The following is a 57,671-nucleotide window of genomic DNA, read 5'->3' as shown; positions in this document are numbered from 1 at the left end:
AATTTAAAAACGGAGACAAGATTTTCTATCTTACTCACCGATGAATTCCCTTTTGCAAAAAGCTGTCGATGGTATTCGGCTTACACCGGCCGAGGCTCTCACCATTTTGAAGAACGCCCCGTGGACCGAGGTGGTACAGGCTGGTGATTTAATCCGCAAGCGCATGCACCCCGAAGGCAAAGTGGGCTATACGGCCTTTCGCATTGTGAATTACACGAATGTTTGCGAAATCACTTGCAGTTTTTGCAGCTTTTGCCGCCCGGCGCATAGTCCAGAAGCCTACGTGCTTAGTTTGGACGAAATCCGCCAGAAAACCCTTGAAGCAAAAGCCAAGGGCGCCGACCAGATTTTTCTGCAGGGCGGCGTGAACAAAGACATTCCGCTCAGCTATTACACCGACGTCCTGAAAATGCTCACGCAAGAACTCGGCGTAAAAGTCCGCGGATTTTCGCCGGTGGAACTCGTGCGCATCGCCGAATTCAACAACATGAATCTCGACGAGCTCATTGACGTTTTCAAGGACGCCGGACTTAGCTCCGTTCCCGGTGCCGGCGCCGAAATCTTGAGCGACCGCATGCGCCAAATCTTGAGCCCCAAGAAGCTCCCGGCGCAAAAATGGTGCGACACGCTCGCTGCCTGCCACAAGAAGGGCCTGCCCGGTAGCGCAAACATCGTCTTCGGCAGCGTCGAAACACCCGAAGAAATCATCGAGCATCTGGATTATGTGCGCAAGACCCAGGATATCGCCCAAGGGTTCAAGAGCTTTGTGGTGTGGACATTCCAGCCCCAAACCGACAAGTTCCCCATCCGCCACGTGCGCGGCGACGAATACCTGAAACTTTTGGCCTTAAGCCGAATTTTCCTCGATAACATCCCCCACATCGAGGTTTCGCTGCTTGGCATGGGACTTTCTTTAGGCGAACTTGGGCTGCACAGCGGCGCCGACGACATCAACAGTATTGTCATTGAAGAAAACGTACTGAAGAATCACGGCCTCACTACCATCGAAGCTGCCGAAAATTTCATCAAAAACGCCGGTTTTACCCCCTACCGCCGCTCCCTAAACTTTGATTAAGGCGAGTGCCGCAAGAAAATGCTTGCATTTTCTTATGGCCGAGCCGCTCAAAGCGCGAGCCCTTTTTCTCAAAAAAAATACCGGCCAGCTTATTCAGCATAACCGGAATCATCAGAGAGAGAATTAAAAAGCGAGGGGGCGGCGATTAAGCGCGCTTGCCATACTTCTTGAAGCTCTTGATCAGCAGGGCAGCGAGAATGCAGTACATATAGTCCTTTTTATCCTTGGTTTTTGACGTTTTATCGCCATTTTTTAACAGCGCGCCAAATTTAACAAAAATTTACTAACGCGTCAAGGGGAAATAATATATATTCTGCGACTTTTTTTCGTCACAGACCGTTCGGCCCTATTTCTCGCTAATAACTGCAACTTCTCCTCACTCTTGCCAACACGACTCGTCAATACGAGTCGCTTATGGCTCTCAAAAACAAGCTCTCTCCTGTCCGAACAGCCCACAACCAACGCCTATTATTTGGTTTTATGGCGAAAATTTGGTATTTTTGGGGCATGAAACGAATTATTCTATTCTGCCTAGCCGCTGCCCTGTGCGCATCTGCACGGCCGTCCCTGCAAGTGGACCGGGAACGCATCGAATCGGGCAAGACTTTTGGACTTCAACTCGTATTCCCCCTAAACGAACTCCCCGAAAACCGCAGCGACCTGCTTATCGAAACGGCAAACGGATTTTCTCTTGTAAAGCTCGACAGTTCCGATCAGGTCATTCGCCCCGATATCGAGGACATGTTCAATACCTTCTTTAGTGGTAGCCGCAACCGTGGCGGTTATAAGGCCCGTATCTACACATTCAACCTGAAGGCCCCCAAGAAGACAGGTCGTTTCAGCGTCGGCCAAATTTACATGACCATCGATGACCAAAAACGCAACCTCACGGGCGACATTCCCCTTACCATTCAGCGAGCCTATACCGATGACGCTTTAGGCGTAAGCCTTACCCCCAGCAAGAAATCCGTCTACGAAGGCGAACAGTTCAGCGTCACCCTGGGCTTCCACACCTATGAGCACTTTGAAGGCGGCCTGCAGGCCACTGACATGAACACCGGCGACGACTTTATTGTACACCGCAGCGATCTTGCCAACATGAAGTTTGAGCCCGTCGAGGGTACCCGTCGCGAAATGCAGGCCAGCGCCAAGTTCGCCTGGCTCAGCGCCACCAAGAGCGGCAACCTGCAAATTCCGCCCTTCAAGTTCAAGTATACCAAGCGTGGCGAACCCAAAGTGGTCGAAGAAAACAAGCAGATGGGCGGCATGACCTTCTCCAGCAGGAGTGTCAAGCAGGAATCTGTTGAAACCGAGACCCAGACCCCCATTATTAATATTACTGTAAAGCCCCTGCCTACCGAAGGCAAGCCCGCAAACTTCAGCGGCATGGTGGGTAGTTACTCCTTCAGTGCCGACTTTGATCGCACCGAGCTCAAGGTGGGTGAAGCCATGACCCTTACCATCAACATCAAGGGTGACGGCCTGCCGGGCTCCATTACCGACCCCAAACTCCCCGACTTCGGCGAATTCCGCTCGGTGCCCCCCGAAAACGAAATCAACAAGAAGATCGTGGGCAACAAGGTGATTACCACCAAGAACATCCGCGTGTTCCTGTACCCCAAAAAGAAGGGCGAATTCACCATTCCTGAAATCACCTATTCCTGGTTCAACCCCAGCAAAAAGGCTTACGAAACCGCCAAGGCCGGCCCTTGGAACGTAACCGTAGAAAAGGGTGAAGCTTCCGCCGAAGCCATCTTCCAGGCACCGGTTGCCCAAGGCCCCGCCGCCGTACAGAAACAAGAAATTGAATCTCTCGGCAGCGACATCCGTTTCATCCACAAGGTCAACGACAAGGCAAACAATACCGCCCCCTACAAGAGCATTCTTTACTGGGCCGTTTTTGCCGCCGCCATTCCCTTCTACCTGATTGTCACTTTTGCCGTGCGCAGCCGCCGCAAGCACAACAGCGACGCAGCCCTGGTGCGTAAGGGCAAGGCCAACAAGATGCTGAAGGCCCGCTTTGCAAATGCTCGCGAAGCCCTGAAGAAGGGCGACGCCAAGGCACTCTATGCCGCCCTAGAAAACGGCCTTATCGATTACCTGAGCGACAAGACCAACCTGGAATTCAAGGGCATGACCCGCCCGCAAATGAAGGAAGAACTTGCAAAACTCGGCATCAAGGACGAAACCATTACGGCTATCGACAACTGGCTCGAAAAATGCGCCTTCGCCCGGTTCGCCCCAGTGAACCCCTCCCAGGACGAGCAGCAGAAAATGCTTAACGACGTGGAAAAACTTTGCGAGGAGCTGAGATAAATATGAAAAAGCTTTTGTTTATTCTATTTGCTATCGCAGCGTCGTTCGTATCGGTGAACGCAGCTGAACATTGTACAGGAATCGAGAACGGCGTCAAGGCCTACAACGAAGGCGACTTCGAGCGGGCCATTGACGAATGGCGCACCTGTGTCGACAACGGCACCGAAAACGCAGACCTTTACTACAACCTGGCCAACGCCTACTTCAGAAATGGGAAACTGGGCTTTGCCATTTATTATTATAAGTCCGCTCTCCGTCTGGATCCCAGCAACGACGACATCTTGCACAACCTCAAGTACGCCCAGGCCATGACCCGCGACAAGGTGGAAGAAGATGGCGAAGAAAACCCGCTGCTGGCAGGCCTTTTCAAGGCCCACCACGCCCTCTCCCTGAAGGCCCAGATGTTTACACTGCTAGGACTGTTCTGGCTCATGGCATTTATCGCCATCGCAAGGCGCATCAGCCGTAACAGCAAAGCAAAGAATGTATTGATTGGAACACTGTTTGTACTTTCGGGCGTATTCTGCATTATCGCCATGAGTGCCGGCTACAAGATTTTCGTGGCCGAGACCGAAATCGTGGGCGTCGTCACCGCCAAGGATGCCGACGTGACCAGCGCTCCCAGCGAAAAGGCCCAAACCCTCAATACCCTTTCTGAAGGCACCACCTTCGAGGTTCTTTCGGAGCAGGGCAGCTTTGCTGAAATCCGTTTGGGCGAAAAAGTCCGCGGTTTTGTAAAGCTCACCGACGTAGGCATTGTCAAGTAAACTATCTTTTGAAATATGGAACGCGAAACCTTTAAATCTAGACTCGGATTTATCCTCATCGCCGCCGGTTGCGCCATTGGTCTTGGCAACGTGTGGCGATTCCCTTACATTGCAGGCCAGTACGGCGGAGCAGCATTCGTCCTCCCCTACCTGGGATTCCTGCTATTCCTCGGCCTGCCCATTTTGATGGCAGAACTTGCCCTGGGTCGTGGCGGCAAGAGCGGTATCGCTCGCGCCTTCGACAACCTGGAACAGCCGGGTACCAAGTGGCATTGGGCCAAGTTCCCGCTGATTTCGGCCAACTACATTTTGATGGCCTTCTACTCGGTGGTTACCGGCTGGATGTTCTATTACTTCTATAAGATGGTTACCGACCCCAAGTTCCTCTTGGGAACTCCGGACGAGATTGCAGCCGGCTTCGGCGAAATGCTTGGAAACCCGGGCCTCATGATTTTCTGGATGACGGTCGCCATTGTCATAGGACTCTTTATCGTGTCGCTCGGACTCCAGAAGGGTGTGGAACGCATCACTAAGACAATGATGATTTGCCTGCTTTTTATCATGGTGCTTCTCGCAGTTCGCGCCATAACGCTTCCCGGTTCTACGGCAGGTCTCGAATTCTACCTGTTGCCGTCTCTGGAACGCCTTACGCAATCGGGCAAGGGCCTGGGCGAAGCCATCTTTGCCGCCTTTGCGCACGCCTTCTTTACCTTGAGCCTCGGTATCGGTAGCATGGCCATTTTCGGTAGCTACATCGGAAAGAACCATTCCTTGGCTAAAGAAGCAACGAGCGTCTGCGCGCTTGACACAATCGTCGCCCTGGTCGCAGGCATTATCGTTATTCCGAGCTGCTTTGCCTTCAACCAGTCCCCCGGACAGGGCCCCGGCCTTATCTTCGTGACACTCTCCAACGTATTCGCCATGATGCCTGCAGGCAGGTTCTTCGGCGCCGCCTTCTTCCTGTTCATGTCATTCGCGGCCATGTCCACCTTGATTGCCGTTTTCGAAAACCTGGTCTCTTTCTGGATGGACCTCAAGGGTTTCAAGCGCCGCAAGGTTGCCTATTGGAACATCCTGATCGTATTCCTGCTTTCGCTCCCCTGCGCCCTCGGTTTCAACTTGCTTTCTGGCTTTGAACCGTTCGGCCCTGGCAGCTGCGTCCTGGACCTCGAAGACTTTATTGTAAGCAATACGATGCTCCCGGCAGGCGGCATGTTCATCGCCATCTTCTGCTCTAGCCGCTATGGTTGGGGCCAGGAAAAGTTCTTCAAGGAAATGAACGCCGGTAAGGGTTACAAGATCCCGTACAACACCGCATTCAGAATCTACTTCAAGTGGATCTTGCCGTTGCTTGTCTCGATTCTCCTGATCCAGGGCTATCTGTCCAAGTTCGCTCCGGAACTCTGCGCCAAGATTTTCGGATAAATCATTCCCCTAGCAAATGCATAATTACGGGGCGGTTCTTACCCGCCTCGGTTTTATGTATAGTGAGCTTGCCGGTGGTATCGTAGCTGAACTGCTCGCCCACCCGTTCGCCGTTCACGTAGGTAAGGCTATCGCGGAGTACGCCGCTTGCGTACCAGTTGCGCATGATCCCGTTACGCTTGCCGTCTTTCCAGAAAGTTTCACTAGCCAGCTTGCCGCCCATGGTATCAGGGAAAAAGCTCCTGCTTTCGGCAATCTTTCCATCTTTCCAGTATTCTTCGTACAAAAGGGAACGACCGGGCTTAAAGTAACGAATGGTTGCCGGATACCGGCCAATACTATGTTCAAAGTTCACGCTCTGTGCCAAATTTGAGCTATCCAGCACGCCACCTATGGTTCCCACATACGAAGTCTCTGCACAGAACTTGGACATGTTCCCTTCGCAAGCGCCATAGACCACGCCAGATACCTTCAAGTCACATTCGCGGACCACAATGCCATTTTCGTCGAACCACCGCCATACGGAGTCACGCCTGCCGTCGCGATCCCAATGTTCCTGTTTCATGGGCGTTCCGTCAGCCCTGTAATAAGTCACCGTCCCGATAAGGGCGCTGTCCTTGCCGTTTGACCCCTTGCCGAGTACACCCTGTACCCGCAGGCGCCCGGTTCCGCAGTTTGCAGAATCCACCTTTTCGCCATAACTTTCGTAATACAGCGAGAACTTGCCATCCAGTTCACCGTTCCTGCAAGTAAATTCTTCCAGTAGGTGGCAATCCTTCGAAAAACGCTTCAGGTACATCACCGAATCGGTCTTGGCCGAAACAATATCCCGCTTGGAATCCCATTTGGCGTGACAATTGCCCTCTTGTTCCAGGGCACCGTTATCGAACCACTTTTTCCAGATGCCGATGGCCAGGCCCTTGTCATCGTAGTGTTCCTCGAAAGCCTTTTCTCGATTATAATGCCAGCCTTCCCAATCGCCTACGGGGTGGTCATCTTCATAATAGCGGTAGGCCTCCACCTTCTTGTCGCTAAAGAGCGAGGTCCACTTGCCATCTTTAAGGCCTTTCTTGTAATGTCCCAATAGCGCCACGTCGCCAAATCCCGTCCATCGCTTGAAGTCCCCATGGGGGACCCCATCCTTGTAGGGGATTTCCAGTTCCTTGATTCCATCGGTATACCATTCGTTTCTCTTCAAGATTTCGCCATCGGGATAAACCCAAATGGAGGTCTTTTTGGCCCCGTTTGCATGTTCGGCAAGAACCTGTTCTTGGGCACGTTCCACCGTACAGCCCGAAAAGAGCATCAAAAATGGCGTAACTAAGCCCAAAATGGGTGAAAAACGAATCATCGGCATACCAGGTAAAGTAGAAAAAAGGTAATTTCTAGTTGTGCTCGAGTTAAAGAACAAATCGATTGCCGATACCTTTAACGCAAGAATCCGCTCCCCCTGGGCGTGGGTGGTACTTGCCGTTGCCATCGGCCTTACTATTCTATTCTACTTCTCGCAGAAACCGCAGATCATCATGTACTCCCGCTACATCAAGACTCTGTCGGACTACCAGCTACAGGAATCCTACGCCCTGCGCGGAATGGAGCGGGTCCGAATCGGTTTCGGCATAGACACGGTCTTTGTACAGGCCCAGACCATGACCCTTAGGGAAATCGCTGTATCCTTCGCCCGCGAAATGGACGACATCCAGCGAATCGGCATCAAGGCGCCCTCCCGTTCAACCGTCGAACGCTTCGAACGCGAAGTCCTGGCCAAGGTTTCAAGCATGCGCCGCTACGCGGCAAGCCGCCACCAGTGGCTTGAAAAGCTGCAAGCAGTAAAGATACAAGCGGCCACCCTCCCCGCCAACATTCAAATTCCCCTGCAAGGGGTCCTGGATTCAGCCCGAGCCGGCTACATGATCGGCTTAGCAGGCCTCGGCGACAGCCTCGTCAACGCCATTCCCGATTCCACCAAAGAAGCCCTTTTTAGCCTCCTGCAAGAAAACGAGGAACAGACCCTCGCCTGGAACCGGTTCAACAACGAACTGGCAGTCATGTACAGTGAAGACTTGATCCAATTTTTCCAGAGTCAGAACATCGAAGAAATGTCTCTCAAGTCTAAAATTCCCATGGCGTTCTACTTCTTGACCCTGGTGTTAATGCTTTCGACCTTCTTCTTTATTTTCAGATCCAAGCTATAAGGAACTCATGCGATTTTATACTTCTAGAAAACCGGCCCTTCTGAATTTTTCCTTGCTGCTGATGTTTTTGGCTGGGTGGCTCATGTCGTACCTGATGCCCGCCCTCAAGGGCCTGATGCAAGAAGAACACCTGTTCTACGGAACGGTTTCGCATGCAGCCATTCCTAGCATCTTTGGCGGAAGCAACATTCCTTTTTTCGACAAGACCATTTTCCAGATTAACGGCGACGACCAGGCAAACTTTATCCTGTACGCCTCGGCAGATATTTTGGACAACATGGCGGAATGGTACAGTTTTGCAAGCCGCAATGCAGGCGACATTCCTCTTGAAATTTCGGCAAGCCGCATCGACGACAAGACCTTCATTGTTCACAGCCTGGCCTCCACCGACGGCGAGATGGACTTCGACACCCTGGTGATAGACTACCAAGTCTACAACGCCTTCATCGGCTGCACCATCGTTCTCGCCTTGGCCCTCGCATCGATCACACTATTTATCCTGTGGGTCGTAAAAAAGAGACGGAACTAGAATAACGTCATTGCGAGGAACGAACGTGACAAAGCAATCCATCCTCATTTTATTGTTGGTTGCGTTTTGTTTGGCCAATCCGCCTTCCGACACCCTTACCATACACCGTAAGATATCTCCAATCAAAGGTTCTATCATGCTCCCGGCAACTAGCCTTTCGAGCGACATGCCCGTAGGAGTCTGGAAAGGTCTCAACAAAAAGCCTTCGGTCGGAATTATAGTCTGGTTTCACGGCGGCATGACCAGTAACAACTGCCAGAAGGGACTTGTCGCCGGCGGGGCACTTTCTAAAATATTGCCGGACTATACCATTGTTAGCGCCTCGGCCTGCAAGCAAAACCACTGGGTCGAGCCCACCACCATTGAAGCGTTAGACAACGCCCTCGACAGTCTCGCCAGGCGTCAAAAGAAAGAAGTTACCGAAATTTCGCTCGTGGGCATTTCAGACGGAGCCCTAGGAGTAATCGCCTATTCCCTCTGGGGCAAGCGAAAAATCAGGAACCGCATTCTCATTAGCTCTTATGGAGAATCCCTCGGACCGGCAGCACAGGTCGCAGGACAAACTGTTCTAAAAAAAGGCCGCTGGAGATTTATCCAGGGCGGAGCCGACCGGCTCTACCCCGCCGAAAAGAGCGTTCCATGGATTCAGGAATTCTGTAAAAACGTTAGCACGGAGTGCGACCTCAAGTTCGACCCCCAGGGCGAGCACGATTGGAGCTATTGGCAAAACAACCGCAAAGACTGGATTTTAGAGATTTTTTCTAAATAACCCTTGACAAATAGGGCAAAAATTTCAAAATTTGGCTTACCCACGCGGATGTGGTGGAACTGGTAGACACGCTAGATTCAGGTTCTAGTGCCTGCAAGGGCATGAAGGTTCAAGTCCTTTCATCCGCACTGAAAAACCGTCGAAGTCATTCGACGGTTTTTTCTATCCTAACCTTTTACTATTTTACCCAACCATGGATAATTTTGAAGATTTTTTCACCGAGGCGTTCGAGACCGCAACCCTCAAGGGAAACCTGGTCACGCTGAAGGGCATTCGTGAAAATGCTCCGGGGGCGGCTTCGGCAGAGAACATCTTCGCAACCATCGAGAACTCCCGTGACTTCTTGGCCGAACACCTCCCATGGATTCCCGAAACGGACATTTTCGACCTAAAGAAAAGAATCCGTTCGTGGGTGTTGAACGAACGATTCGGGCAAGGCGGTTGCTGGCTCATTTTCAGGAACTCGCCCACCGATCCCGAGGGAGATTTCGCCGGTTCCATCATGATGGACGTGAACCTGCGAAACCGTTCCGCCACATTAAGCTATTGGCTCGCCAAACAGTTCACCGGCCAAGGACTGATGACCGAATCGGTAAAGCTCATCACCAAGTTCGCCTTTGAACGCCTCAAGCTAAACCGCCTGGAACTTTTGGTTTCTGTACACAATGGCAAAAGTGCCGCCGTCGCCACCCGCTGCGGCTTCATGGAAGAGGGCATAAACCGCGATTATGAGCTAATAAACGGCAAATTTGTGGATCATAGGCGTTTTTCGCTACTTGCCCGCGATGTTTACTAATGGTTACTAGGGTAAACGAGAAACTTAAAATATATTTGTTTTTCAGGGGTGAATTCTTCTATTTTTTTGAATATGGAAAATGGAGAAAAGCAGAAACTCGTAGAACCGGATATCCTGCAGTACACGAACTACAGGGTATTCCTGCGTGATTATTACGAGTATAAAAAGAAAACCTCGACCGCTTTCAGTTTGCGGTTCTTTGCCGAGAAGGCAGGGCTTTCTAGCCACGCCCACTTAAAACTTGCAATTGACGGCAAACGCAACATTACCAAAAACACGGTCACCAAGCTTATTCATGGTCTGGGTCTCGAAAACCAACGTGCCGCCTATTTCGAAAGCCTCGTGTTCTTCAACCAGGCCCAAACCGACGCCGACAAGCAAATCTACTACGCCCAGCTCATCAAAGCCAGCCCCCGTTCCAAGCTGCACAAGATGGACAAGGCTCAATTCCGAATTTTCCAGGAATGGCATCACTCCGTAATTCTCGAGATGGTAGGACTCAAGGATTTCAGGCCCATTCCCGACGTGATTTCCAAAAAACTCCGCGGGCTCGTCACTCCCGCCCAGGTCACCGAATCGTTCCAGCTGCTCCTGGAACTTGGACTCCTGGTCAAGACCGCTAACGGATACCGTCAGCGCGACCCCCTGATTACGACCGACGACGAAGTACAGGACATGATGGTCAAGATGTACCATTTCCAGATGCTCAAGCTGTCGGCCACCATGCTCGCGGACCTTCCGGGGGCAGAAAGGGACATTTCGGCGCTCACTTTCGGAATTAGGCGCTCAGATTTCCCTAATTTGAAAAAACATTTACAACTAATGCGAAAAGAACTACTAGATTTCTCTGCTAAAGCCGGAGAAGCAGAAGATGTTGTGCAAATCAACATCCAGCTCTTCCCCTTGACCCGAGGAGTGTGATGAAATTCTTTTTGTCCATAGCATCGATTGCCGCTTACGCCGCCGTGTTTTTGTCTTTGGTAGCTTGTTCCAACGACAAGTCCATGGCTGGTATCGAAATTGGCAACCCGTCGCTTGCCGACATTGACACAGTCGGAAAAGACACAACGGCCAAGGATACCTCAGTGAGGGACACCTCGACTAAGGATACCACCATTAAGGACACGACTGTCAAGGACACTTCGAACAAGGATACCTCCTTCAAGAAGCAACCCGCACTTCCGCTAGTCGCAGAATTCTCTGTCGACTATTCCGAAACTACGCGCAAGGCCCTCGCCAAGGAAACCGAAAAGGACGAAGCCGTCCTGCTGGATTCCTTCTCGCTGGTCCTGACTCAATTGCGTTCGTTCTCCAGTTACTATTATACCACCGTGTTTGTCGACCCCGTTGTCGGACTGCAGCTCTGGCCTTATGAAGACAAACCCGACGAGACTCTGGAAATCTCGTTCACCCAAGGATCTTCTGTCAAGGATCATTTCAAGGATATCGACCTGCAGGAAGAAGGCTACCTCAAAGAAATGGGAGTCTCCTTCAGCCCCGATGATTCCGCCGCCATTTACGGACGAGCCAAGGTAGGCGACAAGTATGTTCCGTTCGTGTACAGTCTCTCGAACTTCCAGTCATTCATGCTCCGCTATCATTACTCGCAGATTGATACTGCGGGTGGCAAGGCTAATTTGTCTGTAATATTCCGCGTCAAGACGTTCATCAAGGACATCGACTTCTCTACTGCAGAAATCGGCAAGGACAAGACAATTCGAATTGACTCCAAGAACAACGCCGAACTGTGGAAAAAGCTGAACGAGCAGTTTGTGCCGAGTTTCCAGTCGCTCCGCTATGACTACACGTCTGCAGAAGGGGATTCCATTTCTGACTATGTCATGGACATCTGGGAAGGAATCGCCGCAAAGCCCAAAGAAAATACAATCATCAACGGGAATTTCCAGTCTCCGTTTACTACCGATTGGATTTTGATGAACCAGTTCAGCGGCAAGGCCGACACGACAGTCATCATCGAAAAGGGCTCTAAGGAACGGATCATGCAAGTGGACGTTACGGAAGGCGGTAGCCACTCCTACAGCGTCCAGCTGATTCAGGAAAACGTGGCCTTGATTGCCGGTGTAAGATACCAGTGCGTGTTCACGATTTGGTCCAGCGAAGAAGGCCAGATCACCGCCCGAATCGGTTCCTACAACACCTATGAAACCATCGGTTTCCAGGAACACGTGCAAGTCATGACCACGGGCCACTCCGTAGCAATTACCTTTATTCCCGAAGTGAGCGATCCCTTCGCCAGGTTCGAACTGAACCTGGGCGGTTCCGAACGGACCTTCTGGATTAAGGAAGTTCAAGTCCTGAGGATTGAGTAAAAAACAAATCGCATTTAAGGCTCGCCACGGCGGGCCTTTTTTGCTAAATTTTCGTTACTATGGCAACTATTCCTACCCGCAAAGACAATCTCGTTATCGAGAACATTCGCCCAAGCATTGAGGGCGGCCGTTTTATGCTCAAGCGCGAACCGGGCGACACCGTCACGCTTACCGCAGACATTTTCCGCCACAGCCACGAAAAGTATGACGCGGCGATTTTCTACCGCCACGATTCCAAGAAAAAATGGGAAAAGGCTCCCATGCATTTTGTCGATAACGACCAGTGGGAAGGTTCCTTCACGGTCAACAATATCGGCTACTACGAATACAAGATTTGCGCCTGGACCATCGAGCCCAAGGACGAGCCCACGGAAAGCCCCGTGATGAAACTTCGCGTGGATCCTTCTTACGCACGCATCGGTACTTGGTACGAGATGTGGCCCAAGAGCCAGGGTACCGACCCCACCAAGAGCGCCACCTGGAAGGACTGCGAAAAGCAACTGGACTATATCGCAAACCTCGGCTTCGACACCGTTTACCTGGTGCCTATCCACCCCATTGGAGTTACCAACCGTAAGGGCGCCAACAACGCCTTGCACGCCAAGGTGGACAAGAAGGGCAAGCCCCTGGAACCGGGATGTCCCTATGCCGTGGGAAACAAGAACGGTGGCCACTACGACGTGGACCCCGAACTGGGAAGCATGAAGGACTTCGAGCACTTTGCCAAGGCCGCCCGCAAGAAGGGCCTGCGCCTCGCACTCGACATCGCCCTGAACTGCAGCCCCGACCATCCGTACGTAAAGAGCCACCCGGAATGGTTCTACCACGAACCGGATGGCAGCATCAAGTTTGCCGAAAACCCGCCCAAGAAGTACGAAGACATCTACCCCTTCGACTACTACAACAAGAACTATAAGGCCCTGTGGCAGGAAATCGAAAACATCATCCTGTTCTGGGCAGACAAGGGCGTCGAAATCTTCCGTATCGATAACCCGCACACCAAGCCCTTCCCGTTCTGGGAATGGCTCATTGCCGACGTCAAGGAAAAGCGCCCGGAACTGGTGTTCCTCGCTGAAGCATTCACCCGCCCGAAGATGATGCATCGCTTGGCCAAGTCCGGCTTCGACATGAGCTACACGTATTTTGCCTGGCGCTCTGCCAAGTGGGAATTCGAACAGTACCTCAAGGAACTGACCCAGAGTGATGCCAAGGAATACATGCGCGGCATCTTCTTCCCCACCACTCCGGATATCTTCCCGAAGTACCTGGCCTACAAGGGCCCGAACGCCTTCAAGCAGCGCTACTTCTTGGCCGGTACGCTTTCTAGCCTCACCGGCATGTACAACGGCTACGAGCTCTGCGAAAACATTCCGAGTCCCATCAAGGAAGAATTGCAGGACAGCGAAAAGTACCAGTACAAGGTCCACAACTGGGCTGGCCCTGGCATTCAGGACTTCGTGCGTCGCGTGAACACCGCCCGCCAAGAACACATTGCCTTGCAGGAATACGACAACCTTGACTTCCACTACTGCGCCAACGACCAGTTGATGGTGTATTCCAAGAAGTCCGGCGAAGACGTAATCCTCTGCGTATGCAACATGGACATGGACAACGCCCAGGAAGGCATGGTAGAACTGGACATGAGGAAGCTCGGCCTGAACGACGATTCCTTCTTCTTCTTGCGTGACCTGATTACCGACGAAAGCTTTGTCTGGCGCGGCAACAAGAACTTTGTGCGCCTCGACCCGAACAAGGCTCCCGGCCACCTGTTGGTGCTCAAGAAGATCTAGTCTTCAACAAATTATTCTCAGGACGGTTTCGCAACCGTCCTTTTTTATATATATTAAAAGCATGATTGACATTTATTCGCTTGCTAAAAATCCGCTGGTTTTCCAAAAGCAAAGAACCATCACCTCGGCATATATTGATGTTTCGGGCAAGATGGGCATTGCTCAGACCGTGCTCATGGTGCAGGACAACTTCACCGAAAATTTCGGTGCCCTCAAGATGGACAACTTCTGCGTCAACGAAAAGGGCGGTTACTGGGCCATTTATAAAGCCAAGTTCAAATTTTTCCAGCGTCCCTACTGGCGCGATAAAGTTGTCACCACTTCGTTCCCCGCCGACAACGCCCCCATTCGCACTTACGAAAACACCGCCGTTACGACGGTCGATGGCGAACCGATCATTCTCGCCGTCCAGGAAGCCTGTTGCCTCAACCTGGAAACACACCGTCCAATGAAACTTTCTGCGGTGGACTTTCCTGCAGAAGGCGCCCCCGAGCCCTTCATGGATAACAAGTTTACCAAGTTTGCCGTGGAGCCCGAAGAATACCAGGAAGTGTACCGCCAGAAGGTGCTTCCCCAGCACATCGACATGTCCCACCACATGAACAACATCGAATACGTGAAGCTTTCACTGAACGTGTTCAGTGCCGCCGACATCGAGCTCTGCATTCCCTCTATGCTGGAAGTTCATTTCTTGGGCGAAACCCGCGAAGGCCAGGAAGTTACCGTTTACCGAGCCGACAAGCGTGGCGCCACCTACATGAAGATTGAAGACGAATCAGGTCGTCTCGTTTTCGAAATGAAGTTAAAAATGAAATAACTAAAATTCGCGGAAAAATTCCGGACGATGGAAATCCGGTTTTTCAGTTTCAATATCAAAGGCGCTCAGGTAATGGGGCGCCTTCGCCTTATCGGCGCACTTGTAAAGATTGCCTTTTAGCGTAACACCTTCAAAGTTTTTAAGCCCGAAAATAGATGCCGGAATCTGGACTGTCATGCCCCAGCAAACCAGATTCCCGGCAACACTGGCAAGTTCCTTGGCACGAACCACCGAATTGATTTCCGCCGGAGAAAGCTTGGTGCGGGAATGGCGATCGGGTCCCTTTGCCGCAAGCAGGTAGCCGCGGCATGTGGTTTCAAAGTTGAAGTATTCCGCAGGGTTTGCCGGATTCTCTAAAAAAATCTCGACGCAGGAATCTTCCCAGCTGGAGCCGTTGTCTTCCATGACTTCGGCACGAAAACAGTCCGAAGGTTCTTCCACAGAAAAGCGGACAGTAAAGTAATCCGAAGAAAGATCCCATTCGGCAAAAACCGTCGGAAGGGATTTTCCTTGGTTTGCCACCCAATTCATATTCGGTTTCAAGAGCATGTTTAAAAGGTAGTAAAGTGATTAAAACAGTGTTTTAATCAGTGATTTAATCACTCCCCAGATTTTCGCCTTTAGCAAATTCATTGTTTTTCGGCAATATTTGGCAGTTGCAGAAATGGCACACTTTTTGCAAAACGGAATTGCTTCAAAAAAGCATAAACCAAACAAACTAGGAGGCCACAATGGCTGTAAAAGAAAAAACAATCGAAAAAGAAAAGAAAGAATGGAACGCTTCTGGTGCATTTGACTGTCTCGCCGTCACAAGTGTCCAGGTGTATCCTTTTCAGGAAGGCCCCTCTATGGGACATATCAAGGGCATTGCATCTGTCGTGCTGAACGATCAGTTCATGATCCGCGGGCTCCGCGTCATGGATGGCGAAAACGGCCTGTTCGTGGGCTACCCGGTGGATCCCTTTTTCAAGGGAGAAACATTCCGTTCCATTTGCAATCCGGTAACCCGCCAGCTTCGTGAACACATCGAAAACTGCGTCCTTGAAAAATACCAGGCTTCTATCGCATAGCAGGTCATTATGTTCCATCGAATCCGCTCTTATTGTCTGTTCGGTATCAAGGCGGTCCCGGTAAGCGTCGAGGTAGACGCTTCCCAGGGACTGCCGGGTTTCACCTTGGTTGGTTTGCCCGACAATGCAGTAAGAGAGTCTAGAGAGCGCGTCATTTCAGCCATTCGCTCCGTAGACAAAGTGGTGACGGGTTTCCGTACCACGGTAAACCTGTCACCCGCGGATTTGCGGAAAGAAGGGAGCGCCTTGGACTTGCCCTTGGCAATGGGGTTACTGACTGCAACCGGAGAGATTGAGGTTCCCGATTTGGAACACCTCGTTTTTGTAGGAGAACTTTCACTTGACGGTCAGCTGAAACCTATCCGAGGCGTTCTTTCCTTCGCCATGAGTTTGTCCGAAAAATCGAGAGATATTCTCGTGATTCCGAGAGCGAACGAACAGGAGGCATCCCTGGTCGAAGGCATTCGCTACGTATGCGCCGATACGCTCAAGGAATGCGTCGAAAAGATGGAAGGCGGGGCCGCCAACTCCGCCCTCTTGGCTAAAGGATTCAAAGATAAAAAGCAATACCTGAAAGCTCCCCATGACATACCGGACTTTAAAAACGTAGTGGGCATGGAAGGAGTGAAGCGGGCTCTCGAAATTGCCGCCGCCGGGGCCCACAACTTTTTGCTGGTGGGCTCGCCAGGAGCGGGCAAGACCCTGTGCGCCAAGTGCCTGCCGGGCATTCTGCCCGAAATGACAGAGCTTGAAATCCTGGAAACCTCCCGAATCCATTCTTGTGCTCGCTCCGCGGGAGATGCAGAAGATTTCAAGCCTGTCATGGTCCGCCCGTTCCGCACCCCTCACCACAGCGCTTCCATGGTGTCGCTGGTGGGAGGTGGCACCCGGCTAAAGCCGGGTGAGGCGAGCCTCGCCCACAACGGAGTCCTGTTTCTAGATGAACTGCCGGAATTCAACCGCAGCGTTCTGGAAGCTTTACGCGAGCCTATGGAAGAGGGCCAGATTTCTATCAGCCGCGCAAGCGGTACGGTCACTTGGCCCGCAAGGTTCATGATGGGGGCCGCCATGAATCCCTGCCCCTGCGGCTACGCCATGGACCCGAAACGAGCCTGCACCTGCCTGCCCGAGGCACGTAAACGCTACCAAGAAAAAATCTCGGGCCCGCTCCTGGACCGCATCGACATCCAAGTGAGCGTACCGCCCGTCGAAGCCTCGCAATTCGGCAGAAAGGCCCTCGCCGAGTCTTCGGCGGAAATACGCAAGCGTGTTTGCAGCGCTCGCGAAATTCAGCGCAGGCGCTTCGCCAGCACCCCGTTCAAGACAAATGCAGAAATGTCTTCGGACTTTGCCAAAAGTAGCTGTAGGCTTTCTGCAGAAACCGAAAAGTTCGCCATCAACGCCGCCGACCGAATGGGCCTCAGCGCCCGCGGCTATTACCGACTATTAAAGGTCGGCAGAACCATTGCCGACCTTCGAAATTCAGATTCAGTTGAAATTTTAGACCTTTCAGAAGCTTTGCGCTACCGTGCATTTAGAAGCTGAAGCAATAAACGCATTACTAGCACTTCTTGAAATGTATGGATTCTCGCCCTCGGCGAAAATGACTAGCGGATAATCTTGATGCTGGACTCAGCACCCGCACTTTGCGGAATCGCCAAGGGCTTGCGGACAGAAACCTCAGCCGCAACAGTCTTGGGGTAGTGGTTCAAGATATACTTGGCCGTTTCGACGACCAGGGTTTCTTCTAACTGGAAAGACGACCTGCAGACAAAATCCTGCACGTCGTCAGCAAGTTGCACATAATCAATAGAATGGGCAAGATCTTCATTTCGGGCGGCCAGGGAAAAATCCAGCCACACCGAAACATTCATTATAACCGGCTGCACATTTTCGCGCTCGTACGGAAGCGTACCAATAATGCAGTTGAATTCCAAATCACGTATTGTGATTTTTCCGGTTTCGACTACCATACGAAGAGTACGACAGCACCTGCGATGGATGCGGCGGAAATGCCGAACCAGATGTTACGGGCAGTGGTGTAAGAATCCTGAGTCTTCTTGTTCTCATCGATACGATTCTGCAGGCCACGCAAATCCTGTGATTGCACGTAGGACAGCATGATATCTTCGCACCTGGAATCGCCTTCGCACTTTCTCTTCATTAACTTGCTCAAGTCGTTCAGTTCATCGTAAGCGTCCTTGGCTTCGTTAGCCTTGGTATGCTGCATGACACCGACCACGGCGGCAGTCACAGCCAAAGCGGAAAGACCGACTGCCGTCCAGAAACGGACTTCGTCTGCAATACCGAAACGATCGCCCACGTCCTTGGCGGCATCACTAGCGGCATAATCACGATTGTCAGCAGTATTGTCAACCGGAGCAGAAGTCTTGTAAGAAGAGTAGTCGTCATCGTCATCTTCTTCTTCGCAGTCCGGATCGTATTCGTCACATTCCTGAGCCTTGCTGCTAGGAACAGCAGGAGCGGCAGCAACAGTTTCTTCTTCGTCTTCGCTGGCAGCAGCGGCAGATTCGTCACCCTTGAGGGTTACCGGAGAGCCATCGATATACACAACTGCGGTGGAAAGACCGGGAGCGTAAACAGCCTTACCGTCGAAATAAACCTTTTCGACATCCTTGTCGGCAGCGGCACCGCGACGAGTATAGAGCTTAGCGTTAACGAGCTTGGAGTAGTCAACGCCTTCGGCGGTCATCGGAGTCATGGACGAAAGGTCACCCTTGCCACCCTGGTAAAGCTGGTAAGAGGTTTCGGATTCGCCAAACGGATCTTCAAACTTTTGACGAACAACCAAACGGCCAGACTGCAGAGTTGCAACTTCATCTGCCGGAGCGACCTTCAGTTCGCCACCAAATTCAGCAACAATGTAATCATCGGGAGTGCCCGCATCTTTAGCGGAAAATTCTTCGATATCGTATATACCGGCAAAAGCGGATACGACGGACAGGCAAAGGACCATCAAAAGTGAACGTTTCATTTATTACTCCAAAAGGTCTAATTTTTGTTGGAAATATATAAAAAAATGTGAACAAGTGCACTAAAATAATGCTTTAATAATATACAATCGTACACATAACGTTCTCCCCGAGTTCAATGTTTATCAATGTTTACACTCAAAGCGCAGATTGTCAAAAAAGTGTGATTTAGCCACGCTCTCGCCGCAATACAGATAGAGACCAATCGCCCACTAAAATTGCTATATTTTCCCGCGTAAAATTTTAACCCTAAAAAGAGGATTGCTACAATGGCAAAGCTTTCTATCGAAGATCTCGAACTCGCCGGCAAGCGCGTGTTCATCCGTGTCGACTTCAACGTTCCGCAGGACAAGGTGACTGGCGAAATCACCAACACCAAGCGTATCGAAGCCGCTCTCCCGACCATCCAGTATGCTCTCGACAAGGGTGCAGCCGTCGTGCTCGCTTCCCACCTGGGACGCCCGAATGGCGAAAAGAACATGAAGTACACGCTCGCTCCGGTTGCCAAGAAGCTCGAAGAACTCATCAAGAAGCCGGTGAAGTTCCTTGCTGACTGCGTTGGTCCGGAAGTCGAAGCCGCCTGCGCCGCTATCAAGCCGGGTGAAATCATCCTCCTCGAAAACCTCCGCTTCCACATCGAAGAAGAAGGCAAGCGCAAGATCAAGAACGCCGATGGCACCGAAACTAAGGAAAAGGCCGACAAGGAAGCCGTGAAGGCCTTCCGCGCAAGCCTCACCAAGCTCGCTGACGTCTATGTGAACGACGCTTTCGGTACCGCTCACCGCGATCACTCTTCTATGACTGGTGTTGAACTGCCGCAGCGCGCTGCCGGTTTCCTCATGAACAAGGAACTCAAGGCATTCGACCAGGTTCTCAACAATCCTCCGCGTCCGTTCCTCGCCATCCTCGGCGGTGCCAAGGTCGCTGACAAGATCCAGCTCATCAACAACCTCCTCGACAAGGCCGACAAGATCATCATCGGCGGTGGCATGGCATTCACCTTCAAGAAGGTTCTGAACAACATCGAAATCGGTTCTTCTCTGTTTGACGAAGAAGGTGCCAAGCTCGTTCCGGAACTCATGGCCAAGGCCAAGGCTGCTGGCAAGGAAATCATCCTCCCAGTTGACTACATCGCTGCCGACAAGTTCGCTGCCGACGCTGCTACCAAGGCTGTCTCTGACGCCGAAGGCATTCCGGCTGGCTGGATGGGCCTCGATGTGGGCGCTGAATCCACCAAGCTCTTCGTGAACGCTATCAAGTCTGCAAAGACCATCGTTTGGAACGGTCCTGCTGGCGTGTTCGAATTCGAAGCCTTCGAAAAGGCTACCAAGGCTATGGCTGACGCTATCGTCGAAGCTACCGCTGCTGGCGCAATCACCGTGATCGGTGGTGGCGATACCGCTACGGCTGCCAAGAAGTACGGCGCTGACAAGAAGGTGACCCACACCTCTACGGGTGGTGGCGCTTCGCTCGAACTCCTGGAAGGAAAGGTGCTTCCGGGCGTCGCAGTTTTGACTGATAAGTAATTTGTTTATTTGCGTCGCGATACGGCGTCACGAATCCGCTCGCCGTACGATTTGTACGGCTTCGGGCTTCGTTCCTTGTCTCGCTCGCAACTAACCAAATTCCTGCTTTTTAACCCTGCAAGTTTCTTGCAGGGTCTTTTTTTTCTAGACGAATAGTTTATTAGTTAAAGACTAATTTTGTGCTTGCGCAAATTCCTGACTATTATAAAGGCTCTGTTTTTTGCGGAGTTTTTTTATTTGAATAAACATTTTATATTATAGGCATGGCGAAGTTTTTGAGCAAGCATCTTGGTAAATTGGCTTTAATGACCGCAGCGGCGCTGTGGGCCAGTTGCAGCGACGCGAAAGAAGAAAAGGTCGACGAACACGCAACACCCAAAACTCAGGCTTCGCAATCGAAAGATATCCAAAACGCCATAAAAAACATCAACAAAAATGCAAACTCGAAATACCTACCGTCCCGCGAAATGGACACAAGTGGTGTTACAGCTCTTTATGGATGTATAAACTGCGAAAAAGCGCCCATTCAAGAGGATTCGGCAAAACTAGACTCCATTGTAGAACTTGTAGGATGCCTGTATGGTACTTGTGGCGGCGATGGCATTGCAACTAAAGCCAAGGGCAATGTGACAACACCCACTGAAAACGACATTTCTGTTGACGTAGATTCGTCCAATACTAAGTCTTTAATTTTGAAAGTTGTTCGGCAAAGAACTCCTGGTCTCCGCCATATTTACAACAAATATCTAAAGATTCGAGAGAACGATAAAAAGCCGAGTTTCAAAGGAACGATTGTCTTAAAACTTGAAATCGGTGATCTGGGCGCCGTAAGTAATGTTCTAGTCAAATCTACAACTACGAACTATCCAGAATTCGACGAACAAATCGCAAAAGCGGTGAGCCGGTGGAAATTTCCGCAAGCCAAACATGTCGGATCAATCACGATTCCTTTGACATTCCAGGAAAGCAAATAGTTTTCTGATTTTGCAATCACGTGTTTGCACTCTTTAATTTTTAGTTTTGTATATTGCATTTTAGAAATCTTTAACAAGGAACATCTTATGTCTATTGCAGAAATTTCAAAGCAGTTTCATGCGGACAAGCGCGGCAATTGCGCCATGTCTGTAGCGTATGGTTATGCTCGTGCAACGGGCAAGTCCGAGGCAGAGGCAATGGATGTTGCCGAGACGTTCCGCAATTTTGGTGGTGGCAAGGCCCCGAACGGTTCCTGCGGCGCGCTCTATGCGGCAAAGATGATGCAGCCGGACCATGCCGACGCTATTGAAGACTTTTTCAAGCGTGGCGCCCAGAACTTTACCAAGTGCAGTGAAATTCGCCCGAACAAGATTATCCCCTGCAACCGCTGTGTGGAACTTGCAGGCGAAGCGCTTGACTTTTTAGAGAAATAGCAACTACTTCGCTTTTTTCTTTGCTGTCGAGAGCCGTTTGAATTCGGCTCTCGCTTTTTTCATGTCGGCGAGGAAGGTTTCGTCGGCGTGCAGACGGGCAAAGCAGCCTGCAATAATCGCCTTGGAGGCTTCGATATCGCTTTGCCAGTGGTAGCCCGCAATCACACGGCTTTGGCCCCATTCGTAGCCGTATTTCAAAATGGCATCTTGTGCGGCGGGGTTGATTTCAGCAAGCAATAAAGCCATCGCCCATCCGCGAACCGTATGGCCCGAGGGGTAAGAACCGTTTGTTCTATGTTCTTCTTCGAACTGCGGTAAAAGCGTTGGTTCGTTAAAATACATGAAGGGGCGCGGTCTCATATAATGTTTTTTCGGGGCACGCCCCGCAAGGCGCATCGTCAACACGCCGCGCTTGACCACATAAAAGATTGCCGGAGTTTTCTTTTCCGAGATTTCCATACCAAAGGCTTCGCTGAACATGGCCATCATCTCGGCCACATCCACGGTCGCCTGGGCAATTGCTAGGGCGGCACGGGCAGAATCGACCCGCATGGCCTTGCCCCACTTATACTGCGCCACATCGTAGGCAAAGGCGGCAGAACCCGTATCAGGCGGAGCAGGGTAAAATTCCAGTGCATTCGGAAGATCTTCGGCTCCCATGTACAGTTTGACATCGTCGGCAGCAATGCAAAACACCGCGCTGCATACTACAAGCGCAAATAAAATTTTCTTCATAATCATTATCGGACTTCTAATTGAGTGAACGATTTGTAATGATCAGAGGTATAGTAGATAACGCAATCGCTTTCGTAGACCAAGCGCTTGTTACCACGGTTATCACTAAAGTAATCTACATCAGCCTCATAATAAGAACCCTTTGGTAAAAGGCCTTCCTTATTGCCAAAAGAATCTCCGCCTATCATCACGCCGAGTGTTGTCCACGGGTTAAAATTCCATTTCTCAAATGTTTTACCCGTTTCAGATTCGTAAAGAGCGATTCCCTCTTTTTGCGTGATATAATTGTCCGGCAACTTATCAAACTTGCACAAGTAAGCGGCCACGGAATCCTTGGTCGTATATAGGCCAGACTCCTCCACCGCCTCGTAGATGCTCTTTGCGGAGCTACTTGAAGACTTCTTTTCCTTGCTAGAAGATGACGTTTCCGTTTTGCTACTAGAAGAAACAGATCTTCTTCCATAAGATTCTTCATCGTCGTCACTGGAAATAGTCGGCGTGGAGCAGGCCGCAAAGAATGCAGTCAATGCACCGGCAAGAAAAATTTTAAGCGAAACAGCCTTCATCATGCCTTAAATATATGAAAATATAATGTCGCCGAGTTGAGACAACAAGCATAAGCTTGTTGCCGAAACGAAGGGCGACCAAAGACTGACTAATCCTTTTGGAGTTCTCTAATATCTTTGGTCGCTATGATTAAGCACAAGCTTGTGGTTCACATGAGCTTCTACAACGTTCACCACGTAGTCGCCCATCTTTTCGAAGTCGTTAATCAAGTCCATGTAATGCACGCCCATCTGGTAGCTGTAACGTTGGGCATTGATATCATCGACATTCAATTCCTTGAGCATTTTGCGGTAATCGTTGACTTCGAATTCCAAAGTCATGATCGACTTCGGATTCACATTCGGCTGTCCCTCAACCACGGCCTTCATTTGTTCAAGCATCTGATCACAGAGTTTCACCATGCCATCAATTCGGCTGTACTGTTCTTCGGTGAAGTCTTCTTCGCTCTTGAATTTGCGATTGATGACTCGAGCCATATTGAAGCAGGCATCGCCAATACTTTCAATTTCAGAAATTTCGCGAAGCATGCACTGGAGAGCCGTTTTACTTTCAGGGCTCAAGCGGCCTTCGCTCACCTTATTCAGGTAGTTTCCGATTTCAATTTCAAAACTATCGCTAATGCCTTCGTACTTTTCGATGCGTGCAAAGAGCTTTGAGAATTCGTCTTCATTCGTCATTCTGAGAAGTTCCGGAATCATGTGGAACATCTTCTGGGTCTTTTCAACAAACAAGTTGATTTCTTTGCGAGCTTCAAAAAGCGAAAGTTCTGCGGTGCTCATAAGGCCACCACTGATAAACTTGATCCTGAAATCTTCGCCATCTTCTTTTTCGCGGATAATCTTGCAGATAAGCTTTTCCATGGGCTTGATGAACCAAATCAAGAGCAGCACGTTGCACAGGTTGAATGCGGTATGGAATCCGGAAAGGGCATAAGTCACGCGGACACCGGCCTGGGCGATTTCTTCTTGGCTTTGCGGCACAAAAGTCGGATCGAAGCCCACCACATTGCAAACCATATTCACGAAGGGATTGAAAATGATAAGTACCCAAATTACGCCGAATACGTTGAAGAGCATGTGAGCGAGAGCGGCGCGCCTTGCCTGCGTACTCGCCGAAAGGGCGGCCAAATTCGAAGTCACCGTGGTACCGATGTTTTCACCCATCACAAGGGCAATACCCTGGTAAATCGGGAGCACACCGCTGCTGCAAAGGATAAGCGTAATGGCCATGATGGCTGCAGAAGACTGCACGCACATGGTAAGAATGCCGCCCAACAACAAGAACAGAAGCGTACTGAAAATGCCCCAGCCACCGGTCGTTGCAAAGAAGTTGATAATCGTTTCGTTATGGGCCAAATCCATAGCCACCGCATTTTCGCGGAGGGTAGTAAGACCAAGGAACATGAAGGCAAAGCCGAAAATGAATTCACCAAAGCTACGCACGCCATTCTTACGCACATACGAAAGCGCAATGCCCAAGCCGAAAATGGGCCACACGAAGCTGCTCATGTTGAACTGGAAACCGAATATGGACATAATCCACGCCGTAGCCGTGGTACCGATGTTTGCGCCCATAATCACAGGAATTGCCTGTTTGAGCGTCAACAAGCCTGCGTTCACGAAGCTCACCGTCATCACGGTCGTCGCAGTCGAAGACTGCACCGCAGCGGTAACGAAGGTACCTGTCAAAAGTCCGCCCACGCGATGCTTGGTCATGGTTCCGAGAACGGCGCGCAGGTGGCCACCCGTAAGTTTCTGCAAGCCTTCACTCATCGTCTTCATGCCGAACATGAGGAGCGCAAGGCAACCGATCATTTTTAAAATTGCAAGAATCATAAGACCTTATTCTGTTTTGAAAATGAGTTAAAATTGATTCGAATTTCTGTGCCGAAGCCCACCGTAGAATTCAAGTGAATCGTTGCGTGAAGGACTTCTGCAATATGCTTGACGATGGCTAGGCCGAGGCCCGTGCCACCCGTTTCTTTGGAACGGCTCTTGTCGACGCGATAGAACCGTTCGAAAATGCGGGACTGGCTTTCTTCGGGGATTCCGATACCGGTATCTTTGACCACGAGGGCATTGGGTTCAACGAGAACCACCACCTTGCCGCCCGATTCCGTATAGCGAATCGCGTTATCCACCAAGTTGAAAAGCATTTCATACGTGAGTTTTGAATTGCCCAAAATCTCGGCGGAGGAATCGCCATCCAGCGAAAGCTGAATCGACTTTTTGTTCGCATTCAGAATCAGCCCTTCGATACAGCTGTGAGCCAGATTCCAAAGGTTGATTTTTTCGCTGAGGTCAAAAGGTTCGCTTTCAAGGTCATTAAGCTTGGAAAGCGTAATGATATCGTTAGCAATGGACTGAAGGCGTTTTGCCTCTTTATGAATCTTGCCCGCAAACATCTTGACGTCTTCGGGCTTAGCCATATCGTTTTCAATGAGTTCCGCATAGCCAGAAATTGAGGTCAGCGGAGTTTTCAATTCGTGAGAGGCATTGGCCGTGAATTCGTCTTTCAAGTGCGAAATCTTCTGCTTTTCGCTAGATAGCTGTTCGATGGTCAGCTGGAGTTCAAGATCCTGCTTACGAATGGTATTTACAAGCGGTGCAATTTCCTTGTAAGCGTTCTCAATATTCATCTGTTCCGGCGTTCCCAACTGGTCCACCAACTTTTGGAGCGGGCTGATGAAGGCGCGACTCAAACCGATGGCGATTAAAATGGCGGCCAGAACGATTGCCGCAAGCAGCACAATAAGGTAGGGAATCGTCTTGGAATAAGCCTGCTGCAAACTAGCCTGGCGCGTGCCGAGACGCAGCACATTGCCGTCATTCAAGCGCTTGGCAAAATAGAAGGCATTCGCCTGCAGCGTCGAAGAATAACGCAAGTCTTCGCCAGAACCTTTCGCAAAGGCATCCACCACTTCTTTACGGTCAAAGTGGTTTTCCATCTTGCTCGCTTCGGCATCGCTATCGTAAAGGATTACACCCGTAGAATCAATGAGCGTAATGCGAAGTTCTTTGCTTGCAAAAGGAGCAAGTTTTTGCGGATTTTCGTTGAGAGAATTGTTGGTGTAAGCGGTTTCGACAAGGTGCAGTTTTTCGCGCAGGTGAATTTTAAGCTGTTCAGCCATTTCATCTTCAAAGACCTGCGTCGTGAAGATTACTGCAAATAAGGCGGCCAAGACGCCCATGTAGATCAAGCTATATCGTATTCGATCTTTCATTGCGCCTTGTAGCCCACATTGCGTACGGTTTGAATGACCGAGCTCTGTTCGCCTAATTTTTGTCGAAGGGTTTTAACGTGCATGTCTACCGTTCGGGTATCCATCTTGAAGTCGATTCCCCAGATTTTTTCAAGAATCTGTTGTCTCGAATAGACTAGCCCCGGATGCGACATCAAAAGTTTCAAAAGTTCGTATTCTTTGTAGGTCAGGTCCACCACTTCACCGCTAACGGTTACGACGCGTGTTCCTTCATCAATCACAATGCCGCCAAGCGAAATCTGCGCAGATTCTACCGGTTCCAGTTTCAAGCCACCCGCACGGCGCAACAAAGCACGCACGCGGGACACAAATTCCAAAATTCCGAAAGGTTTGGCAATGTAATCGTCGGCCCCCAAGTCAAAGCCCTTCACCTTGTCCAATTCGGAACTTTTGGCGGTAAGCATGATGATGGGAACGTTCTTGGTGTTTTCTTGGGTGCGAAGACGCTTCAAAATGCTCAGACCGTCTTCTCCGGGCAACATGATGTCAAGAATGAACAAGTCAGGGACCATCTCCTTGACTTCTTCGTCCAAGGCTTTTCCACTTTCAAACGCCTTGGACTCAAAACCGCTGCTCTTGAGAGCATAGACTTCTAATTCGCGGATTTCGGCATCATCTTCGACAATATAAATCATGTTCACACCTGCGAATCTACAATAGCAAGATAAAAAGACTCACGACTTTATGCAATGCCTAAAGTAGCGGATTAGCAAAGACTTTGCCCGCACTTTACACAGACTTTACAAATCAAAGCCTAAGCAATAGGTATAAAATGCCTGCGGAACTTGCCGAGTTGAGGCAACAAGCACAAGCTTGTTGTCGAAACGAAGGACGACCAAAGACTTACTAATCCTTTTGGAGTTCCCAAATATCTTTGGTCGTTATTATTAGTTTTCAAGTTTCTTGTTCACGTGAGCTTCGACCACATTCACCACGTAGTCGCCAAGCTTTTCGCAGTCATTCACCACATCCATATAGTGCACGCCCATCTGGTAGCTGTACTTCTGCGATTCAATGTCTTCCACGTTCTTGCCCTTGAGCAACTTGCGGTAGTCATTGATTTCGTGTTCAATGTTCAAAGTACGGTTCGCATCGGCCTGCGGTTCGTCGGCAATGACAGCAATCATGTGCGTCATGGCCTTATCGCAGAGCGCCATAATGTGCTTGATGCGGCTGTACTGTTCTTCGTTAAAGTCATCCTTGCTCTTGAATTTGCGATTGATAGCGCGGGCCATGTTGTAGCAGGCGTCACCAATGCTTTCGATTTCAGAAATTTCGCGGAGCATGGACTGAATGGTCACCTTACTTTCAGGGCTCAAGCGGCCTTCGGCCACCTGGTTCAAGTAATTAGCGATTTCGATTTCCATATTGTCGCTAATGCCTTCGTACTTTTCAATGCGGGCAAAGAGCTTCACAAAGTCGTTTTCCTCCTTCATTTCAAGAAGGTCGGGCACCATGCGGAACATTTTCTGCGTGCGGTTAGCGAACAAAATGATTTCCTTATGGGCTTCGAGGAGCGAAAGTTCGGGTGTACCCATGAGGCCAGAGCTGATAAAGTGAAGGCGGGAATCCTCTTCTTCTTCGGTGGTCTTGGGCTTGATTACGCGGCAAACGAACTTCTCGATAAACTTGATAAACCAAATCTGGAGGAAGGTATTGGACACGTTAAAGGCGGAGTGGAAGGAGGCAAGCACCACGGAAATCTTTGCGAGGTTTGCGGCATAGCCTTCGTCGCCCGGGTGAATGGAAAGATCGTAGCCCACCACATGGCAGACGGCAGCGAGGAACCACTTGAGGACAATCACCACCCAGATCACGCCGATAACGTTGATGGTAAAGTGAGCGAGAGCGGCGCGGCGGGCCTGCGTATTGGCCGAAAGCGCCACGATGTTTGCGGTAATTGTAGTACCGATGTTTTCGCCAAGCACCAGCATAATGCCCTGGTCAATGTGAAGCACGCCGGTGGAGCAAAGAATCATCGTGATGGCCATGATGGCTGCAGAAGACTGCACGCAAAGGGTCAGCACCGTACCCATGACCAAGAAGAACAGGGAGTTGAAGAAGTTCGGGTCGCTGAAGTTGGCGAAGAACGAACTGATGGAAGCACTTGCGTCAGGATCCTGCACAATGGTAAAGCCGGTTTCCTTAAGAGTCGTAAGACCGAGGAAGAGGAAACCCACACCGAACAGGAATTCGCCCAAGACGCGCTTCTTGTTCATGTACACCAAAATGATGCCCACGAAGAAGGCCGGGTAAACAAAGTTAGCGATGTTGAACGAGAACCCAAGGCTCATAATCCATGCGGTAACCGTCGTACCGATGTGAGCGCCAAGGATAATCGAGATGGCCTGCACCAGTGTCAAAAGTCCCGCATTAACAAAAGAGACCGTCATCAACGTGGTGGCGGTCGAACTCTGTACTGATGCTGTGACGAACATGCCGGTGAGCATACCCGTGAAACGATTCGTGGTCATGGTACCCAGCACATGTCTGAGCTGCGGACCAGCCATCTTTTGGAGAGCTTCGCTCATGGACTTCATGCCGAACATGAGCAGGGCTAAGCAGCCCAACATTTTAAACGCCATCCATGCCATATAATAGGACCTTCCTATGAAGCGCCACTACCGGATCATCGTCGCTGCCTTTCAGCTAGTTCGGGCTCATGGCGGTGAATTGTTATTTGTAAAAGCTGCGTAAAAATATAGTAAAGCAAAAACAACCCCACATTACACGTGGGGTTATAAAAAGGAGAAATATTTATTACAAGTAAAGTCCCCGTAAAATGACGGGGACTTTTGTCTCAAAAATTAGCGGATATTCACAAGTCGAGTCGCTTTTCCGCTGCGGACAAGATATTGACCGGCACGTGGCAACGAAAGCGACACAGCCCCACCATGGGAACGAACCGACTTGACCAGGCGACCATGCATATCAAACACCATCACCGGCTTATTTTCAAGCAAGCCCGCTACCGACAGTTCACGGCCACGAACTTCAACAGACAGCTGAGGCAGTAGGTTCACGATTTCCAGCACCGGAGTCGTACCGCCATGTTCGCCGCCGTTGCCGTTTTCACCATCGGGTTCCTCAAAGATGAGCCCCGTCCAATCCTTTTCCAAGAAAACAATCTTGTAAGAGGTTTCCGCTTCAGCAAAGGAAACGGCAATGCCCTCCACAGAACAGGCCGTCGTCGTATCACTGTTAAATACAGGCAAGCAACCCTTCGATTTCCAGAGGGTATCACCCTGAGAGAAATCTTCAAACGCTTCTGTGGTTTTCATATCTTCAAAGGTCACAGCCTCGTTATTCATAATAACCGACACAGAATCCATCGGGGCCGGATAAGACGCAACCGGATCAGCACTCAAACCGCCTTCATACCAAATTTTTCGAACCGCATAATAACCATTCTCAATATGTCCCACAGCGGTGCCGACATCATTACCCTCCAGTTCCGCAATCATGTTGTATCCATGACTGATTATTGTTTTTTCAGAGGTCCCAACCAAGCCGACCAGGCCGCCCGAAATTTTACGCGAACCTTTTTTCAAGACATTGAGAACAGAGCCGCGGTTATAGACATCCTGAATAATGCCACCATCAGCAAACCCGACAAGGCCACCCGCATACGCTTCGGTCACAGAGGAATCAATATAGACAGGACCATAATTAAACGATTCCGCCAAGAGGGATTGCCCCAATCTCGATCCATCCGAACCAGCAGAATCTCCAGCAAGGAAGCCTATCAGGCCTCCCGCATAGGAATATTTACCAGACATCACATGGACCTGTCCCCAGCTTCTAGCATCGGTCACGTTTGTTACTGATGCGCCCCCTATAACACCGCCAGCCACAGCCATGCCAGACTTAGCCTTGGCCTCCACATACCCTGTATTAGAGCCATCCACCAAATTATTCTTCAAGTCCATACCCACAATACCACCGGCAAACACATTACTGTCACCCGCAGCGAGAACCGTACCCGAATTTGCAACATGACCAATAAAATGGGGGCATTTCAAACAGGCTTGGGCCATTCCCACAAAGCCACCGGCAACAGGACCTTCTACACGACCGGAATTATAACTGTTCACGACATAGCCAGTCGAGGACCCGGCAAGTCCACCCGCAAAGCCTTCATCTGCCTTTACCCAGGTATTTTCATTAGAACTGTTATAAATCCCCTGCGAGTAACCCATATCCGTTACAATACCGTTCTCTGCCACAAGGCCGCCCACAAGTTGAGATCCATGAACGACACTATTACGGACAGTTACATAGGCTACGGCACCGGCATAGCTTGTAATCGCAATCGCAGCAGCAGGTTTCCCCTCATCGTTTTCAAAGCGGCTATTGGCAATTGTCAGATTCATAACGACACCATTGTCGATACAATAGAACATTGCCATATCGCGATCCATGCCATAAATGGTGTGACCGTTTCCGTTGAACACCGTTTTCAGGCAACCCTGATCGGTACGGGTCTTCTTCTTGGTCGACAGGTGGAGAGAATCCTTTCCCAGCACGATGTCGTTCATCAGCATCACATTGAAATACGAGTAGTTAGAAGGGCTTTCCAGAAGACCGCGCAACTCGTCAGCCGTATAGACCAGGTAGAAGAGCGAATCGTTGATGCGCTTGTAATGGGGCAGCAACGAGCCCTCGTCATCCCTATAGGTAAAATCATTTTTAGACAAGCTATCAATCGAGAGAATCGGGTAGCCACCACGGCGTGTCCATATCTTGCGGTCAGCAACGGAACCGTTCCTGGAATTCAGCAATGCAACAATGCCGTCATTCAGCAATTCCGCAGTCTTCTTTTTCGCTTTTGTCAACGAGGCTGGTTCCGCCGAGTCAATCTTTGCATCGACAGAATCGCCACAAGCAGAGACATTCACCAAAGAGGCATCATAGTATGCATTGGATGGAGCCCAGGCAGAACGCAGCTTACCCACAACGCCACCCACGTAACGGCCTTCCAACTTAGAAGCCGCACTATAACCGTTCTTGATTTTACTGGTCACATAATACTGATGACCTACGATGCCACCCACATAGCTGATGCCGTCACCCTTCGCAACCACGTTTCCACGGTTATACACATCGCTAATGGTAGTGGAAGAATTGTACCCTATAACACCACCCACTTCAAGATTCCGAGAATACTCCGCATTGACAAACTCGCCCGACACATTGCCGTAGTTAAAGGACTGCGACACCAATTCCTTGTCCGAGGATCCCGAAGACTCCGTAAAACCCATCACTCCGCCGACATGAATCCAATAGTCCCCCTCGGCAGAAACACTACCACGATTCTTCAACTGCGAATAGCCCGACAAATACGGGTTTGCCGCACCATAACCGACAACGCCTCCCGTCGAAACTTCAAGCGCCCTGCCGCTCGTTACCGCCTCGACCTTGCCCTTGTTCAGGGCATTGAAAAGTTCGATGCTCGAAGCATTTCCCAAGACGCCAGCGACCTTGGCCGTTCCCTTGACCGCACCGGCCTCGATTCCCGCAAATATATCTCCCTTGTTGAACAGGTTGTGGCATTCATAGATTTCCGACGTGCCATGCAAATCACCGACGATTCCTCCCACCGAATAGAAAATCGAGGAATACTTGTCCACACCTTCTGTCGGAGCAATCAGTTTCGAAGTCACGCTTCCTTCGTTGCTCGAATTAAGGACGGTTCCATCTACAAAACCGCCAACGCCACCGACATACAAAGAGAGACCCGTCGCCAAGGACTTCACCTCGCCGCGGTTGTGGCACTGGTTGATGGCAATGCCAGTCTTGTATACGATATAGCCGGCGATGCCACCGATATATTTATTGGCGTCAGCGTCCTGGTTCTGGAGCGTTACAGAGGCGGAGTTCGTACAATTCTGGACAGTGCCCCTTGCATTGGCCACAATGCCACCTACATATCCAACCCCCTTAACAGAGCCCCCAATCATATTGCTATTGACAATATAGGCGGGGTCAGAACTCTGCTGGTACATGCAGGCCGCAATTCCACCCACATAATACTTGCCCCGGACCTGAGTATTGATGACATTGACATTCCGAATCACCCCCAGATTTTCTCTCGCAACAGAGGCCACATACATGACCGTATCGCCGCCAAAGGAACTGTTCGCAATGTTGAGATTTATAACATAGCCATCGCCCTGGCCAATCGTATTGAACAACGGATTCACCGCATTTAGGCCATAGATGGTATGCCCCCTGCCATCGAAAGTGCTCTGGAAATACGCTTTCTGCTTCTGGTGATTCAACACCTTTTCGCAAAGCTTACTCGTATCGGCTCCAAACACAATGTCATTTTTCAGGTAGGCGTGGACTTTGTAAATATCCTCTTCAGCCAGCACCGATTCCAAATAGCCCACCAATTCTTCGGCAGACGTAATCTCGTAGAACAGCGTATCATTCTGCTTGACAGTCTTAGGGACCTTCGCAGAGCCATTCCAAGCAGCAAAAGAGACCTGAACAAAAACGAACAGGGCGATAAACGCGAACAATCTTTTAGACATCAAGTCCTCCTAACTTAAGATTGTTTGAAATATAAAATTTTTAGAGTTTGTCTAAACTTTCCAGTCGCAGAAATTCTTGAGCATGGCAAGCCCCACGTCGCCACTCTTTTCCTGGTGGAACTGGGTTGCAACCAAATTATCACGGCCGACCATTCCCTGGAAGGTCTGCGCACCGTAAGTCGTCTCGGCAAAAGCGTATTCTGCAGGTACCACCGGATGGTAGGAGTGCACGTAATAAAAGTCGCTACCGCTGCGGATACCCTTCATAATCGGGTGCTCGCGGGTAAAATTCACCTGATTCCAGCCCATGTGCGGAATCTTGAGCCCCGGTTCATCCTTAAAGCGCACCGCCTTGCCGGGAATAAGACCGAGGGTCTTGACGCCACCGTCTTCTTCACTCTCTTCCAGAATAATCTGGCAGCCGATGCAAATACCCAGCACAGGATTACCCGCCTTCACCACCGCCTTAATGGCTTCTCCAATGCCCGTACGGGTAAGGGTTTCCATGGCAGAGGCGGCAGCACCCACGCCCGGGAAAATCAGGCGGGAGGCCTTGGCGATTTCGTCCGCATCGCGGCTAGACTTGGCCTCGGCACCAATGTGGGCAAGGGCGTTCATCACCGATGTCAGGTTACCGGCATTGTAATCAACCACGATAATAGGATTTGCGGACATAAAAACCTCTTTTTTCGCAGACAAAGATAGAAAGATTCCGGCACAAGGCCGGAATGACGAATTAAAGACTACGCACCATGGCAACAGCCTGGCTGGCAATACCTTCGCCGCGACCCGTAAAGCCCAACTTTTCGGTAGTCGTACCCTTGATGCCAATCTGCTTGATATCCAGACCCAGCACGCGGGCAATATTCGCCTTCATCTGATCTTTGTGCGGATTCACCTTCGGGCGTTCACACATCACGATGCTATCGATGTTGATGATTTCGTAACCGGCTTTGCGGACTTCTTCGCCTACCTTGCGCAACAGTTCCAGGCTATCGGCGCCCTTGAACGCAGGATCCGTATCCGGGAAGTAGGTACCGATATCGCCGAGACCCGCGGCGCCGAGCAGAGCATCGCTAATGGCGTGCAGCAACACATCGGCATCGCTGTGACCGAGGAGTCCCTTTTCGTACGGGATGTCTACCCCGCCGATAATGCACTTGCGGCCTTCCACCAACTTGTGAACGTCAAAACCGATACCCGAACGATAAATTTTGTCCATAATTTTTTCCTTTTTTATTCCACTGAAAATTTAAGAAAATGAACAAGAAGAGATTCCCGCCTTCGCGTGAATGATACAGAAAAAGCCCGCCCCTGAAAAATAATTCAGGGAACCAGGCTTCAATTATCTTTTATACGCCAGCAGTTACTTTGCCGTGGCAGCGTCGATTTCAGCGTAGGCCTTGTCGGCAGCCGCACGGATCTTGTTCTTCTGAGCCTCGCTTATCGCATCAGAATTCTGCAGCGACTTGAGGTATTCATTCACCAAGTCGGTTCCAAGGGTCATAACACCGTAGACTTTGAACTGACCATCTTCAGTCGTTTCAATCTGCACATCCGTGAGTGTTGCGCCGTTCATACGGGTATCAATGATTGCCTTAGAAGCACTCTGGAAGTGTTCAGCGACATCGCCACCCACATCTTCCTTGAAGTTCTTGGTAAGGGCCTTCATACGCACGTCAAGTTCGCGGGCAAGGTCAACACGAGCATTCTGGTCGGCCTTTTCCATAGCGATCTGTTCGTCCTTGGAAACGCCAATACCCATACCCGCAGGAATTTTCTCCTTAAGGTACTTCGTCTTGACCGCCTGCATTTCGAGAAGCTTATTCGCCGACTTTTCTTGCGGGGTACTTGCGCAGCCCGACATCATGGCAGCTAATGCTACCGCGGCCAATGTTGCGATTAACTTTTTCATAATGATTCTCCTTGTTAGGGTTTTTGTTTAAATTCTATTCAGATTTTGCATTTTCGACGCAACGGACAGAGAGTGCATACCACTTATATTCGGACGTGGTAAACTTAGGCTCATTATCATCATCTTCGCCAATACCAAACCTCTGCGCCGACGCATAATCTTGTTCTTCCGAAGTCCAATAATTCGCAGAATTATCGCAATCATCGTAGCCCAAAGCATCGGTACATTCGTCCCCTACATATCCCTTTCCACCAGCGGGGTATGCGTTAAACCCATAGGCATCCGAACCATTTTTACCATCGTGCCAAGCTGTCTTGGATTTAAGTACATAACCGCCACCTGATCCAAGTAATACAAATTCATCTATCGTGGGCAAATGCCATCCTTTGGGGCAAACTCCTCTCACCGGATAGCTAGGGGGAAAACACTCTTCCTTATCGCCACAATCTTTTCCGGTTTCACTATATAAAGCAGCACTATCCATAGCAGCACTCCACAAATACAAGCGACCGTACTTGTTACAGTTTTCAGCTTTATTATCCAAACAGAAACTGGAAGAGTCCTCTGTAGTGGTGGGCTGCAAATAGGCATAATTCAAGTTTTCCGCCATCCAGTTTTGGCTTCCAATTTTTATAGTCTTGTAAGTTTGTCCATCTCGATCATCCGTCAACGAGCCAAAGACTTCATAATCCTGTACACAACGCACAGAATAGGCTTCGGACTTAGAGTCTTCACGAACCTCTATTAACGGGCCCCAGCCTTCGGCTTCAACCATCGTTAAATCATTCGCAGCATATTTACTCACCTGGCTATTAGACCACATAAAAGCTTCCCAAGGCTGATAGCCATCATTTCCATTCGCAAGCCTTCCTGCTTGAACAACAGAAAAACCGAAGTCATCTGTGCCGGCATTTTTCCAAGTTTTCGTGGACTTCGCCTTCATTATATCACCACCAGTAATCGAAACGATTTCGCCAAGCTCCACCGCCGAAGGCAAATGGAACCCTTCAGGGCAAACACCACGAATCATTTCATAAGCCGGAGGGGCTTCACACAGCACTCTATTTCCGCAGCCTTTGCCTTTATCGCTAAAATTACCCGCACTGTCCATCGCAGCACCCCACGTGTACAGGCGACCGAACTTGGTACAATTATCCATTTTATCATTAAGGCAATAGCTATTTTCCGTTTCAAAATTCAGGTTCTGCGCCATCCAAACCCGGCCATTAATATTCACCGTCTTATACACCTGACCATCACGGTCATCGGTAATTTCGCCATAAGAAATATTCGGATTCAAATAAATATCTATCGAAAAAACAGAACTAGAAGATTCAACATTTTCCGAGGAGCTAGAAACGACCTCAGGAGATTCGCTACTAGAAACAGAACTAGAAGAAGAACCTTTCTTCGAAGAACTTGATTCCGATTTTTGTGAACTCGAAACAGGAACAACGACTTCAATCGTATCGCGGCTATCTTCAATTGTTTTTTGCGCCAACGAATCAATTATCTTTGAATCCTCGGAAGACAACGAAGAATCCTTCTTCAAATCATCCGCAGTTATTGCGCCCGACTTAATCGAATCAATCAAGCTCTGGCTGAGTCCATCCGATGTATCAACTTTTCCGTTCTTGATATCCTCTATAAGCTGACTCAAGGCTTCGTCTTCGGACATTTGAACGATTTCCTGGACGGTATCAAATTGTGCGACATAGTTCGAAGCACCCGGATCGAGCGGATTATCTCGATCACCGACATCTGTACAGGCAGAAAGAAGGAACACGGCAAGAAAAGCCACATGGATTCCCGCGGCAGCAATGCCCCATCGCAATGATGTAACCATATTACGCATAGCCACCTCCTAGAATACGAAGAGGACAACAGCACCGGCACCAATCAGGCCCGCCCCTGCGCCATATAAAATGTTACGCAAAGTCTCCGCAGATTCAACCTTGTCCCATTGCGCATCATATTCAGCCTTGGTCGAATAACTCGCCTTGTCGTACTTGTCACGTTCGCTCCCCAGCACCATATTTTCGTACACGCCCATCATAAGGCCTACGGCACCAAGCGCCATAAGGACTACAGATACCGGAGTCTTGATTTTCGAACGGCTTTCAGACGCAGCAGCCTTGCGGGCGGCCTCATCGGCAGCGGCCTGTTCTGCAGCACGAATTGAATCGGCACGGAGTTCTTCGGCAGTCAGCTTCGCGGCCTTTAGCTTGTACACAATTTCAAGTTTATCATTGCCTTGCCAATCCGTCAGAACAATTTCGCGGAAACCTTCTTCGCCCACTTCGATTTTTGCACAAACAGGGACATTGTCATACAGTGGGGTACTTCCAAACGGTTCCCCATTCACAAGGACGGGAACAACTCTCGGCTCGCCCTTGAATTCTGTCGCAATCGAAAGGAATTTTTTCTTCAGGTCAAGCGGATTGTTCACCACAGTCGTCTTGCCACTCAGGACATTCACCTTGAACGGCTGCGAATCATAGCACCGGTGCGTAAATTCAACCGTATGCATTCCCGGAGGGACTTCCCACACGCCACGCATATATTTGCGGCCATCCTTTGACGATTCCCCATCTATCTTAATAACAAGATCCGATTCCTGTCCTATGTTTTTTTCCAATGTCGGCTGCAAATCCAGTTTGCCATAGGAGCTAGCCACAATACGCGCAAACAGTTCCTGCGATTTCTGCCGGATTTCTGTTTCCAGAGATTCGATATTTCTAGCCTTACTGCTAAAGCTCCCCATGAGCTTGTTGCCAGCCGTCTCGTACAGTTCCACGGTAATTGTCAGGTTGTCCGCAAAACGGCCCACATGCCCCTGGGCAATGTAATCGGCAGAAATATTCTTACCCGTTTCAACAAGGCAGCTACCTTCGCAATCTTCAATCGCCTTGCCCGGCGGAAGCATCATGTTGATATTTTCGCGGGTCATAATGGTATAGTTCTGTTCGGCAGGCAACGCCTTCACCGCCTCGGAACGCAACACATCCGTCAAGTACTGTTTTTCTTCGAGCGTAATCACGCCCGAACCGGCAGTCGTTTCAAGCACTGCCACATGGGTTGCAATGGCCGGAACAGCCAATACAAGCAAAGACCATTTCAACCATTTAAACATTATTTACCCGCACTTTTCAAAAGGTTTATAAAGTCATCACCTTCTTCGCTAAGCATGAACAGGGGCTTTAGCGAGGAATCCACGACTATCGTACGCGGCAGCGACATGTTCTCGTTTTCTTTTTTCAACCCAAAGCCCTCGGTAAGGCGGCCAAACGGGTCCACCACAGCCTTCATCTGATCCAGCGAGAACGTCTGCAGATATTTCGTAAGCGCCTCCGTATCGCGCTCCCCCACATTCACCAGCACAATTTCTGTTCCCGCCTTGGCAAGTTCGTCATGATGAGCCGCGATCTGTTTCAAACCGACTCGGCACGGGATGCACCATGTCGCAAAGTAAACCAGCGCCACGCGATTGTTCTTCTTGGCGATCTGTTGCAAATGTGTCCTTGTAAAAGGAGTATTGTTGTCACCCAGTTCACGCACCGCAAACCACGGGAGCGAATCCTGAATCTGCGGAGGAAGAGGCATCTTCACGGATTCCTTCGCAAAAACGCCCTGGGCAAAAGCGAACACAACAAGCACAAAAGTCAAATACTTTACCATAAACTACCTCGCCACCCAGCGATTAATTTCTTTGAGCCATTCCGCCATAAAGTCATTCTTGGCAAGTCCACTTAAAAGCCGTTCGCGGGCCTCGGCCTCGTCACGGCGGCCAACTCCCTTAAACGATCCACCCAAAGTAAAGAAGCTTTCGCCACTGCACGATTTTCCGTTCAGGGCAATCACCTCGGAACAGCTCACGCCAAGCCCGCCTTCCTTGCATTTTGGGTCAGAAATTTCAAGTTCCAGGACAACGCCAGACACACAGCTATCAGTCAGGGACTGGAGCTTTATAGTTTTAGAAATTTCCGAGAAAACAAATCGACCTTCGTCCGTTTCAATCGCCCCGTCCATATAAATCTTATAGTTGCTTCTAAATTCGTTGTAGGCTTCCATCGCCTTGCGGTAATCATTTTCGATATCGCCAAAGCCATCGGTTTGTCCCAGCGACTGCAAAACACTCACCGATTCATGGTAACGGTCGTAAGCACGGACCATGTTGTCGTAATTCGTGAACTTTTCAAGCGGGTGATTCGTCATGCTTAGAATCGCCATGGCCGACACCAGCTGGTCACGGGCTGACTGGTAATCCATGCGGAACGGCTTCGCGGCGTCATTTCGATCCATGCACGCGACAATTCCTACAATTCCATCGCGGGCAATCGTCTGGTTCACGCGAACATCTTGACTGTTTCTAATTTCGGCAGACACCTGAGATTTCGTCTGAAAATTCTCGGTAATCTGTTCTGTGCCGTCGGCAGCGATATCCGACGTCTTTTTCGAGTAATTCACCGATTTCACCGAGCTTTGAATCTGAACAGCGATCTGCGACACCGCTGCATTAAGAGCCTGGCCATAATCACCAGCCATGCCGAGCCCCTGAAGGTGCCCCGGAGGACAAGGATACCGCATCAATTCTTGCGAAATAGGAATCGCTGGCTTAGGCGGAGGTGGCGGCGGAACAACAGCCTCTTTTTCGGAAGCACAACTGCACATAAAGAAAAACATACCCATCAGGGTACAGAGCGCCACATCGGTTAAATTAAAATTACAAAAACTCCTTCTCATACGCATAATATACCTACGGACCCACTAGAAGTCAACAGTAAATATTAAAATTTTGTTATAAAATTATTCCAACTCGGAATATAGCATGATTTTTTTATTCCAAATTGGAATGCAAATGAACCCCAACTTTAAAATCGGCACATTTCGGGCGTTTTATCTAATCCTTTACGCAACGGACCGAATGACCGAATTCTTTATTCTGATATTTAAAATTAGTCTCGTCTCGGCCATAATACATATACACGAAATATGCCGTACTGGAATCCCGCTCCGTAGAGCTCCAGAAATTGGCGGCCCATCCTTCAAAGACATATTCCCCTTCGTCATTCCTTAAGCCGGCAGGAAGTGCCGAGAAAGCAAAGGCATCCGATCCGTTTCCGCCTTTACTCCAATCGTTCTTAGACTTAAGCATCGAGCCAGCCATAGATATTCCGCCAACCATCGCAAATAGCGACTCCCATTCCGCCTTGCTGGGCAAATGCCACCCGATTGGACAAGCCCTTTTTGCGTCATCCCAAAGATAGAGTTTGCCGTATTTTTTGCAATTAGACTTTTCTTCGCCGTAACAATAACTGCCGGCTGTCTCGTAGTTCAAATTCTGGGCCATCCAAGTCAGCTTCCCCGCTTTCAACACACGATACTTTTTCCCGTCACGGCGATCAACGAACACATCTCCCGTAGTACGAATCTTATATAAATGATTCACTGTTTCACCCGCCTTAAGTTTCACCGGAATTTCTTTTTTATCCTTTCCCGCTTGAATCTTTGCGCAAACCGGAACCATTTCAAGGAACGGAGTATTCCCCTTCAGTAGCCCATTCACATAGACGGGAATAGCTTTCGGCTTTCCTTCTAACGTAGCATCCAATTGCAACCCTCCCAACAGCGGCTTCATTTTTTGATCAAATAAAATGATACTTCTATTCTTCACGTTTAAGTTAAAAGAAATCTTTTCATAACAACGATGCGAAATCTGTACCTGGTGATCTCCAACCGACAACTGCAACGACTTACTCTGCACCTTTTTGCCGTCTATCTTTATTTCAGCATCGCCTATATTCCCCATGCCACCTTCAAACACAGGATCAATTGTCAACTTTCCAAAATACGGCGTGAGTTTCACCGAAACCTTCAACCCACTTTTTTGAACATTGACCATAGCGTCCATATTCTGGTACATATCCTTGCTAAAGTTGAACTGGTGACTGCCCCCGGGAAGGGCGATGCTGCAGGGAGTCGTATTGCAACCGGAATTTATGCGACCATCCACACTAAACAGCGCTCCCGCAGGAGAACTTTCCACGTTCACGATATATATTTTGCCATCTCCGGACTGATAGCCCTCATTGCCGGTTTTAACTCCGCTGATACCGTCGCTGCCACCAACCGTCAGCACACTCGTCGCCAAAATTTGCTGAAAGACTCGGTCAGCCTCTCGTTCAATCTCTTCTAAAAGTCCCTCGGCATCAGGCTTGCGGGCGGTAAAACTACCTATTAGATTATTCCCGGCTGTTTCGTAAAGCTCCATGGTAACCGTCAGCTGCTTGCCAAACTTGCCAACACGGGCCTGCGCCACATAATCGGCGGCAATATTCTTCCCCGTTTCGACCAAGCAACTTCCTTCGCAATCTTCTATAGACTTCCCCGGAGGAAGCATCGCGCTGATATTCTCACGGGTCATAACAATGTAGCCCATATAAGTAGGCAACACCTTATTCGCACGCTCACGCAATTTATCTGTCAGAAACATCTTTTCGGAACGGCCGATAACGCCCTGTTCCGAAACAGTCTCTAACACTGCCACGTGCGTAGAAGCCATTGATGCAACAGCTAAACAAACTATCAAAAAATAAACCAGTCGCCCAGCCATCCCTCAACCTTCTCATAGACTACACTAGAATAACAATAAATATATCCTAAACATCTTAAAGTGCGCAATCTTTTTACAAATCGCCCCGATTTTTTTATTCCAAATTGGAATTGTACATTTATCTTTATAAAGCAAAATCGGTTCCAAACGGGACCGATTTTTGAATTTAATACTAATGAGCGCAAAACTTAGTGCACATTCACAATGCGCTTGCCAAGGCCGACTTTTACCACGTAGGAACCTGCGGTCTGCACCGGTACGACAATTTCAGAAGAATTGATTGTCCCCTGTTTCAAGATTCTACCCTGCAAATCCATGACGGCATATTTTTTGTTGGTGGCTGTCGAGGAATTCCAATCAAATACAATGGTAAACTCAAACGGAGCCGTCATTACCACGCGGAAGGTCGGTTCAGCATACTCAAAATCAGCATCATCCTCAATAATTACCGGATCGTTGCTTACAATAGGAATCCATCTGGACGACAGTCGCTTTTTTTCCTTATAGCCCGTGGGAGAATTCCAATAGTAGGCAGAATCCGCTACTACACGTAACGTATCACCCCCAAACAGAGACAAATCCGTAGTATCGGCCCATAACGCATGCGACAAGCTGCCACCCAAACGCACATAGTCACCCTTATGCGGAGATGCTGAGCCGCGCTTGTAGATATAACTTATGAGCCCGCCACCTGTTTTTTCATTAACAGTTATCACAGGATCTTTTTCTGCCGTCACTTTTTTAGATGTCTCACCCAGGACAGACATATAGCGTTCTTCTTCGGACAAATCTTCGGCAGAATTCAGGTAGAAATCCAAAGCCTTCTTTTTCTTTGAACTTGTCAACACCTTGACCGGTTCAGACATCGTCACAACAAGGCTGTCGTAATCGGACTGTTTATCGCCATTCATAACAGAACGTAATACGGCACGCAATGGCACAGGAGCTATGCGATCAAATAAAGCGCCCTTAAAGCCCTGCCTTACTACCTTGCCCTTGTCTTCAAATTTAACATAAGAAGAAACAAAACCAACTCCAGCCGTCTTGACAGCAGACGAAAGTTTAAGACCTCCAATAGTAATCACGTTGGAGCACAAGCCTTCTGCAGTCGAATGAGAGCAGTCGATATTACCGGCGTCAATTGATACAAGTTCGTTACAGATAGTAGAAGAATCCTTCGGCATGGTAGAGAAGCCTTCTGCATAGGGATTATAGGCTTTAGCTGAAGTGGAATCCCACATAATGCAAACTTTTCTCGGCAAAGAATCCCTATGAATGGGCCTGTCGTAATAAATGGCCACAGAATCGCCAATACCATCCAGGTATTCCCTATCCATGTCGAAATACGGGGCCGGAATCTTGTATTCCTCAGAAGGTGTAGAACCGTGCACGTCGAACACGTCGGCAAGAACCGGATAGGGAACCGGAGAATTGCGGAAGTACATCGGCTTGTAAACGGCCTGTACGTAATCGTTGAATTCGGCCACAATGGTAGCCGGAGAATTAATTGACGGATCCGTATCCCAACGATATGCAGCCAGCGAGCGGACAGCAACTGTCGCATAGCCGTCTTTGAACGAAACCTGTTCCGGAATAAACTCAATCCTCGAAGAAGTACTTGCACCCATGTGAATTGCAACACCATCGCATTCTTCCAAGCAGAGACTATAGGTCCTGTCCAAATTGGGCTTCACAATGGCAAGGTACATTTCATATTGCGTGCCCATCCACAATTCCTCGTAGGAGCCATCGGGTTCAGGCCGTTGTCCCGTGATAGACTTGGCGGATTCACCCGACTCCGGAATCTTTTCGATAAAGGTAATCTGCGGCAGGTAGAAGCTGATATTCATCGCATTTTGCGGCTTACCGGAAACACTGACGCTAAAATTCTGGATAGCTTCGGTCATATCATCCATATCAACAGTTACATATACAGTATCAACACCACTGTTGCCTATTTTTCGTGCTGAACCCGAAGCCAGTTTCACGTAAGATTCGGTACCCGTCAGCGGATCCACTTCCTTAGCATAGGCTTTCATGACGCGATCGTATGCGAGCGTGTATTCAACACCCTTAGCATCCTCAGGGTAAATCTCGACTTCATCCTTACCATCAGCCTTAGGAGCCACAGAAGATACATAGATCGGAACCATCTGGCCAGCCATTGCTGTCTTCATCAAGGTGTACTTGCCACCCGAAATAGCCTTGCCAACAGTATCAATGGCTATACCATCCTTGTAAACCACATCCACTTCTCCGCTCATTCGGAAGGTGGCAACCTTCTTAGTCTTGCCATCAATGTCAACATACAAGGTATAGCGACCACCTCCTAAGCCACAGAGACTTTCCTTATTAATCTTGGGAACTGCAAGATTAGTCAAGTCAATACCACACTTGTAGATTCCCGGTGTGCTAACGTTTTCAAAACCAGCAACAGCATTCTCACCATATTTGTCACCCATTACAAGCTTATAAGACATGGTAATCAAGCCAGCATTCATGGCCTCCACAAGCTGACTTCCGCAATACTTTTCAGAATTACCCGCAGACATGGCGGCAGCACAGGAACCATCACCGGACTTGGCGACGCAAATATCATAAACGGTTTCATTCTTGTTGGCAGGGTTCTTTTTACCCATCATTTCAATTCCACTCTTCTGAAGGATATGCATATTGGTCTTGATACGCAAGCTATTCCATGTTGTGCGCCTATCGCAGAAAAAGATATCCAAGTCATATTCATTGCCGACTTCAAAGCCACCGCTGGCACCCACAAAATAATCCAGGTCTACGTATCCCGGGGCTGGCAAATGGGTACCACCGATATCCACGGCCAATTTGTTGTCAATATACACCCACACATCATCGCTTCCGCGGAAGCTGAAACGAAGCCCCTTTCTATAGGTAAACTTGGCGTGAGACTCTAAACAATAATGTTGATTTCGTCCCTGGCCATTGGTAAAGACCGTGGCATCGTAAGCCTGGACAGCAGCCTTACCCATACCATCCTTCACCCAGCCACCGGACGCCCAACGGGCAGCATTACCAGTACCATAACCGTTCGCCGTATTGGTAACGTTTACAGCCGTTTCAGTACCCTGCTTGTAGAAGGTCCAGCCTTCCGGAGCCACATCATTAGCCCAGCCGTCACCCATGACAGACCACTGCCAGCCATCGCCCCGTACGGCAAGGCCCGCCTTAGGCGGATTCATCGAAGACCATTCGCCACCACCAGCGAAGAGGCCATCACAAGGCACACCCTTATTCCAACCGGGTCCATTGCAGAGAATGTCAATTTCGGGAACACCCTCATTAGCATTGATCTTTCTGAAAGATGATTCCATGAACACGGGGCCTTCGGCCTTGCGCTTGTTATGGGCTGCAGGAACTGCAGCAGAAAGCATGTTAGCGGGATTAAGAAGAGAATAGCTTTCACCAGGATAGAAGCCTCCTTTGGCAGTGACTCCGGGACTGGTATAGTTGTCGGAATCGAATTCCCATTTGCCGTCAGAGCTACGGGTAAAGGGAATTTCCACACAATAGGTTTCGTTGTACCTGGTATTGCTCTGGAACATGGTATTAAAGGCTTCCACACTGACAAAGCAACCACTGGCCGCATTGTAAGTCGGCTTTTTCGTAGTGGGATCCAGAAGATCGGCAACGATATTCTGTGTAACACCTACGCAAGGCGTGGGCTGATTGGCCGGGTAACTGAAGGGAGCGTTTGTAGGGCAACCATTGTACAGACCTTCTGCGGCAGACATGCCGTCATAATATGTAGTAGCACAAGTAAAGGCTCCATGCAAGCTTGCATCGGTATCGTAGATAATGGCAGCAAGATCATAGGAACAAATGCCGTGAACGCCCGGGAACGTATAATACCAGCCATCATCACCATCAGCCAGCAACAGTTCCTTGTCAGGCACAAAGTACAGGGTATCCACCATGCCGAACATCAGGCTCAAGGGAATCGGCGTCGCCTCACCCGACTCTTCCCAGTTGCCATTCAAACCAATCATGTCTTCACGATCAACATCGTCATTACGGTAAAAAACCACATTGTCCGGAATGTTGTCGCCCATCCAGACATACCTGAACCATCCGCAATAGTATTCGTCATCAACAGCTTCAAGCATTTCTCCCGTAACGCCGCCATCCATGCTAATCATGGGATCCGCAAAAAGCCATTCCGTGTAGTCGGGCGGAATCATTACGTACAGGAACTTGGCTCCCGGCGGGACATCTCCAGTCATCGTTTTTCCCGCAGCATTGGGATTTTCGAAGATGTACACATGCTTATCATCACCTGGACAATGTAGACTTGCGTCATTGGTGGGCCAACCAACATCGTTTGTACCATTCTTAGGCATAACGTTAAACAAGGTCCCCGTTACTATTCTAAGAGAAGCATTCGTAGTAGACTGGTTTCCTATAGCGAAAAAAGGACTCTGACTATCTGTTATACCCAATTTTTCCAAATCGAATTCATAGAAGCCATTAGCATTCAATGTCATTTTTTGGACATTATTGACGTTACTGCCGCCAATATAGGCCGCAGTCCATTTATCCGGAGCCTTAAAGTAGACTTTACCTCTACAGGTAATTGGCATCGTCAGCTGAGCCCATGCCATTTGCAAACCAGCAAGCGTCGCAAGCAATGTCAGACATAATCTATTCTTCATAAGATACCTGTTTAAAAATTTTTGATTAATGAATATTCACTACACGTTTTTTATGACCAACTTTCACTATATAAGAGCCAGAGGTCAGTACAGGGACCACCGTTTCAGAGGACCGAATCACCCCTTGTTGTAAGATTCGTCCCTGCAAATCCATAACCGCATAATTTTTCTCTAGCGCTAGGTTCGAAGCCCAATCCAGTTCAATTGTAAACTGGAACGGTCCAGTCATTACCACACGGAACGTCGGTTCTGCAAAGTCTTCTTCTCCACTTGCATCGCCCTTGTACACTACAAAAACGGTATCCACTCCGCAGTTGCCAGCTTTGTCGCAGAATTCACGAATAATCGCATTGGGTCCACGTTCTAGTTGCTGGACATTCAAACTATCTTGAAGAACTCCATTGACACACCACGTCACATTTACCAAATTAGAGTGAAACACTCGATATTCTTCCGGCGAAACAATTTCAACAACAGGTGTAGTCTGATCAACAACCACATTCATGGCAACTATCGTAGAACGTCCCAAATCATCTACATAAGAATAAGACACTTCGTAATCAACGTTGCCTTCAGCATTCTTTAAAACAGAGCCTTTTTTATCAACCGCATAAGTTATGGTCGTGGAATTAGCAGAATCATCATAAGCTACATAATAGTAACCAACATTCGGCTTACCTCTCGCAGCAGAACTAGTCAGTAAATTACCCAAAGTGTCCTTTAGAATCATCGCTCCCGTTGAAGCATTCGCCATATAAGAAACGACTACATCATTGTCATTAATCATGGTTGCATAAGACACCGTCATTGTTTTAACAGAATCTATTCCGCCCAGCTCATTTACAACAGCCTGTTTTACAATCTTGCCATCGGCATCAGTTTTATAGCTTACAATGACATCGACTTCCGCCACTTTTTCTGTATACGATACTTGAACTATTGAATTATTCAGCAATACACGTTTCCCATTATCTTCAGAAGGTTCATTCAGCACAATTTTCTCATTAGCAATAGCAGCAAGCTTCAAGCATATCTTTTCAGGCACAGAAACCGCATCAAAATTCAAGCTAACAGCATACGTGGAATCCGTTTTCTTAACAGGATCCTTTATAGACACATATGTATTCCATGCCGTCGTATTTATATAAACTCGGTTATCATCAGCGCTTATATTTTCAGTTATTCTAACGGAATTACTACTATCCAATTTTTGTGCAATTGCAGATATTGTCAACACGGGAGCTACATAATCATCAATTACATTTTCATCCTTGTTTTCATTTTCTATATCTTCATCAACTTCCGATTTTTCTTCAACATCTACCTTGACCGTATCGGCAGAGTCACTCGCAATAGGCGACGGCTCATCCACATCAAGGACATTCACCACAATGGCCTTTGTGACCGTATTGGGGCCACCGAAAATCAAGTTGCGATCCGTGGCATCCACCAAGTCGGTGATAGCCACTTCGATATTCAAAGCCGGGCTCTTTTCATAGTCAAGAGCAGTACAATCATCCTTCTTCACGGTCACTATACCAGTATTTTCGTCAATCGCAAAACAACCACTCGGATCCTTAATCATTTCAAAATGCATTACGGTGTCAAAGCGGTCATAGTCAAACCACTTGATTGTATCGACAATGGTTCCCTTCGGAGAATTTTCTGCGACACCGATGGTATCGGTCCTAAACACAGGCGGTTCGTTTAAATCAGCAACCGTAACCGGGATTCGAACGATGCTATACACCGTTTTGAGCGTGGTATCGCCGTAAAACAGTTCAACCCAATAAACAGAATCTACACCGCATATATAACTACCATCTTCGCAGTCAATAGAATCCTGAGCAATAAGACTGATTCTCAACAAGTCCGCAGGATCCTTTCTCAAGTCAAAACGGTCTATATCACCGCCTGTCACCTTGAAGCTATTGTCGTAAAAAGCCGGATTCCTAGATAATGAGTCAACATCGCTGGGATGTTCCACATAACCGATGGAATCTCCAGGATGATTGCCCTCGACAACCACGCTTGGCACCGCAGTAAAGAGAGGCTTTTCGTTTTCATCAATCACGCGAATTATGCGGTAAAGCGTATCAGCCAAACCCTTCGGGTCTGTCACGACAATGCCCATCGTGTATTCCGGATCCGGATCATTACGAGATGTTGCATTTCTGAGCGTTTCGTAATCAAGCAGCTTCTGGTCCTTGACGGTCACCGTAATCACACCATTTTTGCCCACAATGTTAAAGAGGTCGGAACCCTTCGTGGTCAGCTTCGGATTCGGCGAGGGAAGAACGTCAAACCAGGTAACCTTGGCACCAGCAACATGGCCTGTATCTTCATCGGCATAGTGATACTGGAACAATACCATTCCCGTCGGAGATACGACATCCATCGTACCATCCAAATTAGTGAGATTTTCCCTGACACCTACAGTAAGGATAGAATCCTTCCAAACACCACGATCCGTGGTATCGCAATGGGCAACGCAGAACGGCTCAGAATCGTCACCACCATCCGGAGTAGGACCGTCAATGATGATTTCCGGCTTTTCGTTGACATCCTGAATATTGACAACCACATTGGCTGTGTCATACAGGCATGCACCATCATACTTGCCTGATGTCTTATTCCATTCGCAGTTTTTAACCAGAACATCGAATGTGTAATTATGAACAGGCGATTCGTAATCCATCTTGGACGGATCTTTCACAATAATCTTATTGGAGTCCATCGTGAACACGAAGCTTTCGTCCATACCGATAATCGAATAATCCAAATGTCCAAATTCCCTGATATGTTTGACATCCGGATCAGCAACATTCATTGCGCCAATGACCATACCCATCGGCACGTTTTCATCGATTTCAAAGACAACATCTTCAGCCATCGGAATTTCGTTTACATCAACGACATTGATCGTGCGTATTATCGTATCCTGGTTACAGCCGGCAACACCATTTTGATCTTTTAATGTTAATGTCACATTGTAAGAAGACGGAATAGCCTCATAATCTAGCATCGAACCATCTTTTACAGACAAAACAGCATAAACAGACCCATCGTCATTATCAAGGGACAATTCTAAAATATCTAATACACCTGTTAAGCCTGAAGCAGAACTATTATTCTCAAGTGTTACAATTAATTCATCCGTTGCAAGAGCATTTTCTATCGGAATCTTTGCAACAATAGATCCAGTCGCTGAATTTTCGGGTACCGAATATTGCTCTACACTACTAGCAAATTTAGGAGATGCACCAGTATCATCACCAATCGTTAGATTTAAATATCCCTCGTGCATATTTTCCGAAAGCACTGCACCACTCATATCAAAGATTTTAAGAGGCAATATTTCTTCGCCTTCCATCACGCTATCTTTTTTCACATTGACATATATCTTTGTCTCATCAGTAGGCTCAACAGTTCCTGCTTTTATTACAACTTGGCCATATTCACCTTTGTCACAAACAGGGAATGCAAGAGACGACACATCAAAATCTTCAATAGAGGCAGAACCCTCCGAGGTTGCAGACTGAGCTTTCACATCAAAGCAATATTTAAAATCAACATCTGTTTTCGCAATTGCATTCAACTCTATAGGAATCAAAGCATCCGCACCATTTTCCAAGAATTTTTCTTTCAAAACGGAAGCATCAACATCCAAATATTGAAGAGAATTATTCGAATCTAACGGAGCCACATCAGCGGCATGGGAACCCACCGACAAGGCATAAAATAGCCCGCATAATACTTTTTTTAATAAATTCGTTTTCATCGGGGGCTTCTAGATAAACCAATAAGCTACGTTAAATTGCCATTGCCAAGTTTTCGGAGGGTCATCTGCATCGTTAAGGGGAGTAATTCCAAGGACAAAGCGCAGGTTAAAGTCTAGTATGGATTTACCAACAGGGCGCATGACACCCACACCCGTAAGCAAGTCGAATTCGACAACCTTAAAGGTATTCGTTTCCCTAATTTCCTGCGTTCCGAACTCGTCATCAATATCAAACTTGCACTTTGAATACAAATTGAAGGACATCATCGGTCCCAGTTCAGCATAAATCATTCCCGGTAGCAGCACTCGCATCGCCAGCGGAATATCAATGTTAAGCTGTTCAACATGATAATCTATTTCCAAATCAGATTTTTCGGGTATGCGATCAAGGTCTTCCCAAAACACTTTCACTGTCACGTCAGACTTTCCGGATCCATGCCTAAAGGCAACGCCCAAATCAGCACGGAGACCAAAAAAAGGAGTGAACAGATATAATCCGCTTAAGCCAATATTCCCTCCGACGCCCCAATAATTGCCCAGAACATCATCGGCACCTTCGACTTTTAGCGTATAATCATCGCCCGATTCCAGATTTTCAAATCCGAATTTTGTTCCATAGAAATCGTTATACGTTGCAGCGACAAATGCACCCACCCAGAATTTTTTTTGCGGAGGATCTTTTTTTGAAGGTTCTGCACGTTCTACCGGACTATTCCAATCAAGTTCGTTATACGCATTCTCTGCATTGGCTTGAGTCTGATCGGCAACAGGCAAAGTATCGCGTTCCTTCATTTCGTGGGTCACCTTGGTAACCTCGTGCCATTTCAAGGTAACTGCAACTTCTTCGCGATAATCAGCGTCACCAACCTCGACTTTTGAACATAGCGGAACTTTCCTCGTAAACGGAGTCATACCGACCTTCTCGCCATCTAAATAAACCGGAACCGAATGAGGTTCACCACCCCGATAGACATCCAAAATCAATCCACCAAGACCGCGCTTAAGAGAATCCCTAAATGTTCCAACCTTGCCTTTATCAACAGCAACCTTGAAAACCAAGGGATCATAGCAAGGATGCTCTATTTTAACTTCATGTAATCCCGGCGTAAGATCATTATTGCCGACAAGCCCATTTTCACCGTCAATCGTAATGGCAACCGGATACTTGGCCAAATTCTCCTGGATATAAGGCCTCAAGTCCAATGAGCCAATATTTGGCGACAGGTTCAACAAAATTTTCTGGTTGTTCGCGACAATATTGACTACCGTATCCTTATCTTCAAAACGTTCCTTGGACAACACAAAGTGACGTTCGCCTGCTTCAAGCTGGATTTTACAAGGCGTACTCGTACACTTCGGAATGGCCTTACCGTCTATAGAAGGAATCGCTCCAGACGGATTCGTTTCGATTTCCACAATAAAACGCGGATTCTCTTGGAAGTCAAAATTCGAAGATGTTCCTAAATCACCCAAATTATTCCATGTAGATTCATTGGCCTTCTTAAAGAATTCCGGAGCCTGAGCCTTGATGATCTTTTCGATATCCACAACTGTCTCGCCCCTGCCGCTAAAACTCGACACAAGCTTATTACCAGTGGTTTCATAAAGCTCCGCACTTACTGCAAGAGAAGAACCAAACTGAGAAATGCGAGCTTGAGCCACAAAGTCTGCAGGAACATTTCTATCCGTTATGATAGTCCAGTTCGGCCCTGCAGGCAACACTGTAACCGCTTGATTCCTCAAAATATCGGTCAAGTACTGCGTTTCTTGTACCGTCAGTAAACCATTTTGCGAGATTGTTTCTAGCACCGCCATATGCTTTGCTGCAGAAAACACTGGCAACAAGACAATTGCCAAAATTATCAGGGTAAACTTTTTGCTCATAACAGGAGACCTGTATAGGAGGTTGCACTAGTGGATGTAACAAATATATATGAAAAGCCATACTTTTGCAAGTTTTTCTTTACATAAACGGATTCCATACACAAAAAAAGGCCTAAAAAGGCCCCTTTTATCTAAAAATTCAGGATTACAGTTTGCTTTGCCAAACCAAAGCACCGCGTTTATTCAGCGTCAACTTCCTGATAGGCCTTGTCAGCCTTGGCACGGGTTTCGTCATTGTTGTTGTCCGGCGTACCGGCGCATGCCACGAGCATCAGGGCAGCAAATAAAGACAGAATTATTTTTTTTAATTCCATAAAAACTCCTTCTTTAACGTTCTTTAAATATATACGCGAAAAAAGTCTATGTCAAGAACTTTTTCTAAAAAACACCTAAAAAGCAAAAACCGCCCCGAAAGGCGGTTTCTTGAATAATTTCGCTCTTGTGACTTACTATTGCAGAATCAGTGCGACCTTGGGGAAGATTCCCACGAGAATCAACGCGATTGCGGCAAGGGTCACAGCAAAGCGCAACAGGTAGGCATACACGGTATTCTTGCCGCAGCAGCACTTGCATTCGCATTCAGCCTTGAGGGGCATAAAGAGCACGAAGGCGATGCGCAGGTAGAACACAGCGGCCACCAGCGAAAGGGCAAAGGCAATGGCAGCGACAAGGCCGAGTCCACCAGCAAGAGCGTCGGTAAACAACGTGAACTTGGCAAGGAAACCGGCCACGGGCGGCATACCTGCGAGGCTAGCCAAGCAGACCGTCGTAGCAATGGCCACGTAGGGGCGCTTGCGTCCACGGCCCTGGATGTCTTCCAAAGATTCGTTCCTGTCGTCCTTACCGGCAAGGTAAGCGATACCGGCCAAAGCGCCAGCGCTACCGATAGCATAGGTAATGAGGAAGTAGTACATGGCACCCATCTGCACCGTACCTTCGGCGGCATAGTTCGGGAGCAGCAGGCCAATGACGATAAAGCCCGCGTTCATCACGGCAGAGTATGCCATAATGCGGCGGATGGACTTCTGGGCAAGGCCACCGAAAGCACCGATAGCCATGGACAAGACAGACACCACCAAAATCACGTAGAACAGGCTCTTGTTTTCGCCACGGATCGTCACCTGTTCAGCCAAGTTCCATGCCGGAGCAGAACCGATGCGGGTCACCAAGGAACCGAGCCAGAGCGTGCCCAAGGCAGCGAGAGCGCCAACCTTGACAACGGCAGCCATAAAGCCCGTCACAGCCACAGAGGCACCCGTATAGACATCGGCCACCCAGAAATGGAGCGGAGCGGCACCGGCCTTAAAGAGGAGAGCGAATATGGCGAGCAGAACACCCATGCCATAAAGCAGGCCGCGGCCAGCGATAACAGAGGCAAAAATGTGAGTCGAACCAGTTGCACCGTAAATCAGGGCCACACCGTACAGGAAGATAGCGCTGAAGATCGAGCCCGAAACGAAGTACTTGAAAGCACCTTCGTTGGCGTTCACGTCTTTGCGGCGAAGACCCACCAAGGCGTAAATCGGGAAGCTGGCCAGTTCCATACCCAAGAAGAGGGCAAGGAAGTCGATAGCCTGAGTCATGAGGGTCGCGCCACAGGTTGCAAGCAACAAGAGAGCGTAAGCTTCGCCACCCTTGAATTTTTCGTGACCGAGGGTCCACTGGAGCCCTGCAATTCCGAGGAAAGCGCAGAGCATCACGGAAAGACCCAGCACGCGACGGATCGGGTCCATAGCGTACAAGTCCATAAAGACATCGTTAGTGGTAAAGTAGTAAGCACCTGCACCAAGAGCAATAAACAAGGAAGCTACCCATGGCAGAATCTTGTGCTTGTTTTCGTCTTTGATGAACGGTTCTGCGGCAAGGGTCATCAGTGCGCCCAAAGCCACAAGGATTACCGGCAAGAGATTTACGTAATTACTCATTTTCAGAAGCCTCCTTCACATTGGCCTCGTTTTGTTCAAGCGCGCCTTCTTCCTGAGCTTCGGCAACTTCAGATTCGCTCATGTTCTTCAGCTGGGCAATCAGAGAAGCGCGTTCTTCGTCGCTAAATCCATTTGCCTTCAGGTTGGAATCCAGCTGACGCAAATCATCGTCGGTCATGGGCTGGGCCACGGCAGCGATGTTTTCGTCCACAATGGCTTCGCCAGTGGTATCGGCAGAAGCTTCAACCGTCTGGGCGTCTTCAGCAGGGTGCGTCAGCTTGTTCATTTCTTGCACGGCGCTTTCGTCAAAGAGCTGGAGTGCATTGGTAATGAAGGCCGGATGCATGCCGAACACCAGAAGAAGGACACCCATGACACCAATGGAAGAACCTTCGATTGCAGTCATGCGCTTGCTGTCTTCATATTCACGGGCAGGCTTGCCAAAGATGACCTTCTGCACAAAGCGGAGCATGTAGGTTGCCGAAAGAATCAGGCAAAGACCGGCAGCCAATGCCGGGAGCGGACCCATATCCCACAGGGACATGAGCACGGTAAATTCGCCAACGAATCCGGCAGTACCCGGAACCGCAAGAGAAAGTACGGCCAGGAATCCGAACAGGGAACCGAACACGGGGTTGCGAGTTGCAAGACCGCCCAGCTGTTCGATATCGCGAGTACCGGCAAAACGTTCGGCAATGCCCATCAGGTAGAACTGGGCGCCAGCGGAAAGACCGTGAGCAACCAGGAGCACCAGGACTGCCGGGAGCATAGATTCAGAGAGGCTGAACACACCTGCCACAGCGAGGCCCAAATGGCTCATGGAGCTGAAGGCGAGGAGTTTCTTGCCGTCGGTAGCGCGGAGGGCCATCAAGGCACCATAAATGGCCGTGACCAAGCCCAGCCACATCATGGAATCCACCACTTCCATCGAAAGCGGGAAAATCGGAAGAATCCAGGCGATGAAACCGAACACGCCGGCCTTACTCATGGCACCCGTAAGGATTGCCGAAAGCGGAGCCGGAGCTTCAGCATAGGTAATTGCCTGCCAGCCGTGGAAGGGGAAAATCGGAGTCTTCACCAAGAAGGCCAGCAAGAAACAAAGCAGAAGAGTCATCTGGGTTGCCGGATCCAGGTTCTGGAGAGCCACGGCCAAGGAAAGCACCAGAGAATTGTCTGCCAGCGTAATCAGGTACCAGAGGGCGACCATCATGGGAGCAGAACCCACCAGAGTGTAGATCGCAAAGGTCATGGCGGCCTTGCGACGTTCCTTACCACCGAAACCGGCAATGAGCACTGCGGCGGGGAACACCATGGCTTCGAAGAAGAAGAAGAACAGCACCGCGTCTGCAGCGAGGAATGTACCGTTCATGGCGCCCATCAAGGCGAAAATGCCGATGGCGAAATTACGGTAATTCTTGTCGAGAGTGTTGCGGGCCGTCATCAGGGCCACAAGGGAAAGTGCGCAAGAAAGGAACACCATCCAGGCGCCCAGTCCATGACTGTACAGGTAGTAGTAAACGGCACCCTTGGCGCCAGGAATGTGGAACCATTCGATGGCTTCGGTAGCCTGGTTACCGCTAGCGATCAAGGCAATGGACATCGCCACAAAGGCAAAGCCAAACAAGAAGGCAAGCCTAGAAGAAGACTTGGGATCTTCCTTGGAGGTGGCGATCATCAAAATCGCGGCGGCAAAAGGAGCAAGGACAAGAAGATGTAAAAGCATTAGAACAATCCTCCGGTCAAAAGTACAACGACAACTAAGGCGGCTACACCCAGCAGGCTAAGCGTAAGCTGCACACGCACCTTGCGCACCTGGAATGTGCTCACACCGTCTCCAACGATTTCGGCAATGGAACCCACCGTCCACTGGATACCCTGCAGAATCTTTTCGACAATCATGTCCGCGATAAAGGCGGCAGCCTTGGTTACGGTAATGAAAATTTCATGGATGTAGTCAAAGAAGAACGTCCAGTCGGCCTTGGAGCCTTCGGGTGCGCTGCTAACCTTGGCAGAGATATGCGGAATGCGGGCACGGCCGTAAACCACAAAAGCGATAATCATACCCAGGAGAGCGGCCGCCGTACCGAAGCAGGCGAACGTCAAGGCGTTCACGTGATGGGTTGCAGTACCCAGGCTGTAGTTCTGAGCCTCGCCCACCACCGGAGCAAGAGTATTTGCAAAGAACTTGATACCCATGGAATCTGCCCACAGGTAACCGGCAAACACGGCACCGAAAGCGAGAATCACCATCGGAACAAGCATGCTGGCCGGAGCTTCGTGAATATGTTCTTCGCTTTCCTTGGAACCGCGGTATTCACCGAAGAAGGTCATGATGATGAGGCGGCCCATGTAGACAGCCGTAATCACAGCCGTAAGGAGACCGGCGAAGTAGAAGAATTCACCGAAGGGAGCGTTCGTATAGAGACGTTCCAGGATGAGGTCCTTGGACCAGAAGCCTGCAAAGCCCGGGAAACCGATAATGGCCAAGAAGGCAAAAATCATCACGCAAGCGGTTACCGGAGTCTTCTTGATAAGGCCACCCATGCGACGCATATCCTGTTCGCCAGCCAGAGAATGAATCACTGCACCGGCGCCCAAGAAGAGGGCTGCCTTGAAGAAGGCGTGGGTGAACACGTGGAAGATGGAGGCATCGAAGGCTGAAGCGCCTGCGGCCATGAACATGTAACCGAGCTGAGAAATGGTCGAGTAAGCAAGCACCTTCTTGATGTCGTTCTGGAAGAGACCTGCAACGGCCGCCCAGAAAGCGGTAAGCATACCCACAACCAAGATAACAACCAGCACTTCGGGCACGAGCACGAACATGCGGGAAAGACGAGCCAACAGATACACGCCAGAGGTCACCATGGTAGCGGCATGGATAAGGGCAGACACAGGGGTCGGACCGGCCATAGCATCCGGAAGCCAGGTGAGGAGCGGAATTTGAGCGGACTTACCAGTGCAACCCACGAAGAACAAGAGGCCAGCGATCATCAAGATCGGGGCGGCAAGATCAACATGGCCACCGGCAATGAGCATTTCAACAAACTTGTTCAGGGCTTCGTAGTTGAGAATTGCGGAGCCACCCAGCGTTGCAAGGCAGAGCATGCCCAGCAAGAAACCGATATCGCCCACGCGGTTCACGATGAAGGCCTTGTTTGCAGCCTTGCAGTTGTTGAGGTCGTGATTCCAGAAACCGATGAGCAAGTAGGAGCAAAGGCCCACGCCTTCCCAACCGAGGAAGGTGAGAAGCAAGCTATCGGAGAGCACCAGCACGATCATGCTGAACAGGAAGAGGTTGATGTAGGCGAAGAAGCGGGTGAAGCCGCGGTCGCCGTGCATATAACCTATCGAGTAGAGAGCGATGAGGGAACCGATGCCGGTCACGAACAGGAGCATCACGCGGGAGAGGCCGTCGAACAGGAATCCGATATCGACCTTCAGCATCGGGATGTCAATCCAGTTGCAAAGCGTCTGGCGAATACCTTCTTCAGGCATGCCAAAGGCAAGGAGCACCACGCATACGAACGAAATCACCGGGAACAGCACCGAGAGGGCGCCCACGAAACCTTCGGAGGGGCCTTTCTTGCTACCCGAAGAAATCACGGCAATCGCACCCAGAAGAATCGTTCCGAGGAGCGGGAAAAGAGGAATGATCCAAAGCGGTAAATTTGTCATTGCTTACCCCTTCATATTGGAATAGTTGTCGGAATCGACACTTTCACGGTTACGGAAAATGAGGATGACAAGAGCCAAGCCAACGCATGCTTCGGCGGCGGCTACGGCAATCGAGAACAGCGGGAAGATTTGACCCGCAACGCTCAAGTCAGCCGGAAGCGTCTTTGCGAAACCCACGAAAGAGAGGTTCACGGCGTTGAGCGCAAGTTCAATTCCCATGAGCACAAAGAAGATGTTGCGGCGAGAAAGAGCAACAATCAAGCCGATGGTGAAAATCACCAGGGCAAGA

At 49.3% G+C, this 57,671-nt stretch carries 44 protein-coding genes and 1 tRNA gene (1 of these 45 cut by a window edge); 18 read left to right on the top strand and 27 right to left on the bottom strand.

Going from position 1 to position 57,671, the window contains the following annotated elements; genetic code table 11:
- The first annotated feature begins 40 nt into the window (after window positions 1–40).
- The 4 genes from ACJMNB_RS02135 to ACJMNB_RS02120 all read left to right on the top strand — a co-directional run bounded on the left by ACJMNB_RS02135 (window position 41) and on the right by ACJMNB_RS02120 (window position 5,583).
- Window positions 41–1,075, top strand: a complete 1,035-nt coding sequence (locus tag ACJMNB_RS02135) for a CofH family radical SAM protein (RefSeq protein ID WP_405338509.1) — start codon at window positions 41–43, stop codon at window positions 1,073–1,075.
- Between the two features lie 507 nt (window positions 1,076–1,582).
- Window positions 1,583–3,391 carry a BatD family protein gene (locus ACJMNB_RS02130; RefSeq protein WP_405338507.1) on the top strand — a complete coding sequence of 603 codons (1,809 nt, stop codon included), beginning with the start codon at window positions 1,583–1,585 and terminating at the stop codon, window positions 3,389–3,391.
- A 2-nt stretch (window positions 3,392–3,393) separates the two neighbouring features.
- Window positions 3,394–4,158 carry a tetratricopeptide repeat protein gene (locus ACJMNB_RS02125; protein ID WP_405338505.1) on the top strand — a complete coding sequence of 255 codons (765 nt, stop codon included), beginning with the start codon at window positions 3,394–3,396 and terminating at the stop codon, window positions 4,156–4,158.
- A 15-nt stretch (window positions 4,159–4,173) separates the two neighbouring features.
- Window positions 4,174–5,583 (top strand): sodium-dependent transporter, encoded by a 1,410-nt coding sequence (locus tag ACJMNB_RS02120; RefSeq protein WP_405338503.1) that lies wholly within the window; start codon window positions 4,174–4,176, stop codon window positions 5,581–5,583.
- A gap of 1 nt (window position 5,584) precedes the next feature.
- On the opposite strand, the gene ACJMNB_RS02115 is transcribed toward ACJMNB_RS02120, so the two are convergent.
- Window positions 5,585–6,940 carry a toxin-antitoxin system YwqK family antitoxin gene (locus ACJMNB_RS02115; protein WP_405338501.1) on the bottom strand — a complete coding sequence of 452 codons (1,356 nt, stop codon included), beginning with the start codon at window positions 6,938–6,940 and terminating at the stop codon, window positions 5,585–5,587.
- A gap of 34 nt (window positions 6,941–6,974) precedes the next feature.
- Here ACJMNB_RS02115 and ACJMNB_RS02110 point away from each other — a divergent pair, with 34 nt between their 5' ends.
- The 9 genes from ACJMNB_RS02110 (at window position 6,975) to ACJMNB_RS02070 (ending at window position 14,809) form a co-directional block, all read left to right on the top strand.
- On the top strand, window positions 6,975–7,778 hold the full coding sequence (locus tag ACJMNB_RS02110; protein WP_405338499.1) for a hypothetical protein: 804 nt from the start codon (window positions 6,975–6,977) through the stop codon (window positions 7,776–7,778).
- Window positions 7,779–7,785: 7 nt separating this feature from the next.
- Window positions 7,786–8,307 carry a hypothetical protein gene (locus tag ACJMNB_RS02105; RefSeq protein WP_405338497.1) on the top strand — a complete coding sequence of 174 codons (522 nt, stop codon included), beginning with the start codon at window positions 7,786–7,788 and terminating at the stop codon, window positions 8,305–8,307.
- Between the two features lie 136 nt (window positions 8,308–8,443).
- Window positions 8,444–9,076 (top strand): hypothetical protein, encoded by a 633-nt coding sequence (locus ACJMNB_RS02100; protein ID WP_405338495.1) that lies wholly within the window; start codon window positions 8,444–8,446, stop codon window positions 9,074–9,076.
- A 44-nt stretch (window positions 9,077–9,120) separates the two neighbouring features.
- A tRNA-Leu gene (locus ACJMNB_RS02095) sits at window positions 9,121–9,204 on the top strand.
- Window positions 9,205–9,269: 65 nt separating this feature from the next.
- Window positions 9,270–9,872: a GNAT family N-acetyltransferase gene (locus ACJMNB_RS02090; RefSeq protein ID WP_405338493.1), complete on the top strand. Its 603-nt coding sequence runs from the start codon at window positions 9,270–9,272 to the stop codon at window positions 9,870–9,872.
- Window positions 9,873–9,944: 72 nt separating this feature from the next.
- Entirely contained in the window at window positions 9,945–10,793 is an 849-nt protein-coding gene (locus tag ACJMNB_RS02085; RefSeq protein ID WP_405338491.1) for a TIGR02147 family protein, read from the top strand.
- Window positions 10,793–12,202: a carbohydrate-binding protein CenC gene (locus tag ACJMNB_RS02080; protein ID WP_405338489.1), complete on the top strand. Its 1,410-nt coding sequence runs from the start codon at window positions 10,793–10,795 to the stop codon at window positions 12,200–12,202. The genes ACJMNB_RS02085 and ACJMNB_RS02080 overlap by 1 nt, the downstream gene beginning before the upstream one ends.
- Before the next feature lie 59 nt (window positions 12,203–12,261).
- Entirely contained in the window at window positions 12,262–13,992 is a 1,731-nt protein-coding gene (locus tag ACJMNB_RS02075; protein ID WP_405338487.1) for a maltotransferase domain-containing protein, read from the top strand.
- Window positions 13,993–14,053: 61 nt separating this feature from the next.
- Window positions 14,054–14,809 (top strand): acyl-[acyl-carrier-protein] thioesterase, encoded by a 756-nt coding sequence (locus ACJMNB_RS02070; protein WP_405338485.1) that lies wholly within the window; start codon window positions 14,054–14,056, stop codon window positions 14,807–14,809.
- Here ACJMNB_RS02070 and ACJMNB_RS02065 read toward each other — a convergent pair whose 3' ends face one another.
- On the bottom strand, window positions 14,810–15,358 hold the full coding sequence (locus ACJMNB_RS02065; RefSeq protein WP_405338483.1) for a carbohydrate-binding family 9-like protein: 549 nt from the start codon (window positions 15,356–15,358) through the stop codon (window positions 14,810–14,812).
- 182 nt (window positions 15,359–15,540) lie between these two features.
- Between ACJMNB_RS02065 and ACJMNB_RS02060 the strand changes: the two genes are divergently transcribed.
- Both ACJMNB_RS02060 and ACJMNB_RS02055 read left to right on the top strand, forming a co-directional pair.
- Entirely contained in the window at window positions 15,541–15,879 is a 339-nt protein-coding gene (locus tag ACJMNB_RS02060; RefSeq protein WP_405338481.1) for a septation protein SpoVG family protein, read from the top strand.
- Between the two features lie 9 nt (window positions 15,880–15,888).
- On the top strand, window positions 15,889–17,424 hold the full coding sequence (locus ACJMNB_RS02055; protein ID WP_405338479.1) for a YifB family Mg chelatase-like AAA ATPase: 1,536 nt from the start codon (window positions 15,889–15,891) through the stop codon (window positions 17,422–17,424).
- A 62-nt stretch (window positions 17,425–17,486) separates the two neighbouring features.
- On the opposite strand, the gene ACJMNB_RS02050 is transcribed toward ACJMNB_RS02055, so the two are convergent.
- Both ACJMNB_RS02050 and ACJMNB_RS02045 read right to left on the bottom strand, forming a co-directional pair.
- Window positions 17,487–17,852, bottom strand: coding sequence for a dihydroneopterin aldolase (locus ACJMNB_RS02050; RefSeq protein ID WP_405338477.1), 366 nt, complete (start codon window positions 17,850–17,852; stop codon window positions 17,487–17,489).
- Window positions 17,846–18,874, bottom strand: a complete 1,029-nt coding sequence (locus tag ACJMNB_RS02045; protein WP_405338475.1) for a hypothetical protein — start codon at window positions 18,872–18,874, stop codon at window positions 17,846–17,848. Before ACJMNB_RS02045 ends, ACJMNB_RS02050 begins: the two co-directional genes overlap by 7 nt.
- Before the next feature lie 267 nt (window positions 18,875–19,141).
- On the opposite strand from ACJMNB_RS02045, the gene pgk reads away from it, so the two are divergent.
- The 3 genes from pgk (at window position 19,142) to ACJMNB_RS02030 (ending at window position 21,807) form a co-directional block, all read left to right on the top strand.
- Entirely contained in the window at window positions 19,142–20,398 is a 1,257-nt protein-coding gene (gene pgk / locus ACJMNB_RS02040; RefSeq protein ID WP_405338473.1) for a phosphoglycerate kinase, read from the top strand.
- A 263-nt stretch (window positions 20,399–20,661) separates the two neighbouring features.
- Window positions 20,662–21,372, top strand: a complete 711-nt coding sequence (locus ACJMNB_RS02035; RefSeq protein ID WP_405338471.1) for an AgmX/PglI C-terminal domain-containing protein — start codon at window positions 20,662–20,664, stop codon at window positions 21,370–21,372.
- Between the two features lie 87 nt (window positions 21,373–21,459).
- The gene (locus ACJMNB_RS02030; RefSeq protein ID WP_405338469.1) at window positions 21,460–21,807 is read left to right on the top strand and encodes a hypothetical protein; all 348 of its coding nucleotides are present in this window, start codon (window positions 21,460–21,462) and stop codon (window positions 21,805–21,807) included.
- A 3-nt stretch (window positions 21,808–21,810) separates the two neighbouring features.
- Here the strand turns inward: ACJMNB_RS02030 and ACJMNB_RS02025 are convergent, their stop codons facing one another.
- The 23 genes from ACJMNB_RS02025 to nuoK all read right to left on the bottom strand — a co-directional run.
- Window positions 21,811–22,548, bottom strand: a complete 738-nt coding sequence (locus ACJMNB_RS02025; RefSeq protein WP_405338467.1) for an acid phosphatase — start codon at window positions 22,546–22,548, stop codon at window positions 21,811–21,813.
- On the bottom strand, window positions 22,548–23,111 hold the full coding sequence (locus tag ACJMNB_RS02020; protein WP_405338465.1) for a ribonuclease domain-containing protein: 564 nt from the start codon (window positions 23,109–23,111) through the stop codon (window positions 22,548–22,550). Before ACJMNB_RS02020 ends, ACJMNB_RS02025 begins: the two co-directional genes overlap by 1 nt.
- Before the next feature lie 105 nt (window positions 23,112–23,216).
- Window positions 23,217–24,944 (bottom strand): Na/Pi cotransporter family protein, encoded by a 1,728-nt coding sequence (locus ACJMNB_RS02015; protein ID WP_405338463.1) that lies wholly within the window; start codon window positions 24,942–24,944, stop codon window positions 23,217–23,219.
- Window positions 24,941–26,332 (bottom strand): ATP-binding protein, encoded by a 1,392-nt coding sequence (locus ACJMNB_RS02010; RefSeq protein WP_405338461.1) that lies wholly within the window; start codon window positions 26,330–26,332, stop codon window positions 24,941–24,943. The genes ACJMNB_RS02015 and ACJMNB_RS02010 overlap by 4 nt, the downstream gene beginning before the upstream one ends.
- Window positions 26,329–27,006: a response regulator transcription factor gene (locus ACJMNB_RS02005; RefSeq protein WP_405338557.1), complete on the bottom strand. Its 678-nt coding sequence runs from the start codon at window positions 27,004–27,006 to the stop codon at window positions 26,329–26,331. Before ACJMNB_RS02005 ends, ACJMNB_RS02010 begins: the two co-directional genes overlap by 4 nt.
- 252 nt (window positions 27,007–27,258) lie before the next feature.
- Complete coding sequence (locus ACJMNB_RS02000; RefSeq protein WP_405338459.1) at window positions 27,259–28,965, bottom strand: Na/Pi cotransporter family protein; 1,707 nt, start codon at window positions 28,963–28,965, stop codon at window positions 27,259–27,261.
- 213 nt (window positions 28,966–29,178) lie between these two features.
- On the bottom strand, window positions 29,179–32,907 hold the full coding sequence (locus ACJMNB_RS01995) for a peptidase A26 (protein ID WP_405338457.1): 3,729 nt from the start codon (window positions 32,905–32,907) through the stop codon (window positions 29,179–29,181).
- Between the two features lie 51 nt (window positions 32,908–32,958).
- Window positions 32,959–33,582 carry an imidazole glycerol phosphate synthase subunit HisH gene (hisH, locus tag ACJMNB_RS01990; RefSeq protein WP_405338455.1) on the bottom strand — a complete coding sequence of 208 codons (624 nt, stop codon included), beginning with the start codon at window positions 33,580–33,582 and terminating at the stop codon, window positions 32,959–32,961.
- 61 nt (window positions 33,583–33,643) lie between these two features.
- Window positions 33,644–34,129: a 2-C-methyl-D-erythritol 2,4-cyclodiphosphate synthase gene (gene ispF / locus ACJMNB_RS01985; RefSeq protein ID WP_088627170.1), complete on the bottom strand. Its 486-nt coding sequence runs from the start codon at window positions 34,127–34,129 to the stop codon at window positions 33,644–33,646.
- A gap of 144 nt (window positions 34,130–34,273) precedes the next feature.
- Window positions 34,274–34,822 (bottom strand): hypothetical protein, encoded by a 549-nt coding sequence (locus tag ACJMNB_RS01980; protein WP_405338453.1) that lies wholly within the window; start codon window positions 34,820–34,822, stop codon window positions 34,274–34,276.
- Window positions 34,823–34,856: 34 nt separating this feature from the next.
- The gene (locus ACJMNB_RS01975) at window positions 34,857–36,677 is read right to left on the bottom strand and encodes an FISUMP domain-containing protein (protein ID WP_405338451.1); all 1,821 of its coding nucleotides are present in this window, start codon (window positions 36,675–36,677) and stop codon (window positions 34,857–34,859) included.
- 9 nt (window positions 36,678–36,686) lie between these two features.
- On the bottom strand, window positions 36,687–37,955 hold the full coding sequence (locus tag ACJMNB_RS01970; protein ID WP_405338449.1) for a hypothetical protein: 1,269 nt from the start codon (window positions 37,953–37,955) through the stop codon (window positions 36,687–36,689).
- Window positions 37,955–38,500, bottom strand: coding sequence for a TlpA disulfide reductase family protein (locus ACJMNB_RS01965; RefSeq protein WP_405338447.1), 546 nt, complete (start codon window positions 38,498–38,500; stop codon window positions 37,955–37,957). Before ACJMNB_RS01965 ends, ACJMNB_RS01970 begins: the two co-directional genes overlap by 1 nt.
- A gap of 3 nt (window positions 38,501–38,503) precedes the next feature.
- Complete coding sequence (locus tag ACJMNB_RS01960) at window positions 38,504–39,565, bottom strand: hypothetical protein (RefSeq protein WP_405338445.1); 1,062 nt, start codon at window positions 39,563–39,565, stop codon at window positions 38,504–38,506.
- 157 nt (window positions 39,566–39,722) lie between these two features.
- Window positions 39,723–41,435, bottom strand: a complete 1,713-nt coding sequence (locus tag ACJMNB_RS01955) for an FISUMP domain-containing protein (RefSeq protein ID WP_405338443.1) — start codon at window positions 41,433–41,435, stop codon at window positions 39,723–39,725.
- A gap of 188 nt (window positions 41,436–41,623) precedes the next feature.
- Window positions 41,624–45,805, bottom strand: coding sequence for a fibro-slime domain-containing protein (locus ACJMNB_RS01950; protein WP_405338441.1), 4,182 nt, complete (start codon window positions 45,803–45,805; stop codon window positions 41,624–41,626).
- Between the two features lie 337 nt (window positions 45,806–46,142).
- The gene (locus tag ACJMNB_RS01945) at window positions 46,143–49,898 is read right to left on the bottom strand and encodes a cadherin repeat domain-containing protein (protein ID WP_405338439.1); all 3,756 of its coding nucleotides are present in this window, start codon (window positions 49,896–49,898) and stop codon (window positions 46,143–46,145) included.
- Between the two features lie 9 nt (window positions 49,899–49,907).
- Window positions 49,908–51,782: a PEGA domain-containing protein gene (locus ACJMNB_RS01940; RefSeq protein WP_405338437.1), complete on the bottom strand. Its 1,875-nt coding sequence runs from the start codon at window positions 51,780–51,782 to the stop codon at window positions 49,908–49,910.
- A 179-nt stretch (window positions 51,783–51,961) separates the two neighbouring features.
- Window positions 51,962–52,096, bottom strand: a complete 135-nt coding sequence (locus ACJMNB_RS01935; protein ID WP_405338435.1) for a hypothetical protein — start codon at window positions 52,094–52,096, stop codon at window positions 51,962–51,964.
- A gap of 135 nt (window positions 52,097–52,231) precedes the next feature.
- On the bottom strand, window positions 52,232–53,707 hold the full coding sequence (locus ACJMNB_RS01930) for an NADH-quinone oxidoreductase subunit N (protein ID WP_405338433.1): 1,476 nt from the start codon (window positions 53,705–53,707) through the stop codon (window positions 52,232–52,234).
- Window positions 53,700–55,430, bottom strand: coding sequence for an NADH-quinone oxidoreductase subunit M (locus ACJMNB_RS01925; RefSeq protein WP_405338431.1), 1,731 nt, complete (start codon window positions 55,428–55,430; stop codon window positions 53,700–53,702). The genes ACJMNB_RS01930 and ACJMNB_RS01925 overlap by 8 nt, the downstream gene beginning before the upstream one ends.
- Window positions 55,430–57,382, bottom strand: coding sequence for an NADH-quinone oxidoreductase subunit L (gene nuoL / locus ACJMNB_RS01920; protein WP_405338429.1), 1,953 nt, complete (start codon window positions 57,380–57,382; stop codon window positions 55,430–55,432). The genes ACJMNB_RS01925 and nuoL overlap by 1 nt, the downstream gene beginning before the upstream one ends.
- 3 nt (window positions 57,383–57,385) lie before the next feature.
- A protein-coding gene (gene nuoK, locus ACJMNB_RS01915; RefSeq protein WP_405338427.1) for an NADH-quinone oxidoreductase subunit NuoK crosses the window boundary here: on the bottom strand, window positions 57,386–57,671 show its 3' portion. Its footprint extends 29 nt past the window's final position; only the last 286 of its 315 coding nucleotides appear in the window; its start codon lies beyond the right edge, outside the window; its stop codon occupies window positions 57,386–57,388.

The sequence above is a fragment of the Fibrobacter sp. genome, assembly GCF_045131395.1.
Taxonomy (GTDB): Bacteria; Fibrobacterota; Fibrobacteria; order Fibrobacterales; family Fibrobacteraceae; genus Fibrobacter.
Note: the sequence above shows the minus strand (reverse complement) of the source record. Positions and strands in the feature narration are given on the sequence as shown.

Coding starts and splice junctions, on each gene's coding strand:
- ACJMNB_RS02135 (WP_405338509.1), top strand. CDS start 41: ATGAATTCCCTTTTGCAAAAAGCTGTCGATGGTATTCGGCTTACACCG.
- ACJMNB_RS02130 (WP_405338507.1), top strand. CDS start 1,583: ATGAAACGAATTATTCTATTCTGCCTAGCCGCTGCCCTGTGCGCATCT.
- ACJMNB_RS02125 (WP_405338505.1), top strand. CDS start 3,394: ATGAAAAAGCTTTTGTTTATTCTATTTGCTATCGCAGCGTCGTTCGTA.
- ACJMNB_RS02120 (WP_405338503.1), top strand. CDS start 4,174: ATGGAACGCGAAACCTTTAAATCTAGACTCGGATTTATCCTCATCGCC.
- ACJMNB_RS02115 (WP_405338501.1), bottom strand. CDS start 6,940: ATGCCGATGATTCGTTTTTCACCCATTTTGGGCTTAGTTACGCCATTT.
- ACJMNB_RS02105 (WP_405338497.1), top strand. CDS start 7,786: ATGCGATTTTATACTTCTAGAAAACCGGCCCTTCTGAATTTTTCCTTG.
- ACJMNB_RS02100 (WP_405338495.1), top strand. CDS start 8,444: ATGCTCCCGGCAACTAGCCTTTCGAGCGACATGCCCGTAGGAGTCTGG.
- ACJMNB_RS02090 (WP_405338493.1), top strand. CDS start 9,270: ATGGATAATTTTGAAGATTTTTTCACCGAGGCGTTCGAGACCGCAACC.
- ACJMNB_RS02085 (WP_405338491.1), top strand. CDS start 9,945: ATGGAAAATGGAGAAAAGCAGAAACTCGTAGAACCGGATATCCTGCAG.
- ACJMNB_RS02080 (WP_405338489.1), top strand. CDS start 10,793: ATGAAATTCTTTTTGTCCATAGCATCGATTGCCGCTTACGCCGCCGTG.
- ACJMNB_RS02075 (WP_405338487.1), top strand. CDS start 12,262: ATGGCAACTATTCCTACCCGCAAAGACAATCTCGTTATCGAGAACATT.
- ACJMNB_RS02070 (WP_405338485.1), top strand. CDS start 14,054: ATGATTGACATTTATTCGCTTGCTAAAAATCCGCTGGTTTTCCAAAAG.
- ACJMNB_RS02065 (WP_405338483.1), bottom strand. CDS start 15,358: ATGCTCTTGAAACCGAATATGAATTGGGTGGCAAACCAAGGAAAATCC.
- ACJMNB_RS02060 (WP_405338481.1), top strand. CDS start 15,541: ATGGCTGTAAAAGAAAAAACAATCGAAAAAGAAAAGAAAGAATGGAAC.
- ACJMNB_RS02055 (WP_405338479.1), top strand. CDS start 15,889: ATGTTCCATCGAATCCGCTCTTATTGTCTGTTCGGTATCAAGGCGGTC.
- ACJMNB_RS02050 (WP_405338477.1), bottom strand. CDS start 17,852: ATGGTAGTCGAAACCGGAAAAATCACAATACGTGATTTGGAATTCAAC.
- ACJMNB_RS02045 (WP_405338475.1), bottom strand. CDS start 18,874: ATGAAACGTTCACTTTTGATGGTCCTTTGCCTGTCCGTCGTATCCGCT.
- pgk (WP_405338473.1), top strand. CDS start 19,142: ATGGCAAAGCTTTCTATCGAAGATCTCGAACTCGCCGGCAAGCGCGTG.
- ACJMNB_RS02035 (WP_405338471.1), top strand. CDS start 20,662: ATGGCGAAGTTTTTGAGCAAGCATCTTGGTAAATTGGCTTTAATGACC.
- ACJMNB_RS02030 (WP_405338469.1), top strand. CDS start 21,460: ATGTCTATTGCAGAAATTTCAAAGCAGTTTCATGCGGACAAGCGCGGC.
- ACJMNB_RS02025 (WP_405338467.1), bottom strand. CDS start 22,548: ATGATTATGAAGAAAATTTTATTTGCGCTTGTAGTATGCAGCGCGGTG.
- ACJMNB_RS02020 (WP_405338465.1), bottom strand. CDS start 23,111: ATGATGAAGGCTGTTTCGCTTAAAATTTTTCTTGCCGGTGCATTGACT.
- ACJMNB_RS02015 (WP_405338463.1), bottom strand. CDS start 24,944: ATGATTCTTGCAATTTTAAAAATGATCGGTTGCCTTGCGCTCCTCATG.
- ACJMNB_RS02010 (WP_405338461.1), bottom strand. CDS start 26,332: ATGAAAGATCGAATACGATATAGCTTGATCTACATGGGCGTCTTGGCC.
- ACJMNB_RS02005 (WP_405338557.1), bottom strand. CDS start 27,006: ATGATTTATATTGTCGAAGATGATGCCGAAATCCGCGAATTAGAAGTC.
- ACJMNB_RS02000 (WP_405338459.1), bottom strand. CDS start 28,965: ATGGCATGGATGGCGTTTAAAATGTTGGGCTGCTTAGCCCTGCTCATG.
- ACJMNB_RS01995 (WP_405338457.1), bottom strand. CDS start 32,907: ATGTCTAAAAGATTGTTCGCGTTTATCGCCCTGTTCGTTTTTGTTCAG.
- hisH (WP_405338455.1), bottom strand. CDS start 33,582: ATGTCCGCAAATCCTATTATCGTGGTTGATTACAATGCCGGTAACCTG.
- ispF (WP_088627170.1), bottom strand. CDS start 34,129: ATGGACAAAATTTATCGTTCGGGTATCGGTTTTGACGTTCACAAGTTG.
- ACJMNB_RS01980 (WP_405338453.1), bottom strand. CDS start 34,822: ATGAAAAAGTTAATCGCAACATTGGCCGCGGTAGCATTAGCTGCCATG.
- ACJMNB_RS01975 (WP_405338451.1), bottom strand. CDS start 36,677: ATGCGTAATATGGTTACATCATTGCGATGGGGCATTGCTGCCGCGGGA.
- ACJMNB_RS01970 (WP_405338449.1), bottom strand. CDS start 37,955: ATGTTTAAATGGTTGAAATGGTCTTTGCTTGTATTGGCTGTTCCGGCC.
- ACJMNB_RS01965 (WP_405338447.1), bottom strand. CDS start 38,500: ATGGTAAAGTATTTGACTTTTGTGCTTGTTGTGTTCGCTTTTGCCCAG.
- ACJMNB_RS01960 (WP_405338445.1), bottom strand. CDS start 39,565: ATGAGAAGGAGTTTTTGTAATTTTAATTTAACCGATGTGGCGCTCTGT.
- ACJMNB_RS01955 (WP_405338443.1), bottom strand. CDS start 41,435: ATGGCTGGGCGACTGGTTTATTTTTTGATAGTTTGTTTAGCTGTTGCA.
- ACJMNB_RS01950 (WP_405338441.1), bottom strand. CDS start 45,805: ATGCCTAAGAATGGTACAAACGATGTTGGTTGGCCCACCAATGACGCA.
- ACJMNB_RS01945 (WP_405338439.1), bottom strand. CDS start 49,898: ATGAAAACGAATTTATTAAAAAAAGTATTATGCGGGCTATTTTATGCC.
- ACJMNB_RS01940 (WP_405338437.1), bottom strand. CDS start 51,782: ATGAGCAAAAAGTTTACCCTGATAATTTTGGCAATTGTCTTGTTGCCA.
- ACJMNB_RS01935 (WP_405338435.1), bottom strand. CDS start 52,096: ATGGAATTAAAAAAAATAATTCTGTCTTTATTTGCTGCCCTGATGCTC.
- ACJMNB_RS01930 (WP_405338433.1), bottom strand. CDS start 53,707: ATGAGTAATTACGTAAATCTCTTGCCGGTAATCCTTGTGGCTTTGGGC.
- ACJMNB_RS01925 (WP_405338431.1), bottom strand. CDS start 55,430: ATGCTTTTACATCTTCTTGTCCTTGCTCCTTTTGCCGCCGCGATTTTG.
- nuoL (WP_405338429.1), bottom strand. CDS start 57,382: ATGACAAATTTACCGCTTTGGATCATTCCTCTTTTCCCGCTCCTCGGA.